Raw genomic sequence first — 52,361 nt, 5'->3', positions numbered from 1 at the left:
CCCTACGTTCGGGCCTTCGGCCCTCTCTCCAGGGCGAGCAAAGCGCATGACTATGACTTGGGGGTGTATCAGTTTTAAATCGGCAATATGGGCAAAAGCGTGTCAGTTTTAGATCGGCATTGACAACTTGCTGTGCAGCTGATCGCTGAGCTCAAGGGTTCGAAGGCCGATCTGAGTGCTCAGGTGAACGCTACCCTCGCCTCGTTGTCGGGCGATGAGCAACGCGACTTTTTTGAACGCATCGTGATTGCTGACAGCTCTTTGCGCATCAAGGAGTTGGATTCAGCTTTCGAGCCTCTCATGAGGCCCGTTGTCCAAAAGTTCCGCGTGGACGTCCGGGAGCGCATGGAGGGCTGGTGGCTGGGCCAGGCCATCGAAGTCATTCAGGGCGACCGGGAGCCCATCACAGGTGCAGAGGTGTGGGCGAAGTTCGCCAGTATCAACAGCGAGTACTACGACGAACGCTTGCCCATTACCTTCGAGGATGAGTACCCGCCCGAGGGCATCGACCCGTTGGAGGACCCTCGCCAGTTCGTCCAGCAGCTGCGTGCCATCGGCATGCCGACGGACAGTCTCGAGTTGGCCATTCTCGATTTCTACCGGGCGTTCTCCCAGCGCGCGCACTGGGCTAGGGTGAACGTGCTGGTCGGAGGAGAGATGAAGAAGTTTGAACGCCGCCTCGTTGAGGAGTGGAAGCGCGCCAAGGCCTGGATCAAGGTGAGCGAGCCGGGCAACGAAGAACAACTTCAGGAGGCCGGCAGGCGGCTGTATGACTGGGCAGAGAACCAGTCGAGGGGACTTCAGATTCGGAAGCAGGTCACCGAGGACTTCATCCGCCGTGGGAGCTTGCACATCCTGGCGGATGAGAAGCCTGAGCCGCGTGTTCACTGGCATCCAAAGTTCATCGAGAACCTGAAGGCTACCTTGAAGGTGACAGCGTGATTGATTGGTCCGCACGCCCATTTGAAGAGCGAAACCTCTTCAATCCGGCCTTCTGCGCGCTGATTCTTGCCGCCGCAATACGCGAGTACGAGAGGGTCGCCGGAAAGCCGATGCCTTACTCGCTGACGCTCCTCGTACTGCCGCTGTGCCTGCATCAAGCAGCCCGCGACCAGATTCTGGGCAGCAAGAAGCTCTCGGTATTGCGGATCGTTGCGCTCCAGCCCGAGCTGCTGGTCGACTTTGCTGAGCGGGCTAGGTCGCTCGTCCAGTACGCCACTGAAGCCTTCGCCTTACTCGCCAGCAAGGGCTGCATAGAGGTTAACGACGACGGGGACATCCACCTCATCCCAAGAAGAGTTCCCCCTCAGGCGCTGAGCACCGACGACGCTGAGATGTGCCGCAACGCAGCGACGGTTCTGGGGCGTGACTTCGCCCAGATCAATGACCGCGTGACGATCTACACAAGCCTGTCCATCCGACCATGAAGATTGCATCGATCCACATCTACAGCCACGACGGCCGTAGGCGCGACCTTCCCCTGAACCCCGATGGGCTGAACATCATCACGGGCCTGGCTTCGACGGGCAAATCGTCGCTATCGGACATCGTCGAATACTGCATGGGCGAGGCCGACTGCAAGATCGCGGAGGGATTCATCCGCGAGAAGGTGTCCTGGTTCGCGGTAACTTTCCAGTTTCCGCACGAACAGGTGTTCGTCGCCAAGCCCAACCCCAGACCGGGTCAGGTCCAGTGCTCGCTGGCAATGGTCATGCGCGGCAGAGAGATTCGAACACCCGACTTCAAGGCGCTGAAGCACAACGGTGGTGACGACCTCGTCCACGAGGTTCTGTCGTCCCTTTTGGGCATCCCGGAGGCCAAGACACCGGTGCCAGAGCGGAGTAGCCGCACGGGCTACTCGGTCAACGTCAAACACACGACCTTCTACTTGTTCCAAAAGCAGGGACTGGTCGCCAGCAAGGAGCTGCTGTTCTACCGGCAGGCAGAAGAGCATCTTCCCCAGGCCATTCGCGACACTTTCGCGGTGCTGTTTCGCATCTCCAATGTGGGCGACATGGAGACGCAGGCCAACCGGCGCGCAACGCAACGCGAGCTGAAGATTGCGCAGAGGGAGCTGCGCGTGGCTCAGGAGACGGAAGACGCTCTGGACACCCGAGGCCTCGGGCTACTGGCTGAAGCACGGGCAGTCGGCATCCCATTCAGTAACGGCAACAATGCGCCGAGCGAAAACGGCGCCGAGAGCGATCTGGTGGCCTCGCTGCGGGAGGTGTTGACCTGGCGACCTGGCCAGATTCCCCTTCTGGCCGACAGCGAGATGGCCAAGTTGCAGACTCGTCGTTCGAGCCTACGCACGGAACGTCGGCAGGTTCAGGACAAAATCGCTTCCGTGCAGCGGTACGTCAAGGGGGCGTCAGATTTTCAGACTGAGGTGCAGGAGCAACGGTCGCGCCTGAAATCCATCAACGCCCTGCCGCGCTCCCCCAGCGGCGCTTGGCAGTGGCCCTTCCTCAGCGAAGCCGACGCGCGCATGGACGGAATTGCCCAAGCCTTGCTGGCGGAACTGTCCAGCTTGGACAAAGATCTCGAGAACGTCGGTGGGGCGCGCCCTCGGCTGGACGAGCACCTGGCCGAACTCACCGACAAGGCTAGTCGTCTGAGGGAAGAGATTCGCGAGATCGAGGTCGACATCAACGCTGCCGTGCTGGCCGAAGAGAAGGCTGCCGCACAGGAGGACGCTAACACCCAGGCTGTCAAGGTCCAAGGACGCGTCAGCTTCTATCTGGACAGTCTCACGCCCGGCAACACGATCAGCACTCTCAAGCTCAAGGTTGAACGGCTGCAGGCGAAGTTGGATCAACTCACTAAACAGGCCGGCTCCGACGACGACGCGGACGCGCGGATGGAGTCAGTCATCACTCACATCTCGGCGACGATGACCGCGCTTGTACGCGAGTTCAAAGCCTACTTCTCAGAGTTCCCGTTCAGGCTGGATATGCGCAATCTCACCGTGGTGGTTCAACGGCCCGGCAACCCCGTTCCGATGATTCGCACCGGTGGCGGCGCTAACTGGCTGGCGTATCACATCTCCGCTTTGCTTGCGCTGCACCACTATGCCTGGGAGAACAACGTCCCGATCCCTCGATTCCTCATGCTGGACCAGCCGACGCAGGTGTACTTTCCCTCGCAGACTGCCTATGAGTCGGTCGCGGGCGATGCCAAGCGAGTGCGAACCGTTGACGTTGACCTGGCTGCAGCCAAGCGGCTCTTCGAGACCCTGTTGAACTACACCCAGGTACTCGTACCCGGCTTCCAGCTCATCGTGACGGAGCACGCCAACTTCGCTGACGACTGGTTCCAAGAGGCGCTAGTCGAAGACCCGTGGATGGATCCGCCGGCGTTAGTGCCAACGGATTGGCCGAACTGGGGGGGGTAGTAACGCCTCGGTGTTGGCCCTCTCGGGAAAAGGCAGGAGGCTCCCTCCTGACAAGCTGGCCACACTTACTGGCGTTGGTTGGACATTCATTGAGAGCAGCGCAGCAAATTTCTGCCGTACTGAGCTGTCGAACACTCGAGGCGTGGCCGGTCGAGTGGGTGTTCTTGGCAGATTGAAGTCGTTCGCGCGCGACTTGGGAATGTCTCAATCAAGCCTGAACCGGTCAGCCAAAATGCAGCCCTGACGGACGGCACATGGCCGAAGTCTGCCTTCACCTTGCTCGGGGGGCCGCGCTCCAGTGAGTTGGAGCGAGGGCATTGCTGGCCGACGCCCGCCTCAGAGTATCCCGGAAGCAAGCAGGCAAACAAGGGCGTCCTACAAAGCGGTTTTTCGCTACGGCCCATTGATCACCTGAAGCAATCTGCCCCCATGTCCGTCGGCGTTGCCGACAACATGCCCAGGTAGCCCAGGCCTTCAAGGCTCCGGTGCGTTGCGACGCACAGGTCGTTCTCTTCGCCAAGCCGCTCGCGGCGTTTTCTTCCACCCCTTGGGGCAGTGACTGCCCCGGCGGGCCGTGCTGCCTCCGATTTCTTTGAGGACAATACCATGCCTGTCACCCATCCTTCCAAGACGCTGTATCGCATCGACGAATGCCCGGACCTCATGGCCGATGGCTGTATCGGTGACGAGAACGGCAACCTGATCTTTCTCTCGATCTGGGCGCGCGACACCGCCGTTCAGGAGTTCCTCGCCCGTCTGACCCTCGGTCGGGATGAACAGGGGCTGGATCAGTTTCACGTCATCGCCGAGCAGGGCCAATCCATCCCGGTTTTCGTCGGCAACGTCGAGAACCTGGAGAAGCGCATCACCCGCGCCTACCGCCGCACGCTGTTCGGGTCGCTGACCAACGTGTGGCTGCTCGACCGCCGCGCCGTGAAACCCGACAAGGCCAACGCCAGCGCACTGGCGCTGCTGCCGCTCGAGTCCGCACACCGGCTTGACCGGCTGTGGTCGCTGGTCCGGGACGCCTGCCCGCTGCCGCTGCTCGACCACTGGCGCGACATCGTGCTGGAGCTGTTGCAGGCGCGGTCGATGCTGACCCGCCTGCCGTTCGCCCTCGGGCCACTGGAAGGCCATCGGCTCGCCATCGACGTGCCGGCGCTGACCCAGGCGCTGGGCGGCCTGATCCGCAGCAACGTGCTCACCACGGACGCCTCCGGGTACCCGATCACCTCCGACCTGCCGCTCGAAGCGGTGGCCTGAGGGCTCCGCACCGGACATGCCCACACGCATGTCCGCCTTCCTCCATCGACATGCCCAGGAGACTTCCATGGCACTCATGTTCCCGCGGCTCGCCCGCAATTTCGTGAAGAACGGGTACTTCCCCACCGATGAACCCACGCTCGAAAGAGCGCTCGCCGCACTGGCGCCCGCCGACGGCCCGATGTGCATCCTCGATCCCTGCGCCGGCGAAGGCGTGGCGATCGCCGAAGCCGCGCACGCCCTCGGGCGTGAGCAGGTGCAGGTGTTCGCCGTCGAGTACGACGCCGAGCGCGCGGCCCACGCACGCAGACTCGTCGATCGCTGCATCCACGGCGACCTGATGGACACGCTGATCTCGCGCCAGACCTTTGGCCTGCTGTGGCTCAACCCGCCGTATGGCGACCTATCGAAGGACGCCAATGGCAACATCGGCTACCAGGGCCAGGGCCGCGCCAGGCTGGAGAAGCTGTTCTACCAGCGTGCGCTGCCGCTGCTGCAGTACGGCGGCGTGCTGCTCTTCATCGTGCCGTCCTACATCCTCGATGCCGAGCTGGTCGGATGGCTGACGCGCCACTTCGCCGACCTGCGCATCTACCGCGCGGTGGAGACGCAGTTCAAGCAGGTGGTGGTCTTCGGTCGTCGGGTTCGCCAGCGCGACCAGGCATCGGATTCAGTGAAGGCCGTGCGCGGCGTGCTGCTGCAGATCGGGCAAGGCGACGTCGAAGCCGAGGAACTGCCGCTGGAATGGCCGTTCCTGCCGTACTCGGTCCCCACGAGCCCCACAGAGCCGGAGCACTTCTATCGCGTGACGATGGAACCCGAGCAGTTCGCCGATGAGGTCGGCCGGCTGCAAGGGCTCTGGCCGTCGCTCGAGGCGCACCTGGGCGCCGCGCAGCAGTCCCTGCGGCCACCGGCGCGGGCCTTGTCGCACTGGCATCTCGCCCTGGCCCTGGCCGCGGGCGCGATCTCCGGCGTGGTGAGGTCCAGAACCGGGCGGGTGCTCGTCGTCAAAGGTGATACCCACAAGGAGAAAACTCTCCAGACGGAATACACCGAACGCGACGACGGTTCCGTGGCCGAGACGCGCATCCTCACCGACAAGTTCGTGCCGGTCATTCGTGCATGGGACTTGACGCTGGGCTCGCCCACGTGGGGCGAAGTGCTGACCATCCGCTGATCGCTGTTCCCTGACGGTTCGCCGTCGCTTTCATCCACCCACCGGGGTCACGTTGCCCCCGATGGGGTGCCGTGGCCCCTTCTTCCAGAAGGAGAAACCACCATGGCACTCGCAATCCTCAACCTCGCATCACAAGCACGCTTTTCGCCCGGGCAAGTGGTCATGACCGCCGGCGTCGACGAGCTGGTCCGACAGGGCCGGCTCAATCCCAGCGCGTACCTGCGCCGCCATCTTCATGGCGACTGGGGCGACCTGGACGACAGCGATCGACGGCAGAACGATGCCGCGCTGAAGTCCGGCGAGGATCGTCTGTTCTCGTCCTACCAGGTCACGCGCGACCTGAAGCTCTGGATCATCACCGAATGGGATCGCAGCGTCACCACGCTGCTGTTGCCCAGCGAATACTGATCCACATCCAGCGGCACCTACACGTTTCTATGCCGCATCTTTCTTCCCACCCAGGGGCATGTCACCGCCCCGTGGGGGAGGTGCATGCCCCATTGCTCTGGAGCATCACCATGTCCCTCGATCTCGAAACCGTTCCCGAAACCGCTGTGCAGGGCGATCTGCTCGAAGCGGCCACTTCACCCCTCACGCTCAGCCTGCAGGACTTCGTATCGGAGTTCGGCGACGAGCTGCTAGATTCGCTCAACCGCACCAATCCTCCGGTCTACACCGGCCAGGTGCGGGTGCATCGGCAACTGATCCTCGCCGCGCTCAAGCGCAAGCTGTTCCCGGCGCAAGCCGATGTGGTCCACGCCGTCACCGAGCTGTTGGTCGATCGCGGCGAACGCGCCGCGATCGTCAATGGCGAGATGGGCTGCGGCAAGACGACCGTCGGCATCGCTACGGCCGCCGTGCTCAACGCCGAAGGCTACCGCCGTACCCTGGTGCTCTCGCCACCCCACCTGGTCTACAAGTGGCGGCGCGAAATCCGGGAGACGGTGGCCGGCGCCAAAGTCTGGGTGCTCAACGGCCCGGACACCTTGCTCAAGCTCATCAAGCTGCGCGAGCAGTTGGGCGTGCCGGCGAGCGGTCAGGAGTTTTTCGTCCTGGGCCGCGTGCGGATGCGGATGGGGTTTCACTGGAAGCCCGCCTTCACCCGGCATCGCACACGCCACGGCAAGGTAGCGGCATGCCCGGACTGCGGCCATGTCATCACCGACCTCGACGGCGAGCCGGTCAACCCGGTCGAGCTCGAAGCCGAGGAGTTCCGCCGCAAGTGCAGCCAGTGCACCGCGCCACTGTGGACGCTGATCCGCCCGAGGAGCCTGTCCGCCAGCGATCAGTCCTCTTCCGTGCTCAAGGCCCTGAAGCGCATCCCAACCATCGGGGAAGTCACCGCGCAGAAGCTGATGCAGAAGTTCGGTGACGCGTTCCTCGCGTCAATGCTCGGCGACAACATCCACGAGTTCATCAACCTGATGGACGACCGGGGTGAGCTGGTCTTCTCGGACCGCCAGGCGCACCGCATGGAGCGCGCGATGGCGAACATGGAGTTCGGCTTCGGCGAGGGCGGCTACCAGCCGTCCGAGTACATCAAGCGCTACCTGCCGCAAGGCACGTTCGACCTGCTCATCGCCGACGAGGCGCACGAGTACAAGAACGGCGGCTCCGCTCAGGGCCAGGCCATGGCGGTGTTGGCGGCCAAGGCGCGCAAGACGCTGCTGCTCACTGGCACACTGATGGGCGGCTACGGCGACGACCTGTTCCACCTGCTGTTCCGAGCCCTGCCGGGGCGGATGATCGAAGACGGCTACCGGCCGACGAAGAGCGGCAGCATGACGTCGGCCGCGATGGCGTTCATGCGCGATCATGGCGTGCTCAAGGACATCTATTCCGAGAGCACCGGCACGGCGCACAAGACGGCCAAGGGCACCAAGGTATCGGTGCGCACGGTCAAGGCGCCGGGTTTCGGTCCCAAGGGCGTACTGCGTTGCGTCCTGCCGTTCACGGTCTTCCTCAAGTTGAAGGACATCGGCGGCGATGTGCTGCCGCCCTACGACGAGGACTTCCGCGAAGTCGCGATGGACACGGCGCAGGCTGCGGCCTACCGCGACTTGGCGGGGCGCCTGACCCAGGCGCTGAAGCAGGCACTGACGAGGCGCGACACCACGCTGCTCGGTGTGGTCCTCAACGTGCTGCTGGCCTGGCCGGACTGCTGCTTCCGGTCGGAGACGGTGGTGCATCCGCGCACGCGCAACACCTTGGCGTTCGTTCCGGCTCAGTTCAACGAGCTGGAGGTGATGCCCAAGGAACGCGAGCTGATCGAGATCTGCAGGCAAGAGAAGGCGGAAGGTCGCAAGACCCTGGTCTATTCGGTCTACACCGGCACGCGCGACACCACGTCGCGTTTGAAGGTGCTGCTGGAGCAGGAAGGCTTCAAGGTGGCGGTGCTGCGCGCCAGCGTGGATGCCTCCCGCCGCGAGGACTGGATCGCCGAGCAGTTGGACCGCGGCATCGACGTGCTCATCACCAATCCCGAACTGGTGAAAACCGGCCTGGACTTGCTGGAGTTTCCGACCATCGTGTTCCTCCAGTCCGGCTACAACGTGTATTCGTTGCAGCAGGCCGCCCGGCGCTCCTGGCGCATCGGCCAGAAGCAGCCGGTGCGCGTGATCTACCTGGGCTACGCCAACTCCTCGCAGATGACCTGCCTGGGGCTGATGGCCAGGAAGATCATGGTCTCGCAAAGCACCTCGGGCGACGTGCCCGAGTCGGGCTTGGATGTCCTCAACCAGGACGGTGACTCCGTCGAAGTCGCGCTCGCCAGGCAACTGGTTGCGGCTTGATTCTTTGACACATGCCGGCGGCCCAGTGGGTCGCCGTATTTTTCTCCCGTACCAATTAAGACACGCCCCATCGTAAAGATAAAGCCATGACCAATCGCCCCCATGTGTTCCGGGGTCGGCACCAAGCACAGGATGTTGGTCGAGCGTGAAGTTGCTGTTTCGATTGATATAATCGCCAGATGACGAAATCAGAACTCATCGACCGTCTCGCACAGCGCTTCCCCCAGCTTGTCGCACGGGATGCGGAAGAGGCGGTGAAGGTGATCTTCGGCGCCCTGACCGATGCGCTCACCCATGGCGGCCGAATCGAGATTCGCGGCTTCGGCAGCTTTTCGCTGAACTACCGGCCGCCACGTCTGGGCCGCAACCCGAAGTCCGGCGAGACGGTGCATGTCCCCGGGAAATACGTGCCGCATTTCAAGTCGGGCAAGGAGTTGCGGGACCGAGTGGGTGTTGCCCCCGTGCCGGCAGCCGTCCGCAAGAAAGCCGCCTGAACGGGACTGCCGGTATCGGTAGCGCAACAGGCCGACGAGGCGGCACATTGCAACTGCCAGAGTGTGCGGAGCAAGAAAGCTCAGGTATCCCCAAAACGCACCGGGCGCCCGCGTACCCGAACGTGGCCCTTCGTTTCTCCACAGATTCTGTGGATAACCCTCTCGATAACTCGGTCACCACCCGGCGTTCAGGCATCTGGACGCTGTGACGCTTTTTTGACCAGCGGGCCGCCCGTTCCTCCAGGAATCGGCAAGGCGGCGATTCCCTTTGTTTGCTGATGCGTCATCCCAGGATGGCAATGGTATCGGCTTCACATCACAGAGAGCCGATCCATGCCAGCAGCCCGCCCGTATTGCCGGACAGCCTTCGGTTGCCTGGCGCTGACCGCCTCCCTGGTGGCCGGCTGCGCGACGACCGCGCCGTCCTCCCCGCCAGTCGCTTCATCCCGGGCGGTCGAACCTGCAATCTCACCGCCGCAATACATCCCAGTGGTCCGCTACGGTCGCTACACCCTGGTCGAACTCAAGCCGACCGAGGCCCAGCGGGATTTGCTGCTGCAGGTGATCGACGTGACTCTGCCCGTCACCCTGCACGCGACGGTGGGCGACGCGCTGCGCCATGTGCTGCGGCGCTCCGGTTACCGGCTCTGCAGCGGCCCCGGAACCGATGCACTGGATGCCCTCCCGCTGCCGGCGGCGCACTACCGGCTCGGGCCGATGGTGTTGCGCGATGCCCTGCTGACCCTCACCGGTCCGGCCTGGAACCTGCACGCCGACGAGGGTGCGCGCGTGGTGTGTTTCACGCCGGCCGCAATGCCTGCCGAGCCGGTCATGCCACTGCCTTCTCCCGTAGGAGATGCCGATACCCCGGCCGAGACATTCCCGCTTGCTGAGGAGGTGCAGCCATGACGACGCCGTACACTGAACGGTCGCGTCGCGCCACCCTGCTGCACGTGGCCGCGGCCACCTGGCTGCTGCTCATCAGCACCGCAGTCGTGATCGACCACGTCGTCCTGTCGACACTGGCCGAAGAGGCGGAAGACCGCGTGCCTGGCATGCAGGTCGCCGTATTGGAAGCGCAACTGGCCGAACTCGCCCGGGAGCTCGAGCAGCACCGGCAAGGGCCGGCTGCACTGCCCTTGGTACGCTACGAATCCGAGCGCCTGGCGCTGGATCAACGGCTAGCAGCGCTCGAACAGGCACTCGGCGATCGGCCAACCACCGATCTGCAGTCCTTGCAGACCCGCATCGAACGGCTGGAAGTACGCCTTGCCACCGTCCGCTCGGCGCCGATGGCCGCTTCCCGTCCCCCCGTACTCGCGCCGGCAAAGCCCCAGCCCGTTGAGCCCGCGTTCCGGGTGATCGGCGTCGAGTTGCGTGCCGGCGAACGCTTCCTGTCGATCCTGCCTGCTGATGCGGCTGCGCTGGCCCAGACCCGTCTGCTGCGAGCTGGTGAAACCGAGGCCGGCTGGCGACTCGAAGTGATCGAGGACGGCGTCGCCGTCTTCCGACTCGGCGACGAGGCCCGCCGCCTGACAGTACCCGAGCGATAGGAGGGGCAAGTGAAGCAGTACAGGACCGTCACCCTCTTGACCGTCGCGCTTCTTACCGGCTCGACCCCGGTCGCGGTTGCCCAGCACACCGCCACGTCGGCCACCGTCCCCGGTCGCGAGCGGCCGGTGGCGACCGTCCGTAGTGACGAGCTGTTGGCCCGCGACTGGGGGCTGAGTGCCGAAGACTGGGCGCGCTACCGGGAGCTGATGCAGGGACCGCTCGGCGTCTATTCCGCCAACCTCGACCCGCTCACGGCCCTGGGCATCGAGGCACGCAGCGAGGAGGAACGCAGGCGTTACGCGGAGCTGCAGGTACAGGCCGAGGCCCGGCGCGTCGGCAAGACGCTGGCCTACCAGCGGGCCTACGACGAGGCATGGCAGCGCCTGTTTCCCGGGCAGCGGCGCGTTAGCCTGCCCGGCGCAAAAGTGCAGGGGGCCGGCAACACCGGCTCCGGGCGCCTGGCGGTGTTCGTCAAGGACGACTGCACACCGTGTGCGCAGCGCGTGCAGCAATTGCAGGCGGCCGGTACCGCCTTCGACCTCTACATGGTCGGCACCCGCCAGGACGATGCGCGCATCCGGCAGTGGGCCATCGAGGTGGGCATCGACCCGGCCAGGGTGCGTGCCCGCACGATCACGCTCAACCATGACGCGGGGCGCTGGCTGTCGCTCGGCCTGCCGGGCGATCTGCCGGCCGTGGTGCGTGAGGCGAACGGCGAATGGCTGCGGCAATAGGGACCTTCGGCCGGGAGCTTCGGCTATCCGCCGTCGCCCTCCACTTCGTCAGCGCCGCGCTGCTGCTAGCGACCGGGGGCTGGTCGTTGGCTGCCCATGCGCGTGAGGTGCCACCGCCGGCCTATCAACTGGCGGCACGCCGCGCCGACGTGCCGGCCACGGTGCTGTATGCAGTGGCCTTGCAGGAGAGCGGCACCAAGCTGCGCGGGCGCCTGATCCCCTGGCCGTGGACGCTCAACGTCGCCGGCGCGCCACAGCGCTATGCCACCCGCACCGACGCCTGCGCCGGGCTGCACCGGGCGCTCGCCCACACGCCGGCCAAGCGCATCGACGCCGGCCTGGGCCAGGTCAACCTCGGCTACCACACGCATCGCTACACCCAGCCCTGCGAGCTGCTGGACCCGTACCGCAACCTCGCAATCGCTGCGGAAATACTGCGCGAACAGCACACGCCGGGCGAGGACTGGTTGCTTGCCATCGGCCGCTACCACCGGCCCGCCGGTGGGGCGCCCGCGGCGCGCTACCGGCGCAGTGTGCATCGGCACCTGACCCGCGTGCTCGACCCCGACGTTCCCGTTCCAACCCTCCAGGCCACCACGCCATGAACCACATCGTCCTCATCGCCGCCATCGGGCTGCTGCCCACGACCACCGTCTTCGCCCAGACCGCCTCCACGCCCCTGATCGTCGTCGAAGACCGCGGCGGCGCCTCCGCGCTGCCGTACTACCAATCGCTGAATCCTCAGCCGGATCAGGCCACACCGCCAGCCCCGATGCCAGCCCCTCGCGCGGGCAACGCGGCCGACGCCGAAGCCGCCATGCTGCCGGTGCGCTCGACGCAACTGTCGCCGGGCGAGGTGCAGACCCGCGTCATCCGGGCACCGGGCCTGACCGCGCTGTTCCTGATCGGCGACGACGAGCGTTCGCGCGCCTGGCTGCGGCAGCGGCAGACGGCGCTGCGAGAGCTGCAGGCCGTGGGCCTAGTGGTCAACGTGGAGTCGATGGCCGCGCTGACGGCGCTGCGCAGGCTGGCTCCCGGCCTGCCCCTCTCGCCGGCCTCCGGCGACGACCTGGCCCAGCGCCTGGGCCTGCGCCACTACCCGGTGCTCATCACCTCCACCGGCGTCGAGCAGTAGGTGCGCAAATGGCCCAACCGCATGCGGTCGAGGTTCTGCTGCGGCCAGCGGTGGAGCTTTACACCGTGGCGGTCTGCACCGGCGCCGCGATTCTGTGCCTGGTGGCACCGTGGTCGCTCGCGCTGAACCCGCTGCTCGGCCTGGGCTCGGCGCTGGCTTTCCTGACCTTCGGCGCGATTCGCCTGCGCGATGCCTGGGCGATCCTGCGCTATCGCCGCAACATCCGCCGCCTGCCGCGCTACGTGATGACCAGCCGCGACGTGCCGGTGAGTCAGCAACGGCTGTTCGTCGGCCGGGGCTTTCGCTGGGAGCAGCGGCACACGCACCGGCTGATGCAGACCTACCGGCCGGAGTTCCGCCGCTATGTCGAGCCGACGGCGATCTACCGGGCCGCCCGGCGGCTGGAGGAGCGGCTTGAGTTCGCGCCGTTTCCCGTCTCGACGCTGGCGCGCGCGCTGGCCTGGGACAGCCCGCTCAACCCGGCGCGGCCGCTGCCGCCGGTCGGCGGACTGCCGCGCCTGCACGGCATCGAGCCGCACGAGGTCGACGTCACCCTGCCGTTGGGCGAGCGCGTCGGCCACACCCTGGTGCTGGGCACCACGCGCGTGGGCAAGACGCGGCTGGCCGAGCTGTTCATCACCCAAGACATCCGCCGCAAGGTCCGCGGCGAGCACGAGGTGGTGATCGTCTTCGACCCCAAGGGCGATGCCGACCTGTTGAAGCGCATGTACGTCGAGGCCAAGCGCGCCGGGCGCGAAGGCGAGTTCTACGTGTTCCATCTGGGCTGGCCGGACATCTCGGCGCGCTACAACGCCGTGGGCCGGTTCGGGCGGATCTCCGAGGTGGCCACGCGCATCGCCGGACAGCTCTCGGGCGAAGGCAACAGCGCCGCGTTCCGCGAATTCGCCTGGCGCTTCGTCAACATCATCGCGCGCGCCCTGGTCGAGCTGGGGCAGCGGCCGGACTACCTGCTGATCCAGCGCCACGTCATCAACATTGACGCGCTGTTCATCGAGTACGCCCAGCACTACTTCGCCAGGAACGAGCCGAAGGCCTGGGAGGTCATCGTCCAGCTCGAAGCCAAGCTGAACGACAAGAACATCCCGCGCAACATGATCGGGCGCGAGAAGCGCGTGGTGGCCCTCGAACAGTACCTGTCCCAGGTGCGCGTCTATGACCCGGTGCTCGACGGCCTGCGCAGCGCCGTGCGCTACGACCGGACGTACTTCGACAAGATCGTCGCTTCGCTGCTACCGCTGCTGGAGAAGCTCACCACCGGCAAGATCGCGCAACTGCTCGCACCGAACTATTCCGACCTGTCCGACCCGCGGCCGATCTTCGACCGGATGCAGGTCATCCGCAAACGCGCGGTGGTCTACGTGGGGCTGGATGCACTGTCCGACGCTGAAGTCGCGGCGGCGGTGGGCAACTCGATGTTCAGCGATCTGGTCTCGGTCGCCGGCCACATCTACAAGTTCGGCATCGACGACGGGCTGCCCGGCGCCGCGGTGGGCGCCAAGATTCCGATCAACGTCCACGCCGACGAATTCAATGAGCTCATGGGCGACGAGTTCATCCCGATGGTCAACAAGGGCGGCGGTGCCGGCGTGCAGGTGACGGCCTACACGCAGACCTTGAGCGACATCGAGGCGCGCATCGGCAACCGTGCCAAGGCCGGCCAGGTGGTCGGCAACTTCAACAACCTGTTCATGCTGCGCGTGCGCGAGACCGCCACCGCCGAACTGCTGACGCGACAACTGCCCAAAGTCGAGGTGTACGCCACGGCACTGATGAGCGGCGCCACCGACAGCTCCGACCCGACCGGCAATACCGCCTTCACGTCCAACACCCAGGACCGCATCAGCAGCAACAGCGTACCGCTGATCGAGCCGGCGCATGTGGTGGCGCTGCCCAAGGGACAGTGCTTCGCGCTGATCGAGGGCGGCAACCTCTGGAAAGTCCGCATGCCGCTGCCGGCACCCGACCCCGACGAAGCCATGCCGAGGGATCTTCAGGAGCTGGCAGGCTACATGCGGCAGCACTACGTCGAGGCAGGAGACTGGTGGGAGAACCAGGGGCTCCCCGGCCTGCAGGACAAGGCGCTGCCCGACGACCTGCTGGACGACTTCAAGCAGATGGCCGCCGCTGAAGAGGCCGAAGCATGAGCGATCCGGCCGTCGCGGCCCAGCGCCAGCAGCAACGACAGCAAGGCCTGATCGCCGGCCTGGTCACGCTGCCGTTCCGCCTCTTCGGCGTGCTGTGCGGCGCGCAGCTGCTGTGCATCCTGATCGAATGCGTCGGCATGCACTTCTTCTGGCCCGAGCAGGGCTGGCGCCACGCGCAGGGCATGCTGCACTACGAGCTGGATCAGCTCTCCACGCATTTCACGCGCAGCGCGCTGGTGCAGGAGCCGGGGCGCACCGCGCACCGGCTGGTGGAACAGGGCTACGACGGGCTGTTCGTGAAAAGCGGCCTGCTGGACTGGATACGCGACGCCTCGGCGCAGGCCAGCGCCGGCAGCCATCGTCCGACCAAGGATTTCCGCTACTACATCGGCTTGGTCTATGTGAACGTGGAGAGCTACCTGATCGCGGCGGCCTATACGACGCTGGTCTTCCTCGTGCGGCTGCTGGTGCTGTGCCTGACCCTGCCGCTGTTCCTGATGGCCGCCTTCGTCGGGCTGGTGGACGGCCTGGTGCGCCGGGACATCCGCCGCTTCGGCGCGGGACGCGAGTCGGGGTTCATCTATCACCGCGCCAGGGCCAGCCTGATCCCGCTGGCCGTGCTGCCGTGGGTGACTTACCTGGCATTGCCGGTCAGCGTGAACCCGCTGCTGATCCTGTTGCCCAGTGCCGCATTGCTCGGCGTGGCGGTGTGCATTGCGGCGGCGACGTTCAAGAAGTACCTATGACGACGCAGCCTGCTTCCCATCAATCCGGTCATGCCCCGATTCCCATTCCCCACCGCGCAAAGCGGGCCTGCACGACAACATCTGCCCATCCGCTTCAGTGGGGAAGGGCACGATGGGACAGACCAATCGCAGCAAATTCGCACGGGCTGCGTTTGCCGTGGTGTTGGCCGTGTCGTTCTCGGCGCTGCAGCCTGCCGTCGCCGCCGAGGGTCTCGCCTCGGAGCGCGAGCAACTCGCCGCGCTTGCCCGCCAGCTCAACCTGATCGACCGCCTCGCCGAGCACGCCGCCAATACCGCTCCGCAGGAACGCGCCCGCTACTACTTCGACTACGTCCGACTGCGCATAGACCTGCAGCGCGTTCGCGCCGGCCTGCAGGACTACCTCGTGCCCCAGCGCGCCCAGCCGCGTGATCCCTTCCCGCTGGCCGGCGATTACGTCCACAGAGACCGCGCCAACGACGAGGAACCATCGCCGTGACCCCCTCTGCCGATCAAGTCGCCGCCTTCCAGGCCACCGGCGGCTTTGCGCCTTCGGCCGTCTCTGCCGTGGTGCTCGCTTTCGTGTTCGCCGTGTTGCTGCTGTGGGGCGTGTGGGCGATGCGTACCGCCTACGTCGGCTGGGCTGAACACCGCCTGACTGAACGCCAGTTCCTCGGCGTCATCGTGCGTTTCGTCGCGATGTACCTGGTGCTGAGCTACTTCCTCCTGTCCTGACCACCATGAAAGGGTGTATCGCCATGAACGCTTCGACTACCCATCGCGCTGATGTTTGCACCACGGCGCCCACGTCCGCGCGGATCGCCGCTGTGCTCGTCCCACTGGGCATCGCGGCCACGCCGGCGGCCTCCTGGGCGGCCCTGCCCACCATGGAGGACCCTTCGCGCGGGGCCGGCACCGGCATCATGCAGACGATCCAGAACTACGGCTACGACATCGTGCTGCTGGTCGCGCTGCTCGTGGTCGCCTCGATGTTCGTCGGTGTCTCCTATCACGCCTACACACGCTACTCGGAGATCCACACCGGGCGCGCCACCTGGGGCCAGTTTGGCCTGTCGATCGCCGTGGGCGCGCTCTTGCTGGTGGTCGGAATCTGGCTGCTCACCAAGGCCACCGGCGTGCTGTGAGGGCGCTAAGCGATGGCCCTCCCTTCGGAGACTCCGCGCGACACGCTGGTGACCTTCCTGCCGCACCGGCTGAATCGCCAGCCGGCGGTCGTGCGCGGGCTGACCGCCGACGAGTTGTGGATCTGCGCCGGCCTGTCAGGTGCAGCCGGGTTTGTGCTTGGCCTGCCGCTGGCCTGGCTCACGCACAGCATCGCCATGGTGCCCACGCTGATCGTGGCCGTGATTGCGCTGGGCGTCTTGGTTGGCGGCGGCTTCCTGCGCACGCAGAAGCGCGGCCGGCCCGACACTTGGCTGTACCGGCAACTCGAGTGGCGGCTGGCCCTGCGGTACCCGGCGCTGGCGGCGCTCGCGGGCGGGCAGGGTCTCATCACCCGTTCGGGCTATTGGACGATCCGGCGCAGTGCCGATCGAGGGGCACCATGAGCCGGTTCAGGAACGAGGTCGCGCACCTGCAGGCCCACGTGAAGACGCTGCGCCTTGGGGCCGGCGCGCTTTTCGTGGTGGCGCTGCTGCTCGGCTTCGGTTGGTGGAGTGCGCCGAGGGATCTCACCATCCATGTGCCGCCGGATCTGCGCTCGGGCAGCACGCGCAAGTGGTGGGACGTGCCGCCCGAGAGTGTGTATGCCTTCACGTTCTACATCTGGCAGCAGGTGCAGCGCTGGCCCACGAACGGCGAGGAGGACTATGCACGCAACCTGCGCGCGCTGTCATCCTACCTGACGCCGGGCTGCCGCACCTTTCTGCAACAGGACTACGAGTACCGGCGCACCAGCGGTGAGCTGCGTCAGCGCGTGCGCGGCATCTACGAGATTCCCGGGCGCGGCTATGGCGAAGATCCGGCCACGCGCGTCAAGGTGGTTTCCTCTCGGGACTGGATTGTCACGCTCGACGTGAGTGCAGACGAATACTACGGACCCGAGCAGATCAAGCGCGCTCTGGTGCGCTACCCCATCAAGGTCGTCCGGCTGGACATCGACCCCGAGCACAACCCTTTCGGCCTTGCGCTGGACTGCTACGCCAGCGCACCCCAGCGCATCGAAGCGCCGCCGACGCCGACCCAGGCGGGTGCACCCGCCAACGCTTCCGGCCGCCCGCAGGGAGACGCCCCATGAAGTCGGTTACCTTGTCGGCCCTGGCCGGCGTCCTGCTGATCCTCGGGTTCGTGCCGGCCAGCCATGCCCTGGAAATCCTGCGCTGGGAGCGTCTGCCGCTGCCGGTGCCGCTGGTGGTTGGTGAGGAGCGCGTGGTCTTCATCGACCGCAATGTGCGGGTCGGCGTGCCGGCCAGCGTCGGTGCCCACCTGCGCGTGCAGAGTGCGGGGGGCGCGATCTACCTGCGGGCGAGCGAGCCCATTCCGCCGACGCGGCTGCAACTGCAGGACGTGGAATCCGGCGCGATGATCCTGATCGACATCGCCGCCGAGCCGGCGAAGGACGGCCAGGCGCCGCTCGAGCCGGTGCGCATCGTGGAAGCGGAGGCCCCCGCAAAGCGCTATGGCGGCGGTGCAACACGCGGCGCAGACGAGCCGACCGATGAGTCCGCAGACAAGACCGCTCCCTTGCGCGAAACGCCGGTCCCGGTCGTGCTGACACGCCATGCCGCGCAGAACCTGTATGCGCCGCTGCGCACGGTCGAGCCGGTTGCCGGCATCGGACGCGTGAATCTGCGCCGCGAGCTCAAGCTGGACTCCTTGCTGCCGGCCCTGCCGGTGCAAGCGCGGGCGCTGGCCGGATGGCGCCTGGACGACCAGTGGGTGACGGCGATCCGCCTCACCAATACCTCGGCGCGCTGGCTCGACCTCGACCCGCGTGCCCTGCAGGGGAACTTCGTGGCCGCGACCTTCCAGCATCCGAATCTGGGGCCAGCCGGTACTCCGTCGGACACCACGGTGCTCTACCTTGTCACGCGCGGCCACGGGCTGGCCGAGTCGCTGCTGCCGGCGCTGAGCCCGATCGACACCGCCGCGAACCTGCCGCCGGCCGCTGCGGCCGGCTCAGTCGGAGGCGCGCGCGATGACGAGTAATCCGCTGCTCAAGTGGCTGCTGATCCCGATAGCGCTGTTGCTGATGTTCGTCGGTATCAGGCTGTTCTCCGGCACCCCCGGCGGCCAGCCGGCCCCCATGGGTGCGGCCAGTACGCTCACGCCCGAGGAGATGAAAGCCTTGGGCATCGCAGGGGACACCCCGCGCGATACTGTCGCCACGCTGGTGGCCCAGGTGAAGCAGTTGCGCACCGAGCTGCAGAGCGCGCTTGGCGACAACAAGCAGCACAGGGCCGAGAACGAGCGCCTGCGCGCGCGGGAAAGCGCGATCGACCAGCGCATTCAGAACGCGCTGGAAGGCGAGCGCAACCGCTTGGCGCAGGAGCGCGCCCAGGTGGCCAGCGACAGGCAGCAGACTCAGGGGCTGATGCAGGATCTGCAGCGGCAACTGGACGGCCTTGCGGGCAAGGGCGGCCCGTCCGATCTGCCAGTCGGACTGGGGCTGGAGGAGGGTGACGGCCAACGCTTCGACCGCGGCACCAGTAACACACAGTGGGTCGAGCCCGACGATGCCAAGGTCGATGCCAGGAGCGGGAGCAAGGCGCCGCGCTTTCCATCGAGCTTCGGGCCGGCCCAGAAAAGCCTGTCGGCCACGGTGGAATCCGTCGCCGACGTTGGCAGCCGCGCGGTGGGCGCATCCACGAAGGCCGTGTACACCGTGCCGTCGAACTCGACCCTCATGGGATCGATTGCCATGACGGCGCTGATCGGGCGCGTGCCGATCGATGGAACCGTGAACGACCCGTACCCGTTCAAGGTGCTGATCGGCCCGGACAACCTCACGGCCAACGGCATCGACATCCCCGACGTGGCCGGCGCCGTGGTCAGCGGCACGGCCTCGGGCGACTGGACCCTCTCGTGCGTGCGCGGGCAGATTCGCTCGGTCACGTTCGTGTTCCAGGACGGCACCATCCGCACGCTGCCGCAGGACAGCAGCGAGGGCGGCAACAGCGGCGGCCAGGGCCAGAACGGGGCCAGCACCCAGGGCGGCCTGGGCTGGATCAGCGACCCCTACGGCATCCCCTGCGTCAGCGGCCAGCGACGCAGCAACGCCCAGCAGTACCTGGGCAGCCAGGCGCTCATCACCGCGGCCGGCGCCGGTGCGGCCTCGCTCATCGACTCCGACAGCGGCAGCGTGGCCGTGGTCGCCAACAGCAACGGCTCGCTGGGCACCGTCGGCATCAGCGGCAATGAAGCGATGGGTCGCATCCTCGCGGGTGGCGTGCGCGACATGGCCGATTGGGTCAACAAGCTTTACGGCCAGACCTTCGCGGCGGTCTATGTGCAGCCCGGCGCCAAGGTGGCCGTACATCTGGAACATCCGCTCGACATCGACTACGACGCCAGGGGGCGTCGGGTCCACCACCGCACCGGAGGAGCTCATGCATCGGATCTGGATTGACGCGGCCGCCGTGTTGCTTTCGGCCACCCTGCTTGGCGGCTGCGCCACCAGCAAGGAGAAGTTGTTGCCGCACGGCGACAGCACCATGCTCGACATCTGGCATCAGGAGACCGGCGGCAGCGCGGGCGGCGGCCAGGCCGCGCGGCAGCTGCTCGATGCGCGCCAGGGCCTGCGCCGGCCGCTGACTGAGGCCGATGTGCAGGCAGCGCCCGGCATGCAGGCGCGCTACACGCGTACCGCACAGAACGAGATTTACCGCCAGTTCCAGCGCCTGCCGAACCCCGACCTGGTGATGTACGTGTTCCCGCACCTGGCGGGCACCGACCCGGTGCCGGTGCCCGGCTACAGCACAGTGTTTCCGCTCTACCAGCGCGTGCAGTACGCGATGCCGGGCGAGCGCGTGGAGGACTACTGATGGGCTGGTCGCTGCCGTGGTCACGCAAGCCCGACGTATCGCCTGCTGACGCCGTGGATGCGGCCGATGTTGCCTGGGCGCGGCACGTAAGGGCGCTGGCGGCAGTTGGTGTCGCCGAGCCGGGCAGTGCGCTCGGCCAAGGCCGGCGCGGGCCGGCCACCCAGACCGACCACGATGCGCTCTATGGCGTGGCGCCGTCGTTTGCGGATTTGCTGCCCTGGGTCGAGTACCTTACCGACACCAAGTGCATGTTGCTGGAAGATGGCCAGTCGGTCGCGGCCTTCTTCGAGCTGGTGCCGGTCGGTACCGAGGGCCGCGAGATGGCCTGGCTATGGCAGGCGCGCGATGCGCTGGAGAACGCCCTGCAGGACGCCTTCGACGAGTTGGACGACAACCCCTGGGTGGTGCAGCTCTATGCCCAGGACGAGGCCAACTGGGACGACTATCTGTGCTCGCTGGCGAACTATCTGCAGCCGCGTGCGCAAGGCAGCGCATTCAGTGACTTCTACCTGCGCTTCTTCGCCCATCACCTGCGGGCCATCGCCAAGCCGGGTGGCCTTTTCGAGGACACTGCCGTGACGCGCCTGCCCTGGCGCGGCCAGGTCCGGCGCGTGCGCATGGTCGTCTACCGCCGCACCTCCGCGGCCCCGACCCCGCGGCGCGGCCAGTCGCCCGAGCAGGCGCTGACCACGATCTGCGACCGCCTCGCCGGCGGGCTGGCGAATGCCGGTGTGAAAGCGCGACGTCTCGCCGCGGCGGACATCCACGCCTGGCTGCTGCGCTGGTTCAACCCGAACCCCAGCGTGCTCGGCGCCACTGCCGAGGACCGCGAACGCTTCTACGCACTGACCCGCTATCCGGACGAGCGGGAGGAAGGCGAGATCGAACTCGCCAGCGGCACCGACTTCGCGCAGCGGCTGTTCTTCGGTCAGCCGCGCTCGGCCGTGTCCAATGGCCTGTGGTTCTTCGACGACATGCCGCATCGGGTGATCGTGATGGATCGCCTGCGCACGCCGCCGGCGACCGGCCATCTGACGGGTGAAACGCGCAAGGGCGGCGATGCCATGAACGCGCTCTTCGACCAGATGCCCGAGGACACGGTGATGTGCCTGACGCTGGTGGCCACCCCCCAGGACGTGCTCGAGGCGCACCTCAACCACCTCGCCCGGAAGGCCGTCGGCGAGACCCTGGCCTCGGAGCAGGCCCGGCAGGACGTGCAGCAGGCGCGCGGCCTGATCGGCAGCGCGCACAAGCTCTACCGTGGCGCGCTGGCGTTCTACCTGCGCGGCTGCGACCTGGAACAGCTTGATGCGCGTGGCCTGCAGCTCGTCAACGTGATGCTCAACGCCGGCCTGCAACCGGTGCGCGAAGAGGATGAGGTGGCGCCGCTGAACAGCTATCTGCGCTGGCTACCGTGCGTGTTCGATCCGGCTGCCGACAAGCGCCAGTGGTACACCCAGCTCATGTTCGCGCAACACGCGGCGAACCTGGCCCCGGTCTGGGGTCGCAGCCAGGGCACAGGGCATCCCGGCATCACGTTCTTCAACCGCGGCGGCGGTCCGATCACCTTCGATCCCTTGAACCGGCTCGATCGGCAGATGAACGCGCATCTGTTCCTGTTCGGCCCAACGGGTTCGGGCAAGAGCGCGACGCTCAACAACATCCTGAATCAGGTGACGGCGATCTATCGGCCGCGCCTGTTCATCGTTGAGGCGGGCAACAGCTTCGGCCTGTTCGGCGACTTCGCGGCACGGCTGGGCCTCACCGTGCATCGGGTGAAGCTCGCGCCCGGCGCGGGTGTCAGTCTGGCGCCGTTTGCCGACGCCTGGCGCCTGGTCGATACGCCGAGCGAGGTACAGACATTGGACGCCGATGCGCTCGACGAGGACCAGACCGATGCCGGCAGGGCAGTGGAGGGCGATGAGCAGCGCGACGTGCTCGGCGAGTTGGAGATCACAGCACGACTGATGATCACCGGCGGCGAGGACAAGGAAGAAGCGCGCATGACCCGCGCCGACCGCAGCCTGATCCGCCAGTGCATTCTTGATGCGGCCCAGTTCTGCGCAGCGGAGAAGCGCACGGTGCTGACCCGCGATGTGCGCGACGCACTGCGCGAGCGTGCCCGGGATGCCACGCTGCCGGAGATGCGGCGCGCACGGCTGCTGGAGATGGCCGACGCCATGGAGATGTTCTGTCAGGGCGTGGACGGCGAGATGTTCGACCGCGCCGGCACGCCGTGGCCCGAGGCGGACATCACCATCGTCGACCTGGCCACCTTCGCGCGCGAGGGCTACAACGCGCAACTCTCGATTGCCTATATCTCGCTCATCAACACGGTCAACAACATCGCCGAGCGCGACCAGTTCCTGGGCCGGCCGATCATCAACGTGACGGACGAAGGCCACATCATCACGAAGAACCCGCTGCTCGCGCCCTACGTGGTCAAGATCACCAAGATGTGGCGGAAACTCGGCGCCTGGTTCTGGCTCGCCACGCAGAACCTGGACGACTTGCCGAAGGCAGCCGAACCCATGCTCAACATGATCGAGTGGTGGATCTGCCTGTCGATGCCGCCCGATGAAGTCGAGAAGATCGCGCGCTTTCGCGAACTCAATGCGTCGCAGAAGGCGCTGATGCTCTCGGCACGCAAGGAGGCCGGCAAGTTCAGCGAGGGCGTGATTCTGTCGAAGTCGATGGAGGCGCTGTTCCGCGCCGTGCCGCCGAGCCTCTACCTGGCGATGGCGATGACCGAACCCGAAGAGAAGGCCGAACGCTTCCAGTTGATGCAGCAGCACGGCATCTGCGAGTTGGATGCCGCCTTCCGCGTGGCCGAGAAGATCGACCGTGCGAGGGGCATCGAACCGCTGGTGCTGGATTCGCTGGCCTGACGGGAGCGACACGATGCGCATGCCTTCCTTCGCCCTCCGTCATCCATGGATCGGTCTGCTGATCGTGGCGACGATTGCGGTGGCCTCGTGGATGCTGTTGCGCGCGCCGCATCCGGCAACCGAGTCCATGCCCCTGGCCGCCGCCGGGTCCGAAGCGCCGCAACCGGCCGGCCCGCCCTGGCTGTATGGCCGTGCCGACGCGCGCTTCACGTTGATCGGGTACGCCGACCTGGAGTGTCCGCACTGCCGGGCCTACTTCCCCGCGCTCAAGCGCTGGATCGACGCCCATCCCGAGGTGAACTGGCAGTGGCATCACCTGCCGCTTTCCATGCACGAGCCGGCCGCGAGGGCCGGGGCACGTCTGGCCGAGTGCGCGGGCGAGACTGGCGGACATGCCACGTTCTGGCAGGCCGTGGCGTGGCTCTACTCGAACACCCGTGGCGACGGGCAGGGTGTGCCGGCGAGCCTGCACTATCCCGAGCTCACGCCAGCCATGCAGGGCTGTCTCGAGAGCGATCGCCCCGATGCCGTCATCCGTGCCCAGACGGTGGAAGCCGCAGAGCAGGGCATCGCGACCACGCCGGCCTTGCAACTGCGCGACCGCGAGACCGGCAAGACCCTCCTGCTGCATGGTCCTGTCGAAGGCGATGCCCTGCTGTCGGCCATCGACCTGCTCGCCGCCGGCGGCACGACCGTCGCCGAACCTGCCCATTCCGCAGACATGCCCACCGGCGTTGCCGGTGACATGCCCAGGTAGCCATCGATCTTCAAGGCTACGGCGCGGCGGGTCCGCGTTGATCGAAACCCGTTCGCATCGCATCCCTTGACGCGAACACCCACTGCATTTGCGGTGGTGGATGCCGGCTCGTCACCTGTTTCAATCCTATCGTCCCAGGAGGGTTTGCCCTCCAGGGGCAGGCGCCCTCCGATCTCATCCATTGGAGGTTCGCCATGTCTCTTGTCATCGCCGACTCCGGCCCGGAGTCGCTCACCCTGATTGCCGCCCAGCACGAAGACTGGATCATCCAGCAGGCGATCATGCTGCTGGAGAACCGCGTTTTCAGGGGCGGTCCAGTATTGGAGAGTCCCGCCGCCGTGCGCGACTACCTGCGCCTGAAACTGGTCGCGGAGCCGAACGAAATCTTGGCCGTGGTGTTTCTCAACAGCCAGCACCAGGTGCTCGCTTTTGAGCCGCTCTTCAAGGGCACGGTCGACCAGACGCCGGTGTATCCGCGGGTGTTGGTTCAGCGGGCACTGGCGCTCAACGCTGCGGCCCTGATCCTGGCGCATCAGCACCCGTCGGGGAAAACCGAGCCTTCAGCCGCCGATCGTGCGATCACCGAGCGGCTGACGAGCGCGCTGGCCACGATCGACGTCCGGGTGCTGGATCACTTCATCGTTGGCAAGGGCAGCCCGTTCTCATTCGCCGAAGCCGGCTTGTTGTAGCAGCATCCCAGACGCATTTGTTTCATCACCACGGGAGCCATTGGCTCCCGCTTCCTTTTGGTTCTTCCGCAGGAAATCGGGGCTGAGCGGTTTCGGTTTCCTTGTCGTTCCCTGATGGGCATTGCGTTCGACTACGATTCTGTATCGACTCCGCGGAGGCGCGCCGTGCCGGTTCATTCCCCCAACCTTCCTGCTGCCTCGCGGCGTCCCCTGGCGGCCAGACTGACCACCGGACTGTGCGCCGCGCTGCTCGGCTCCATCGCAACCGCCGCCGATGTGCTCGTCGTCACCGACAGCCATCATCCGGTGCAGGCTCCGGCCGGGATGCGGGTCATCGAGCTGGATCAGGCCGCGCGAATCGAGTTCGAACTCGCGGCGCACCTGCCGGCCGACCCGCAACAGGCCGCGGCCCTGGTGCGGCAGCGGTTGCATGACGGCGGCGAGGCCCTGCAGCGCCGCATCGGCCATGCCTACCAAGGCGTCGCGGATGCCTGGGGGCTGGGCATCGCCAAGATTCCCGCCGTGGTGGTCGATCGACGCTACGTGGTCTACGGCGAGCCCGACGTGTCCCGCGCCGTCGCGCGCATCAACGCCTACCGGAGCACGCAGCCATGAGCCTCCTGCTGGCACGCCGGCGCCTGCGCGCCACCGCCGCCTCGCTGCTGCTGGGCGCGGCCACGTCGACGTTCGCCCTGGACACCGCCACCATCGTCTCGTCGGCGTTGTCCCCCGACTGCCTCGAATACCGCGTGGTCGGAATCTGCTACTGGCTGTACTGCACGCCCTTCGGCTGCTCGGTTCGCACCTCCGTCAAGGTGCGCCACTACGTCCCCGATGCGGTGGTGTCGAGCTACTCGAACACCGGCGAAAACCCGTGGCTGGAAGTCAGGGCGATGAGCATGCCCAACCCGAGCGCCAAGGCTGGCGGTGACGGCACCACCAATCACGACAACGAGAACAACCTGGCCAAGTTCAAGAACGCCGATGTCATCGGCCATCCGGCCGGGATGGTGTTCAGCCAGTTCGTCAGCGCCTCCGGCTACACCTGCGAAGGCGCTGGCACAGCCTTCATGCCGTATCTGCTGAGCACGCTCGACACGATCGCCTGGCGCTACAACATCCCGGAAGCGTTCTACCCCGAAGCGCTCATCCCCGGCCGGCGCGAAATCGGTATGCGCACCGGCCTGAACCTCTGGGGCAGCGTGTATCCCCGCGGTGGCTTCCTGCACCAGACCGACGACCACAAGAGCGGCGCCGTGGTCGCGCAACGCGCGGGCGACATCGTGACGCGCCGCAACCAGATTCACGTGTACCAGCCTCTGTTGGCCAACGCCCGCGACGGCTACTGGCCGGCCGGCGCGCTGATGGAGACCGACGCCTCGACGGGCAAATGGCAGGAGCTGACGCCCACGCTCTCGAACAGTTGCGTGGTCTTCCCGCACAGCCGCACCCGCGTGCAGGCCCAGCAAGGCGACTACGCCTGGGCCTTGTGGCGGCCGTACTCCTGCTGCCGGCGCCGTGGCCAGGTCTTCCTCGGCAGCGTCGATTTCATGTGAGGAACCCACGATGAACGCATCTCTCCCTGACTTCCTGCGCCGCGCGAAATCGCCCCTGCGGGCCATGCTGCTCGTGGCGGCCATCACGCTGGTCGTCGGCGTCGCCTGGGCGCAGACGCGCATCGACCCCAATGGCGTGAACGTCAGTGGCAGCGTGATCGGCGATGACGTCCTCTACAGCATCGGCGGTGGCCGTGCCGTGTCGATGGGTGGGGCCGGCAACATGCAGGGCATCGGTGTGGGGGTCGGCTGGAACAGCAACCTGATCTGCGGCGACATGAGCATCACCACGACGCTGCAGAACCAGCTCAACGGAATCACCAACGGCTTCCAGACGATCATGAGCAACGTGATCCAGAACGCCACCGCCGCCGTGGCTTCGCTCCCGGCCCTGATCATCCAGCGCGCCGACCCGGGGCTCTACAACCTGCTGACCAACGGCATCCTCCAGGCGCGGCTGGACTTCGACCGCTCGAAGATGACCTGCCGGGCCATCGCCAATCGGATGGCGGAAATGGCCGGTGGACAGGCCGGCTGGGACCAGCTCGCCGAGGGAATGGCGCTGCGGGACGCAGTCGGCAGTACCGATGCCGTGTCCGCCGTCGAGCAGGCCGAATCCAACAAGGGGAACAACGGCGTGCCCTGGGTCGGCGGCGGCAGCGCGGGCGGCGCCGGGCAGAGTTCGATCAAGGTGGTCGGCGACGTGACGCGTGCGGGCTACAACCTGCTCAACGGCCGCAGCGCCACCGATACGTCGTCGCTCGCGCGTGGCGCCTGCGGCAATCGCCTGACCTGCCAGACATGGTCTTCGCCTGGCGAGGCCGTGGCCTTTGCGAACCGCGTACTGGGCGAACGCGAGCAACGCACCTGCGAAAACTGCACGAAGACCCAGACCATGCCAGGCGTCGGCCTCACGCCGGTGATCCAGGAAGAGTACGAAACCAAGCTGCTGGTGTTGCATGAGCTGGTATCGGGCGCCCGACCGACGACGCCGACCAATCTCGACGCGGCCGGCAGCAGCTCGCTGCCGATCACCCGCGGCGTGATCGAGGCCCTGCGTGACGAACCCGACCAGGACGTGCTGGGCAAGCGCCTGGCGTCGGAGGCGGCGCTGTCGAGCGTGCTGGAGAAGGCCTTGCTGCTGCAACGCACCTTGCTGACCGGCAAGAAGGAGCCGAACGTCGCTGCCAACGAACTGGCCGTGCAGGCAGTCGACCAGGAGAGCAGGGCGCTGGAGCAGGAGATCGACAACCTCAAAACTGAGTTGGAGCTGCGCCGTACGCTGGCCGGCAACGCGGCGATGGCAATCGTCCAGCGCCACAGCACCCGCGCTGCCGGCTCGCGCGGCGTCTTCGAGGGCGACACCCTGCGCGACCGGCTGCGGGAAGTCCAGAAGCCGCGGAGCGTTGCCCCATGAGTCGGATGACCTGGCGGCGGTTGCCTTGGCTGTCCAACCGCCGCGTCGGTGTGGGGCTGCTGTTCACCCTGTTGGTGGTGGCTGTCGCGACAGTGGTGAACATCGCCGGCATCCACGTGGTCGGCGGCCTCGACGACTGGCAGCATTGGATGCAGGCGCACGCTGGCCACTTCTTCGTGTGGCGGCTTTGCCTCTACTGGGCGACGGCTTACGGCTGGTGGTGGATGCGTCGGCGTCTGTTGCGGCGGGAGTCGTCCCGCGAGACGCATCAGCGCCTGCTGCGCACGGAGATCGCGGCCGTGATCGCCGTGGTCGCACTGGAGGCCGGTCAAGCGTTGCGGCACGGGTGAGACCAGGAGGCGGGAATGACGCTCTACACCACGGACTACCTGGAGTATTACCTGACCCTGCTGGCCTGGGTGGTCAGCAATGGCATCTGGAACATCCTCGTTGCCAGCGGGGTATTCGCGCTGCCCTTCGTGGCCATCGTGATCCAGGAATGGCTCAAGGCCCGCAGCGAAGGCGCGGATGAGGGGAACAAGGGCGTGCTGTCGTCGATGCGCATCGAGAACCGGGTGTGGGTGGCGATCATGGTCATCCTGTTCGCCGGCATCCCGTTCGTCCCGGTGGATCTCGTCACGATCAAATTCGACACGACCCGCTCCGCGCAATGCCAGGTCAGTGTCCCGCTGCCCGACGACACGGGCTGGGCAAATGTCTACACCACGCTCGACAACCAGAGTGCGCTGGTGCCGGTGTGGTGGTTCTTCATGCATTCCATCTCGAAGGCGGTCACGGGCGCCGCGGTGGCAGCGATTCCCTGCGGCAACGACCTGCGTCAGATTCGCATGGATGTCGATGCCACGCGGATCGATGATCCGGTGCTGGCACAGGAGGTCGCCGATTTCACGCATGACTGCTACGGGCCGTCGCGCGCCAAGCTGTTCATGAGCCGGCCGACGCTCTCCGACGAGCAGATGAACGACGTCACCTGGATCGGGTCGAGTTACTTCCTCGACACGCCCGGCTTCTATGACACCTATCGCTCCAAGACCCCGCGCACGGCCTGGCCCTACGACGCGACCCGCGATGCGGGCCTGGCACAGGTGGACAGCGGCGGCGGCTATCCGTCCTGCCGGCAGTGGTGGGCTGATGGCGACCAGGGACTGCGCAGCCGGCTGCTGGCACAGGTCGCCCCGGACCTGCTGACCCGCATCGGGCGCTGGGTGGGCTTTCTGTCGCAAGGCGAGGTCAATGACGCGGTGATTCGCGCCGTCGTCTCACCCCGGCAGCAGAAAATGAATCAGGGCGCCATCTACACCGACTACGGCGGCCAGATCGACAAGACGCTGCCGAACGTCGTCACGCGCGGCGCGAGCGAGCTGGGGATGACCGTCGGCGCGCTGGGCTTCTTTCCCGCGATGGACGTGGTGCGCCAGGCGCTGCCGATGGTGCTGACGATGCTCAAGATGGCGCTCGTCATCTGCATCCCGCTGGTGCTGCTGATCGGCACCTACGACCTGAAGACTGTGGTGACGGTGAGCTGCGTCCAGTTCGCACTGTTCTTCGTGGACTTCTGGTTCCAGCTAGCACGCTGGATCGACAGCACGATCCTGGATGCGCTCTACGGCTGGGGGTTTGGTGCGGACAGGCCGCACACGAACTTCGATCCGCTGATCGGCTTGAACAACGCTTTTGGCGACATGTTGCTCAACTTCGTCATGGCGATGATGTTCATCGTGTTGCCGACGTTCTGGGTGATGGCACTCGGATGGGCAGGGGTTCGCGCCGGAAATTTCCTGGGTGGCCTCATCACCGGAACGTCCGATGCTAAATCGGCAGGGGGTAGTGGCTCTCGCCTTGCGATGACGGCAGCGAAAGGCGCTGCCAAGTAAAGGCATTCACTCGCGCCGCTACAACGGCTACGGCTCGTCGGGATCGCCCATATCGATCCGCCAGTCATCTTTGTCGTACAGGCCGACGCCCGAGTGCCCGTCCCTAAGTTCCGGCTGCTTCTCGTCGTCCTCGTCGGCATTCCGCGCGAGCCATGCGGCGACCACCGCAAAGGTCAGGAGCAGGGCGAGCCAGGATGCTGCGGAGAGGAGCATGCCAAGCACGGCCAGCTTGACGATCCAGAGCACCATCGTCGCCACGCCTGTAGGCACCCCATGCGTCATCAGCCAGCCGGCGGCACGCTGCTCGCAGCGCAGGTATCCACGCCAAGCACGGCCCGCCCCCCGGCCTAGCCGGTGGTTCCAGCGCCCGTTGTACGTGTTGGTGGTCATGCTCACATGCCTCGGCTTCAGTGCGACCTTACCTCATGGAGCGGTCGGTTGGGGCTTGCCCTCCAGGATGGATAGCAATCATGAGGCCGAATTGCGGCTGGCGGAGCCGGATCGGCTCGCTGGAAGATTAGACTCCGCATTGAAAATAAAGCCCAGTGCTACTTTCTCTGCGAATTCCTGTGATGGCTTTAGAGAGGGATTGGATTTCGTGCTAATTTTATAGCATGGATGGAAATTCAAGACATCAGATAATCAAGCGGCTGCAGGCGGAGCTTCCTCGCGGAGCGCCCTTTGACCTTGCCACCCTGAGCCAGTTCGGGGTGTCGCCCCAGCTCGCCGCCCACTATGCCGACGGCGGGTGGCTCGTGCGCCTGGCCCATGGCGTCTATGCCTTCCCGAACGATGAGTTCGGGGTCTACGGTGCGCTGAAGTTCCTGCAACAGCGCGTGCCCGGCCTGCACGTCGGCGGGAGGAGCGCCCTGGCCCTGCAGGGCGTGCGGCACAACCTGGGTAGCCGGGAGACGCTGGTGCTGTGGGGCGACGGTCGTTTCGCGTTGCCGGCCTGGTTCACCTCGCGCTTTCCGGCACGCTACGTCCACGCCCGCCTGTTCGACTGGCCGGACACGACGCTGGCCAGCAAGACCATGACCACGCCGCCTGGCCTGCCCGAGGATCTGCGGGTGGCTGTCTCCGAGCGTGCCGTTCTGGAGCTGCTGTACGAAGCCGGCGTCAAGCAGAGCCTCGAAGAGGCCCGCAACCTCTTTGATGGACTGCGTTCCCCCCGCAAGGACTTGCTCGGACAACTGCTGTCCTGCTGCACCAGCGTGAAGGCCGTGCGCCTGTTCCTCACCTGGGCGCGCGAGACCAGCCTCGTGGATGTCGATGCCCTGCTGGAGCAGTACCCGGTTCGCACCGGCAGCAACACGCGCTGGATGAGCCGGCTGGATGACGGCACCTTGCTGAGCCTGAGACCTCATGGATAAGACCTACGCGGACACCGTTCGCCTGCTGCTGGCCGTCGCGCCCGACGTGTTCGCCAACGACATCTTCGCCATGAAGGGCGGCACGGCCATCAACCTCTTCGTGCGGGACATGCCGCGCCTGTCGGTGGACATCGACGTGGTGTACCTCCCGTGGCAGACGCCGCGCGACGAAGCGCTGCAAGCCATCAACCAGGAGCTGGCCGCCATCGCCACGCGCGTTGCGCCACTGGGCGTGCAGACACGCCTGGTTCGCGCCAAGGACCTGGGGAACACCAAGCTGATCGTCGAGAACGATGCCAGCCAGGTGAAGATCGAGGTCAACGTCGTGTTCCGAGGCAGCGTGCTGCCCGTCGAGCGGCGGCCGCTGAGCGCCAAGACCAGCGATCTGTTCGGCGTCGAGTTCGAGCTGCCAGTTCTGGCACCGGATGAGCTGTACGCCAGCAAGCTGGTGGCCGCGCTGGATCGGCAGCACCCCCGCGACCTGTTCGACGTGTGGCAGCTCTTTGAGTCGGGCGACATCAGCGACGGCATGGTCGAGTGCTTCGTGATCTATCTGGCGGGCCACAACCGGCCGCCCCACGAAGTGCTGTTCGGCAACGACAAGAACATCGCCGGCGAGTACGAGCGGGCCTTTGTCGGCATGACCGAAGTGGGTTGCTCCCTTGAGACACTGCTCGAGGCTCGCGCCAGGCTGCGGCGCGAGCTGCCACAGCGACTGAGCACCGCGCACAAGCAGTTTCTGAGCGGGCTGGCGCGCGCAGAACCGGACTGGTCGCTGGTGCAATGCCAGCACGCCGCGCAACTGCCGGCACTGCGCTGGAAGCTCGCCAATCTCGAAACCTTCCGCAAGCGCCGTCCCGACGACTTCGCAGCGCAATCCGCCGCCCTCGAGACCGGCTTGGGCCAGAGCTGACGAACATCCCGCAGATTCCGGCTTGCCGGGATTGCCCCATGCCGCATTCATCGTGGCACCCGCGCAGCAGCGGCCCTATACCCAAAAGCTTCCGACAAAGGCCAAAGGGCTGGGAAGGGGCAAAGGAAGGGCGCCAAGGGGAAAGGCCCTATCCTGAAAAGGCCAAAAGGCGCCCCCGAGCAGCCCGTCATCCGGGGTTCGCCATGCTCTCGCTGTTCCAGCGCAAAAGGGTGCCACCCACCGCCGGCACACCGCCCACATCCGCAATCGAAGCTCCGAAAGGGTTGATGTGGCCGGAGTCGGCCACATCACTGCTGGCCACGCCGCGTCGGCAGAAACTGCTGGAACACATCTGGCAGCGTACATCGCTCTCGCGCCGACAATTCGCCACGCTCTACCTCGCCCCACTTGAGCGCTACGCTGATCTCGTCCAGCAGTTCCCTGCCTCCGAAAACCACCACCATGCCTATCCAGGCGGCATGCTGGACCACGGCCTGGAGATCGTCGCCTATGCAGTGAAATTGCGGCAGTCGTACCTGCTGCCTGCCGGCGTCACACCCGAGGCACAGGCGGCCCAGGCCGAAGCCTGGACCGCAGGCACGGCCTACGCGGCCCTGCTGCACGACATCGGCAAGATTGCGGTCGATCTGTACGTCGAGCACGCTGACGGCAGCATCTGGCATCCCTGGCACGGCCCGTTGCGAAAGCCGTACCGCTTCCGTTACCGAAGGGAGCGCGAGTACCGCCTGCACAGCGCCGCCACAGGGCTGCTCTACGCACACCTCCTCGATCGGGACATCTTCGACTGGCTCAGCGGCTATCCTGACCTCTGGGCCGCGCTGCTGTACGTGCTGGCCGGTCAGTACGAGCACGCCGGCACGCTCGGCGAACTGGTCGTGCAGGCCGACCAGGCATCCGTCGCCCAGGAACTCGGCGGCGATCCCAGCAAGGCGCTGGCGGCGCCCCGGCATGCGCTGCAACGCAAACTGCTCGACGGCTTGCGCTACCTGCTCAAGGAAGAGCTCAAGTTGAACCATGGGGGGCCGGCGGACGGCTGGCTGACCCAGGACGCGCTGTGGCTGGTGAGCAAGACCGTCTCCGACAAGCTGCGCGCGCATCTGCTGTCGCAGGGCGTCGACGGTATCCCGGCGAACAATACGGCGGTCTTCAATGTGCTGCAGGATCATGGCATCGTGCAGCCGACCCCGGATGGCAAGGCGATCTGGAAGGCTGTTGTCACGAGCGACGCCGGCTGGTCGCACACGTTCACCTTCCTGAAGGTATCGCCGGCGGTAATCTGGGATGCCGCCGACCGGCCGGCGCCGTTCGCAGGCCGCGTGCTGGTCGAAGAGGAGCAGGTGGGACCGACGACGCGATCGCCGGCGGTGGGTGATGGGCTGTGCGTGGAAGGAATCGCAGTTGTACCGTCGGCCACGGCGCCGATCGCATCCGCAGACACCGGCGTGGCCGCGCTGCTCGATCTGCTGGGCGACAGCGCTACATCCACAGCACCGGAGATCAAGGCTTGTCCCGTCTCCGAGACTGAGCCGACGCCTTCGACCGGACTCCCGCAGGAGATGAGTCTCGGGCCTTCCGAGGATCGCACGGAGCCTTCCGGGGCACACCTCATGTCCTGGCTGCGTCAGAGCATCCAGACCCGCAAGCTCATCATCAACGACGCCAAGGCCCTGGTACACACCGTCGCCGGCACGGCTTACCTCGTCAGTCCCGGTGTGTTCCAGCGCTACGCTCAGGAGTTCCTTCAAGTCGCTGTGATGGCCAAGCAGGAGAAGCTGGAGGGGTGGCAGTGGGTACAGAAGCGCTTCGAAAAGTTGGGACAGCACCGCAAGCAGCCCAGCGGGCTGAACATCTGGACCTGTGAGGTCATGGGGCCGCGCAAGTCGCGCCGCCTGCACGGCTACCTGCTCAACAGCGCGGATGCGTTGTTCTGCGAAGTGCCGCCGGATAATCCCTACCTGCGGCTCATCGACGAGGCTGCAAAGCGTGACAATGCAGTCCTTGGCGGCAAGGGTAATGACGATCAGGGATAGGCCGCGGTAGCCGCACGGGCGGCCTTCAGTCCACGGATGGGGCCGACTCCGCCAGCTTGGCTTCGGTCAGCGTCATCAAGTGGGCGGAACTGCACTGGAGCGCACGGGCGATCTTGAGGATGAGCGGGAGCGTGGGGACATGCTCGCCGCGCTCGATCTTGCCCATGTGGGACCGTTCGATGCCGGCCATGTGGGCCAGCGCTTCCTGAGCGATTCCCTGGTTGGTTCTTTCCTCCCGCACGGCAGCCCCAAACGCGATGGCTGGTTTCGCTTCGTAGGTAGTGGTGCCGGTGGGGCGACCTCTTTGGATCGAACGCTTTTGCATCGCCAAAAGCGTCGGTCGCGGCCACGATCTAAACCACGTTAAACTTAACGCATAGGGCGGCCGCGACGTCAGGGGTCACAATTTTTGCCGCTTGGGGGGGCTTGACTTGGTGTCGAGTGACGTCACCGCCGAGATACGCATGGCCGTGCTCGGCGAATGGGTGCCGCCCCAACTTGTCAGCGTGCTCGCCTTGCAGCGTGCCGAAGAGCCGGAGACGCGTGTCGTCCTCGCCGGATGGACAGATACCGTGCGAGGCGCGGAGCTGCCGGGGGATACCTTCGATTTCGCCCTGTCTGCGGCTGACTGGCAGTGGGCTGGCTGGATATGCGAGCCGCTGTGGCATGACACGCTGGCGGTCGCCATGACCAAGCGCTCCCACCTGTTGGCCTATCGTGAAGTGCCGTGCCAGGAAGTGCTCAAGCAGTCCGTGATCTGCTCGCAGTCGACGGCCCATGAACCATGGCGCATGACCGCGCAGCGCGTGTTCGATGGCATGCTGCAAGAACGAGAGCAAACGGTGGCGACATTCGATGTGGCGATGACCCTGGTTGGCGCAGGGTACGGGATCGCCATTGCGCCAGCCGCGCGACTGACGGGCTACCTGCACCGCGGTGTAGCTGTGCGGCCCCTGGCCGGCGCACCGAGGATCGTGATGGCTTACCTGCTCCGCCGCAACACGCCCTTGTCGGACACCCAGGCAAGATTCGCCCGCCGCGCGCGCTTGGTGTCCTGACAGGTGCGCGGGGATCGCGGTTTCGCCACACGATCCCGCTTCTGCCGCTAGGCCACCCGAACGCGCGGCGGGGTCCAGTCGGTTTCCTTCACCGCTGTGCTCACGGTCATGACGAGCTTGTCGAGATTGCCGGCAGTCACGCCCTCCAGTGCCGAACGCCCCCGCAGCATCGAGCGCGGTTGCAGCAGTGCATGGTAGATCTGCCAAGGGTCCGCGCCCCGGCTCAGCTTCAGGATGGACTGGATCAACTCGTGCTTGAGTGGGTCGAGGTGCCAATCCGGTACGCGCTGGCCGCGGTTGCCCACGTTCAACGCCAGCAGGTTGCCTGCCTTGATCTCGTAGCTGATCCACCGGCGGGACTTGCCTGCCATCTTGGCGAACGCGGCGACGGGAAGGTTGTGCGGCGCTTCGAATACATCGAAGAGCTCCATCCTCTCGCGCTGAATGTTCGAGGGCACCAGCGGCGCAGCCGATCTCGGGGGCGGAACTGCTGGCAGCCGCTGTGCGGCGGCAGAAACCATCGGCATGGCGTCGCCCGGCTTCGAGACGAGCAGGATTGGCGATGCGGGAACCGGTGTCGAGTGAGCGCTTGCGGGTTGCTCGCCCGGGAATGCGGGCACGCCTTCCAGATGCACGGTGAGTGGCATGCTGGCCGCCTCGACCTGATTCTGCTCGAAGAGGTCCAGGCGATCGGCCCAGTCCTGCATCATCCGGCGACGCTGCTCCACGTACTCGGCATGGTTGTAGGTCGCGCTGACCTTGTTGGGATCGACATGCGAGAGCTGCGAATCCACCCAGACCTTCGGGTAGCCGATCTCGTTGAGCGCAGTGGACATCGTGCCGCGGATACCGTGTCCGGTCAGACGTTCCTGATAGCCCATGCGTTTGAGAGCACCATTGAGCGTGTTCTCGCTGATGCGCTTCTTCAGGTCGCTGTCGTGCCGGAAAAGGTAGCGCTGGGCCGGCTTGAACTCATCCAGCAGGTGCCGGACGATCTCCATGGCTTGAATCGACAACGGCACGATGTATGGTGGGATGTCCGCCGGCTGCCGCCGCTTCTTGCGCATATCCAACTGGAGTTGCTTCACGACCTCGGGCGGGATGATCCACCGCCCGCGAGCCAGATCGAATTGATCTGGCGTCGCCTGCCGCAGCTCACCGGTTCGCACGCCGGTCAGCAGCAATAGCCGCAACCCGAGCTGGGTCTGCCGCCTGCCGCGATAGCTGCGCAGCCTCTGTAACAACTTGGGCAGTTCGGCCATCCGCAGAAACGGGTTGTGCCTGACGGGTGGCAGTGGCAGCGCCACGACGTCGAGATCGGAGGCAGGGTTCTGCTCCAGGCCCGGCACGATCACCAGCGCGTAGCGGAACAGTTGGTTGAACCACGTCCTGACCTTCTCGGCGATGGAGAGCGCGCTGCGCTTCTCGATCTTGGCAATCACCTCCAGGAGATCAGGGCGCTTGATCTCATAGATCGACCGCTTCCCCAAGGTCGGGAGTACGTCCCTGTCGAAGATGCGCGGAAGCATCGCGAGGGTCGTCTGCCGGCCTTCCTTGAGGCTCAGCCCGCGATGCTCGAGCCACCCGCGGTACACCACCTCGAAGTTGTTTTCGTCGGCGAGCCGCACAGCGGTCCGCTTCTGCTTGCGGTGATCACGTGGATTGATGCCCTTGGCGATCAGGGCGCGCGCTTCGTCGCGCAGGCTGCGCGCCTCGCGAAGCGTCACCTCCGGGTAGGTACCGAGCGACATCCGCTTCTGCTTGCCCGCCCAGTAGTAGCGGAAGTGCCAAGTCCTACCCCCCGCAGCCGTCACGGCTAGTGAGAGGCCATCCAAGTCAGGGAGGGTGTAGGCCTTGCCGGTTGCCTTGGCCTGTCGAACGACCAGGTCTGAGAGTGCCATGCTCTTGCTCCTGAACATGAGTCAGGAACCAGATGCTGGTCACATCGACCTCGCCCCTCGATCAACAATCCGGAAACCGCCGTGCCCTCAAAAATGGACTTGTTTGTGGACTTAAAAGTCCCAGCTGTCGGAGGATCGCGGTGGAACACAGCAGAACGTCAAGGAGAGAAAAGTCGTTGTGCGCCAACGACTTGCAGATTCTCCTGGACGTCTGCGGAACTCCGCAGATTGATGCGGTGGAGCGGGTGAAGGGAATCGAACCCTCGTATGCAGCTTGGGAAGCTGCCGTTCTGCCATTGAACTACACCCGCTTGCGGCACGTTTCCGACTTGCCGCCGGAGAGTGTCCGGCATTCTAGCGGGCCGATCGCCGCGGCGCAAACCGCTGCGCGTGCGCTGTCGCGAGGCGCGAGTGCGCGATGGGCCCCGTGCTAGAATCCGCAAACGTTTTTTCAGCGAACGAGACGTTTCCGCCGATGATCCAGATCACCCTCAACGGGCAAACCGAGAGCCTGCCCGCCACGACTTCCGTACTTGGCCTGCTCGAAAACCGCGCGCTGGCGGGCAAGCGGGTGGCCGTCGAGCGCAACGGCGAGATCGTGCCCAAGGGTCGGCATGCCGATACCGTGCTCGCCGATGGTGACCGTCTCGAGATCGTCGTGGCGGTGGGTGGCGGTTGATTCCCGCTGCCGTCCCCGTTTCCCGCTCCCCATTCGTAACAGGTTCAAAGATGAACGATTCCCTGGTCATTGCCGGCAAGGCCTATTCTTCCCGTCTGCTGGTCGGTACCGGCAAGTACAAGGATTTCGACGAAACCAGCCGCGCCATCGCGGCCAGTGGTGCCGAGATCATCACCGTGGCGATCCGCCGCAGCAACATCGGCCAGAACCCGGGCGAACCCAACCTGCTCGACATCCTGCCGCCCGAGCGCTACACCATCCTGCCCAACACCGCCGGCTGCTACAGTGCCGACGAGGCGGTGCGCACACTGCGCCTCGCGCGCGAGCTGCTCGACGGTCACGACCTGGTCAAGCTTGAGGTGCTGGGCGATGCCGAGACGCTGTTTCCCAACATGCCGGAAACCCTCAAGGCCGCCGAGACGCTGGTCAAGGACGGGTTCAAGGTGATGGCGTACTGCGCCGATGACCCCATCCAGGCAAAGATGCTCGAAGAGATCGGCTGTTGCGCGATCATGCCGCTGGCGAGCCTGATCGGCTCGGGCATGGGCATCCTCAACCCGTGGAACCTGCGGTTGATCATCGACCAGGCACAGGTGCCGGTGCTGGTCGATGCCGGAGTCGGCACTGCCTCTGATGCGGCCATTGCCATGGAGCTGGGCTGCGACGGCGTGCTCATGAACACCGCCATCGCCAAGGCGCAGGACCCGGTGCTGATGGCCAGCGCGATGAAGAAGGGCGTCGAGGCCGGCCGCGAGGCCTTCCTTGCCGGGCGCATGCCGCGCAAGACCTACGCGGCAAGCCCCAGCTCGCCCACCGGCGGCATGATCGGTCGCTGAGCCAACAGGAAGCGTCAATTGCAGCAACCCACTGAAGACGGCATCGACGAGCTGCCGCCGGCGGATTTTTCCACCGACAGCGGCCAGCAGCCGCGTTTTTCGCAGCGTACGATCCGCAGCTTCGTGCTGCGCCAGGGCCGGCTCTCGGATGCCCAGGCGCGCTGCTACGAAGAGATGATGCCGACGGTCGGGATTCCGTACCGGCCGGCCGTGCTCGATCTGGATCAGGCGTTCGGCCGCGCGGCGCCGCGTATCCTCGAGATCGGCTTCGGCATGGGCGAGACCACCGCCCGCATTGCGCTCGCCCACCCGCAGCAGGACTATCTCGCGATCGAGGTCCATACCCCGGGGGTCGGCAGCCTGTGCAAGCAGATCGCGGACCAGCAGATCGGCAATCTGCGGATCATGCAGCACGACGCGGTCGAGGTGATGCGCGACATGATCCCCGAGGACACCCTCGCCGGGGTGCACATCTTCTTTCCCGATCCATGGCCCAAGAAACGCCACCACAAGCGCCGCCTGGTGCAGCCCGACTTCGTCGCGCTGATTGCATCGCGGCTCGCCCCGGGCGGCTATCTGCACTGCGCCACCGATTGGGAGGACTACGCCGCGCAGATGCTCGAAGTCCTCGGTGGCGAACCCCTGCTGCAGAATACCGCCGCCGATTACGCACCGCGCCCGGCCTATCGCCCGCTGACCAAGTTCGAGCAGCGCGGCCTGCGTCTCGGGCACGGTGTCTGGGACCTGGTTTTCCGTCGTCGCTGAGTGGCTGCGGGTGAAGCGTCGCCTGCTTGCGGTGATTCTCGTGGTACTCGCGGTGGCCGGGATCGCCGCGGCAGTGAGCCTGCTGCCCCGCTATCAGATCACCGCCTTCGGATGGCGAGCCGGCGGCGGCTGGACGGATGCGTGGCGGCTGGCGAGTGCGCATTTCGTCCATATCGATGCACGCCACCTGGCGATCAATCTGGCCGCTGCTGTCCTGCTGCTTGGCATGGGTGTCTGGCTGCAGGGGGCACGTGCCACGCTGAGCGCCGGTGCCGCGGCGATGCTGGCGGTCGATCTCGGTCTGCTTTTCGGCCCCTGGCAAATCGACTGGTACGTGGGCATGTCGGGCCTCTTGCACGGTCTCTTCGCGTGGCTGGCCGCTTCGCTGCTGCTACAGCCCGGTGAGCGTGGTGGACGCCTGATTGCCGCGCTGCTGCTTGTCGGCGGCTCGTTCAAGGTATGGCTCGATCTCGCCCATCCGCTCGGCGAGACCGGCTGGCTGGGGGTGCCGCTGGCCACCCCCGCACACCTTTACGGCTGGTCCGGCGGCATTGCCTGGGCGCTCGTCGTGTGGTGGCTGCGGCGGCGATAGGCCGCCGCGCCGAGCAGTCCGACGCCGAGCATGAAGAGCCAGTCGGCACTGCCGCCCCCGCCGCCACCAGACGGTTTGCTGACCGTCAGTGTGGTCTCGGATGTGTCGCTGGCGCCCAGATTGTCGGTGACCGTCAGGCGCAATCGGTAGCTGCCGGCTCCGGGCGCCTGCAGCGTGTTGGTGGCGCCGGTCAGGCTGCCGAGACTGGCCCCGGTGGGCGCCGAAACGAGTGCCCACTGCCATCCCGTGATCACGCGTCCGGCAGTGGCCGCGCTGCTGCCGTCGAGCCGGATCGTGCCGGTCTTGAGCGGATCGAGCACCTCGATCCCGGCTACCGGGCCGCTGGCCGCGGCGAGCGCCGCGGCAGCGTCGAGCATGCCCGCTCCGCAGGTGGAGGTGGTGCAGTTGCATTGGCCGCTGGACGCAGTTGCCGGGCAGGTGGGCAAGCTGCCATCGACGGGAAATGATCGGGCGCCCGACTGCATGCGCGCGATGATCTTGTCCGGCGTCAGCGCGGGGTTGAGGGCGAGCATCAGCGCCGCGCTACCGGCGGCCAGCGGGGCACTGAAGCTGGTGCCGACGTTGTAGTCGAAACCGTCGGTATAGGTGTTGACCGTCGGGCTGGTGGTGCCGCTGTTGGTCAGCGTGGTGATCGGGAACTGGCAGGGCAGGGTGTCGCTCACGCAGTTGCCCGCGGGTGCGGCAATCGCCACTTCGGCCCCCATGCTGCTGTAGCCGACCTTGGTGCCGATGTGGCGCAGGCCCGCAACGGCGAGTACGCCGGGGCAGTTCGCCGGGGTTTCCACCGGTCCGGTTTCATTGCCTGCGGCGGCGACCACCAGCACGCCGATCGAGGCGAGCTCGGCAATGGTGTCGCGATAGGCTGCACTGCAGGTGCCGCTGCCGCCGAGGCTGAGATTGATGATGCGCGCAGGATTGGCATTTGACAGCACGCCCGGAACCGCGAGGCCGGCCGCCCAGCGCATCGCCGCAATGATGTCGGAATCGAAGCCGCCGCATTTGCCCAGTGCCCGCACCGGCAGCAGTCCGCCGCGCCAGGTGGTGCCGGCGACACCGAGCGAGTTGTTGGTGGCCGCCGCCAGCACGCCGGCGACCCGGGTGCCGTGCCAGGAGCTCTCCTGCCTCACGAGCGCAGCGGCCGGACAGACCGCCTGCAAGGCCGGATCGGCGATGTCCGCGTTGCTGATGAAGTCGCCCGGGTCGGCGGGGTTCGAGTCCCGGCCGTTGCCGTCACCGGCGAGAGCCGCATCGGAGATGAAGTCATAGCCGGGAAGCAGTCGCCCGGCAAGATCCGGGTGTGTGCTGAGGATGCCGGTGTCGATCACCGCGGTGACGATGGCGTTCGAGCCGGTGGTGACATCCCATGCCGTGGTCGCGCGGATGGCGGCGGGCTGGGCATCCTGCAGGTGCCACTGGTCGGCAAAAAGGCCGTCGTTGGGCAGGGCTCGCGCGTGACGCAGGCCGTCGGGCACCGCGTACTCGATGTCGGCCTGTCGCGCCAGCCGACGGGCCAGCACCTCTGCGCTGAGGCCGCGAGCGCGCATCACCTGCATGCCCGGGCCGGGTTCGCTGCTGCCTTCGAGCGTTACGCCGATGCGTTCGCCCAGCTGGCGGGTGCGGTCGGCGGCACGCGCCTGCTTGAGCCCGGAGGCGGTGTCGCGGAACTTCACGATCACGCGATCGCCGTCGGGGGCCGCGACGGCGTTGAGGCTGGCGCCGCAGAGGCCCAGTACGCAAAGAAGCTTGAGGATTCTCATCGATTGTCCTGGCTGGGATGGGAGAGCCGGTCGGCCGAAATGCTGCGGATCCGGGGGTCGGCGGACAGGCTGGCGATCGCCTGGCGACAGTCGGGGTCGGTCGCGGCGCAGTCGAGCCGGTAGGCATGGCGATTGGGCGACACCGCGGCACGGTAGACCAGCGTCGCACCGGCGCGATGCGAAAGTGATGCGAGCAGTGCCGGCGAGGCGCCATCGGTCGGCGCCGCGAAGTCGATCATCACCGCCTTGCCGTGAGCTTCAGCCGAGGGGGGCGAGGCGCAGGCCTGCGACAGCGCGATGCATGCCGGGAGTACTGCCGCGCCTGCGAGTCGCCGCAGCGCATAAGTTCCTGTCATCAACGATTCCGGAGGAGTTATCGTGTCCGCGAGGGTAGCGCAGGGACATGTCATCTCCAAGCGCTGCCGGGGCGGATACAATCGACACTTGACTTGCGGATTGAACTGAAACGAATGAACGATCGTAAACCCGGAATCATCAGACGCCTGTTCGGCGGTCTCTGGCGACTGGTGGACGGCCTGCGAAGGCTGGTGCTGAACCTGATCTTCCTGGCCATCATCGCCGTCGTGGTGATCAGCTTCCTGGTCGCACGGGAGCCGTCGATACCCGACGGTTCGGCACTGGTGCTGCGTCCCGCCGGGCAGGTGGTCGAGCAGGTGGCGATCACCAATCCGCTGCGCATGCTGCAGGGCGGCGGGGGCGACCCCGAACAGACTCCGCTGCGCGACCTGCTCGAGGCGATTTCCGATGCCAAGGACGACACGCGGATCAAGGCGATGGTCATCGAAACCGACGCGATGGCGGGTATCGGGCTGTCCAAGCTGCAGGAGCTGCGCCTCGCACTGGCCGATTTTCGCGCGTCGGGCAAGCCGATCTACGCCTGGGGCAGCCGTTTCACGCAGAACCAGTACTACCTCGCCAGCCTCGCCGACGAGGTCTACATGGCACCGGACGGCTTCGTGCTGCTGCAGGGCTACGCAAACTACCCGACCTATTTCAAGGGGGCGCTCGACAAGCTCGGTGTGAAGATGCAGGTATTCCGGGTCGGCACCTACAAGTCCGCGGTCGAGCCCTATACCCGCAGCGACATGTCGCCCGAGGATCGCGAGTCGACCACGGTGATGCTGCAGAGCGTGTGGCGGGCCTGGCAGACCGACGTGACCGCAAACCGCAAACTCGCTGTCGGCGCGATCGACGAACTGCTTGCCAACTACACCGAGCGCCTCGCCGCGGTTGGCGGAGACACCGCGCGGCTCGCGGCCGAAAGCAAGCTGGTGGATGGCCTGATGAGTCCGGACCAATGGGAAGACTTTCTCATGGAGAAGGTCGGCACCAGCGACGACGGCAAGGAGGCGCGGCGCGCCAGCCTCGGCGCCTACCTGATATCCGAGCAACCGGCGCTCGAGGTGCCGCGCGACGCCGTGGGCGTGGTGGTGGTGCAGGGGGCGATCGTCGATGGTGACCAGCCACCGGGCATCGCCGGTGGCGAAACGATTGCCCGGCTGCTCAAGCAGGCGCGCGAGGAGGATTCGATCAAGGCGCTGGTCTTGCGGGTGGACAGTCCGGGTGGAAGCGTTTATGCCTCCGAGCGGATTCGTCGCGAGCTCGAGCTCGTGCGCGAGGCCGGCAAGCCGGTGGTGGTGTCGATGAGCTCGGTGGCCGCGTCGGGCGGCTACTGGGTGTCGATGGCGGCCGATGAAGTGCTGGCCAGCGCGACCACGATCACCGGCTCGATCGGTATCTTCGGCATGTTCCCGGACCTTTCGGAACCTTTCGGCAAACTCGGCCTGTCGGTCGATGGTGTGGCCACCTCGCCGCTGGCCGGAGCCTTCGATCCGCGGCGGCCAATGGCGCCGGAGGTCGCGCAGGCGGTGCAGCTCAGCGTGGACAACGGCTACCAGCGCTTCCTCGAAGTGGTCGGCAAGGCCCGCAGGATGAAGCCCGAAGCGGTCAACGAAGTGGCCCAGGGGCGGGTATGGATCGGTCAGGACGCGCTCGAGAAGGGGCTCATCGACCGCATCGGCGGCTTGCAGCAGGCAGTGGCCTCGGCGGCGCGGCGCGCCGGTATCGAGAACTACGATACGACCTGGCTGGAGCCGAGCCTGAGCCCGCAGGAGCAATTGCTCGAACGCCTGTTGCATGCCGCGGATGTGTCGATAGCGCGCCCCGTTGCCAATTCGCCGATCGAGCTCGCCTTCGATCGTCTGCAGGAAGAGGCGGCCCGCCTGAAAGCCTGGAACGATCCGCGCCAGACCTACGCGCACTGCCTCTGCGAGGCGCCGTGAAGGGCCGCGCCCGCTAGGCTTTCGACAGCGCCTTGAGCGCGGCGCGGATCCCGTCGGATACGCCCGCGTCCTCGGCCAGGCCCTTCATCGCGCCGAGCGCTTCGCGCTCGTTGTAGCCCAGCGCCAGCAGCGCGTTGAGGATGTCGCTGCGGTTGTCCGGGGCGGTCCCGGCACCTCCCTGCGGGATGTGGGCAATGCTGCCGGGCAGGGTCTTGCCGAGTTTGTCCCTGAGCTCCAGCAGCAGGCGCTCGGCCGTCTTCTTGCCGATCCCGGGAATCTTGATGAGCCGGCCCGACTCCTGCAGGCTTACCGCCTGGGCGAGGTCGCTCACCGACAGTCCCGAGAGCACCGCCAGCGCGGTCCGTGCGCCGATGCCGGACACCTTGAGCAGCTGGCGGAATGCGGCTCGCTCGTCCTCCGAGGCGAAGCCGTACAGGAAATGGCCGTCTTCGCGCACCGCGAAGTGGGTATGCAGACTGACTTTCTGGCCGCTTGCGGGCAGGTTGTAGAAGGTGCTCATCGGTACGTCGATCTCATAGCCGACACCACCCACGTCGACAACGATCTGTGGCGGGTTTTTCTCGAGCACCAGCCCGGTAATGCGTCCGATCATCTTGGTCCTTTCACTATTTTCACGGCCGGTCCGGCAGCGCCCGCAGGCTTACTTGAAATCGGCCGCACGGAACGCCGGCAGTGCCTCTGCGCGGGCCGAAAGGTCAGCCAGCCGGGGATACTGTTCGGGATCGAGGATGTGCGGCAGCACGAACTGGCTGAATCGCCAGGCAACTGCCACGGTGACGTCCGCCTGGCCGATCTCGCGGCCACACAGCCATTCCGAGCCGTCCGAGGCAATCTCGGATTCGATCAGTGCCGCGCCGTCGCGCAGCTGACCGGTCTGGCGGGTGATCCATTCGTCCCAGCGCAGGTTCTGCGGCCGCAGTCCGATCTCATAGTAGAGCTGGACCGACTTCTCGGCCAGCGCGAGGCCGAAGCTGGTGAGGCGTCGACAGCGGCGGCGCAGCGCCGGCTGGGCGGGCATGAGGGTGCGGGTGCGCGCGGATTCCTCGAAGTATTCGATGATCAGCGTGCTGTCGACCATGATCTCGCCGTCGGCGAGCACCAGGGTCGGCACCTTGACCAGCGGGTTGATCGCGTGCACTTCGGCGAAATTGCGGAAGATCGACAGCGGACGGTGCTCGAACGGTATGTCGAGCAGCTTGGCAGTGATGAAGGTACGGCGAACAAAGGGTGAGTCGAGCATGCCGATCAACTGCATCGCGGGCTCCAATTGGATCGAATCGAGGGCTTCAGTTTAGCTGCGCCGATGGTTCATGGCGCGCTTTCGTCACCACGGAAGAAGCGTCCGGCGAGTTCCTCCAGACCAAGCGTATGGAGCAGTTCGGCGAGTCGCTCGCCCGGCCGGCGTCGCGGCAGATCCTTGTAGCTGGCGATGATGAGTTCGTTCTTCATGGAGTGTTCCCAGCCCACCAGTTCGGTGACATTGACCTGGTAGCCGTGGCTTTCGAGCTGCAGGCAGCGCAGCACGTTGGTAACGTGACTGCCGAACTCGCGGGTGTGGATCGGATGCCGCCACAGTTCGGTGATGCTGTCTGCGAGCCGTTCCTGCTTGTTCCGCCGCAATACCGCGGCCACTTCGGCCTGGCAGCAGGGCACCAGCACGATGTGGCGCGCCTGCTTCCTGAGGGCAAAACGGATCGCATCGTCGGTCGCGGTGTTGCAGGCGTGCAGTGCGGTGACCATGTCGACGCGTGCCGGCAGACGCTCGGATTCGATGGAGTCGGCCACGCTGAGGTTGTAGAAGCGCATGCCGGTGCTGAATCCGAGCTTGTCGGCCAGCCGTCGCGAACTCGCAACCAGCTCGTCACGCGTCTCGATGCCGTAGATCCGGCCACCGGGGGCGAGGTCCTTGAAGAACAGGTCGTAGAGAATGAAGCCGAGGTAGGATTTGCCGGCACCGTGATCGACCAGCTGCACGTCCGGGTGCTCGCCGAGGGTCTCGCTGAGCAGCGGCTCGAGGAACTGGAAGAGGTGGTAGACCTGCTTGAGCTTGCGTCGACTGTCCTGGTTCATCCGGCCGTCGCGGGTCAGGATATGGAGTTGCTTGAGCAGCTCGACCGACTGGCCGGGACGTATTTCGGGTTGCGCTGACATGCGGGGCGGCGATTGCGGAAAGAGGATCGGATTGTAACCCCGGCGCTCCGCGCCGCCGGCCGCAACCGTGGAGGATTGATGTCAATCAAGACGGAAGAGAAATATCAGCGAATAATGAAATCATGATGGATCCGGGGTTGTTCCCGGGGAGGTGCGTCGCATGAGCAGCGAGATTATCGACCGGCCGGCGCCGGGACGGGCCTTGGCCCTCGCCGCTGCGGCGCTGGCGGCGTGGTTTGCCGTCTATCTGAACCTCATCCCGCTCGCGGACGCGGCATTCGCGCTGCTGCCGCTCGGTCGCGAGAGCGCGGCCGGCGAGGCGGTCTGGTTCTTCATCTACGAAGTGCCCAAGGTGTTGCTCCTGCTCGCCCTGGTGGTCTTCGTCATGGGCATCGTACGCAGCTTCTTTTCCGCCGAGCGCACGCGCGCCATTCTTGCGCGCCACGGTGGCGCCTACAACAACGTCCTCGCCGCGGGGCTGGGGATCGTCACACCCTTCTGCTCCTGCTCCGCAGTGCCGCTGTTCATCGGTTTCCTCACCGCCGGCGTGCCCCTGGGCGTGACCTTTTCATTCCTGATTTCCGCACCGATGGTCAACGAGATCGCGCTGGCGCTTCTGTTCGGACTGTTCGGCTGGCAGATCGCGGGGCTGTACCTGCTGCTCGGGCTGGCCGTGGCGGTGGTGTCGGGGCTGGTCATCGGCAGGCTCGGGCTCGAAGCATGGGTGGAGGACTGGGTGCTCGCGATGCCGGCCAGCGGTGCGGACTACGAGGCCGACCGGGTGGACTGGGCGTCGCGCCTCGGGGCCGGTCGCGAGGCGGTGCGGGAAATTGTCGGCAAGGTGTGGCCCTATGTGATGGCGGGTATCGCGGTGGGCGCCTGGATCCATGGCTATGTGCCCGAGAACTTCATGGCGCAGCTGATGGGGCGTGACGCATGGTGGTCCGTACCGGTCGCGGTACTGATCGGCATTCCGATGTATTCCAACGCGGCCGGCATCATCCCGGTCGTCGAAGCCCTGCTGGGCAAGGGGGCGGCCCTCGGTACGGTGCTGGCCTTCATGATGTCGGTGATCGCGCTGTCTCTGCCCGAGATGGTGATCCTGCGCAAGGTGCTCAAACCGCGCCTGATCGCCACCTTCATCGGCGTGGTCGGGGCTGGCATCCTGCTGGTGGGGTATGTGTTCAACGCAGTGCTATAGCGCGACCATGATCGGGTCGCCGGGAGCGAGGCAGGCATCATGAAAGTACAGGTACTGGGAAAGGGCTGCAGCAAGTGTGAACTGACCGAGAAGCTGGTTCGCGAAACCGCCGAGCGCCTTGGTGTCGAAGTCGAGGTCGAGAAGGTCACCGACATGCAGGCGATCGCCGCAATGGGCGTGATGAGCACGCCGGCGGTGGCGGTGGGCGGCAAGCTGGTGCATTCCGGCCGTGTGCCGCTGCCGGAGCAGATCGAAGGCTGGCTCAAGCCGGCCGGTTGAGCGGTTCAGGCCGGTTCGAGACCGGCGTGATCGAGGATCGCAGCAAAGTCGCTGCCAGCCGGGAGGGTGCCGAAGGCGCGACCGGATGAGGAGCCCGAGCGGCTCGTGGTGAAGGTGTCGGCAAGCGGGCCGGCGCCGGCGCGCAGCAGCAGCGAGGCCTCCATGACGAGGGCGAGGCGTTCGGCGAAGTGCCGCGCCTCGCATTCGACGGGGCCTGCGGCAAGCATGTTCTTGATGTGTGTGACATCGCGATCGTGGGTGCGATTGTGGCCACAAGCGCGTTCGAGCTCCGCCACCAGCGCCTCGGTCACCCGCGGTGCGCGCGCCAGCGCCCGCAGGACGTCGAGACACATGACGTTGCCCGAACCCTCCCAGATCGAATTGAGCGGCGACTGGCGGAACGGTCGCGCCATGCGGCCTTCCTCGACATAGCCGTTGCCGCCCAGCACCTCCATCGCTTCGGCGACCAGCGCCGGGGTGCGCTTGCACACCCAGTATTTCACCAGCGGGGTCAGCAGCCGCCCGAGCGCTGCCTCGCCCTCGTCGGCGCGACGGTCCACCGTGGCTGCCACGCGCAGGCACAGTGCGACATGGCCGGCCACCTCGAGCGCCATGTCGGCCAGCACATTGGCCATCAGCGGCTGGTCGACGAGCGCCTTGCCGAAGGCGCGGCGGTGACGGGCGTGATGCAGCGCTTCGGCGAACGCGCCGCGCATGATGCCGGCAGACCCGTTGGCGCAGTCCAGGCGGGTATGGTTGGCCATCTCCAGCACGGTGGCCAGCCCGCGGCCTTCCTCGCCCACCAGCAGTGCCAGCGCGGCATCGAACTGCACCTCCGCGCTTGCGTTGGCGTGGTCGCCGAGCTTGTCCTTGGCGCGGATGATGCGAATGCCGTTGCGCCTGCCATCCGGCCCGAAACGCGGCATGAAGAAGCACGACAGCCCCCCCGGCGCCTGCGCGGTGACCAGATGGGCGTCGCTCATCGGCACCGAGAAGAACCACTTGTGGCCCTCGAGCCGGTACCAGCCGCCACCCGCCGCTTCCGCGCGGGTGGTGTTGCTGCGCACATCGGAGCCGCCCTGGCGTTCCGTCATGCCCATGCCGACCAGCAGCCCGCTCTTGTCGCCTGCCGGCAAGTCGCGAGGATCGTATTCGGCCGCCATCAGCAGTCGGCGCCATGGCTCGGCCAGGGCAGGTGTGCGCGCGAGCACCGGCGCCGCGCTGTGGCTCATGGTGGTGGGGCACAGGCTGCCGCACTCGATTTCGGCGAACAGCTGGAACAGGGCCGCACGCCGCACCTGCGCACCGGCGCGTTCGTCGCACCATGCGGCGCCGGCCAGTCCGTGCTGCTTGAGCCAGTGCAGGCACGCGTGCCACGCTGGATGGAACTCGAAGCTGTCGCTGCGTTCGCCGAAGCGGTCCAGCATGTGCAGGCTCGGCGGGTAGCGGTTGGCGGCATCGCCCTGGGCGATCCAGTGGCTGCTGCCGAGCGCCTGTCCGCAAGCGGCGAGTTCTTCATCGGCCCAGGCTGCGCCTTCGCGCGCGACGGCTTCGCGCAGCACCCGATGACCGCGGTAGCGATTGTGGTTCTCGAGCGGGGGCGCCTGGTTGGTACTGTCGATCGTTGCGGTCACGGCGATCTCTCCGGTGGCGCGAGCCTTCGGCTCGCCTGTCGATCGGGACTGCATGGCGGTGCCCGCGTTGCAGGCCCTGATGCAGCTTGCCCCGCTGCGTTTGATTTCCCCGCCCCGCCACTGCCGCTTCCGGCGGTTCTTCATCGGTGGGTCGTCTCACAGGCGGCGCACCGCGGCGGCGCCGGCATGGCCGCGCGGGCGGCTGCATCGTCAGTATAGGACTGTCGAAATCGGTGCCGAGTGCCGCAGGGCGTTGCCGGGCCGCCACGAACATGATGCGTGCGGGATAATGAGCGCCGATCTGGTTCGAACGAGCATGTCACCTTGAGCATCCTCCACTCCGGCGAAGCCGCCACACAAGATCATCGCGAAGCGGTGGTGCTGGTCCACGGTCTGTGGATGCACGGGCTGGTATTCGGCCTGCAGCGCCGCCGTCTCGCTCGTCTCGGTTACCGGGCCCTGAGCTTCTCCTACCCGTCGGTGCGCGCTGGCCTGGCCGGCAATGCCCGCGCCCTGTCCGGTTTCGTTGCGGCCATCGATGCGCCGGTCGTCCATCTCGTCGGCCATAGTCTCGGCGGGCTGGTGATCCTGCGCATGCTTGCCGACCGGCCGGACAAGCGCATCGGCCGCGTCGTGCTGCTCGGGTCCCCGTGTGGCGGCTCGCACTGCGCCCGGGTGTTGCAAGGTATTCCGCTGCTGCGTGCGCTCGTCGGGCGGTCGCTGGGTGACTGGCTGGCGCAGCCCTGCCTGCCGGCGCCCGCCGGGCTCGAGATCGGCGTGCTGGCGGGCGACTCGGGCGTTGGCGTGGGGCGGTTGATCCCGGGTCTGGCGCGCCCCAACGACGGTGTCGTGAGTCTCGCCGAGAGCCGGCTCGACACCGCTTCAGATTCGATCGTGCTGCCGGTCGGACATTCGCAGATGCTGGTGTCGGCAGCCTGCCTCGAGCAGGTTGCCGCCTTTCTGCGTACCGGACGCTTTGAGCGGTGACGAACGCCGGAAAGTGCGGATAGCGGTGGACTTCGCGTCCGGCTTGCGCAATTGTGTCGGTGAGTCGGGAATTATGCACCTGCAACATCCGGAGGACCTGATCATGAGTGAATCGAAACCGGTTGCCGTATCCGAGAAGGATCTGATCGTGCGCATCAACCATCGCCTCGCCGCCAAGGGAAAGGTCGTGGTGAAGAACCATTCGGACGACGATCCGGGTGACTGCCACATCATCGACATCAGCACCAACTTCATCCTCGAGAAGGGGCTTGACCTCGAGGCGCTGGGGCTCGAGAGCGGTGCGCTCGGGGACGGCGAATATCTTGACAGGCAGTCCTGATCGGCCTTTGCGGCAGATCCCGAGGGTTTGGGGCGGGGTGCCGGGCGATTCCCCCGGCGGATTCCGAGCAGCCCCAAATCAGTGAGGCGATGTCCGGCGGAATGCCGACGATGCCCGACCCCGTGAAAAGGAGCGTGCCTTGAATCCAGATCCCGCCCCAGTCGAACCGGTCTGTTTCGATGACCCGGCCGCGGCCCTCGAACAGGTCGGTGCGATCTACGATGCCAGCATCGCGACGCTGCGTGATGCACTGCGGCGATTCGTCGCCGGTGAGGACTTCGGCGAACGATGCCGGGCCTTCTATCCGATGGTGCGCATCCGCACCACGACCGTCGCGCGGGCCGACTCGCGGCTGAGCTACGGCTTTGTCCCGGGCCCGGGTACCTACGAAACCACGCTGACGCGCCCCGACCTTTTTGCCGACTACTATCTCGAACAGTTCCGCCTGCTCATCAAGAATCACCAGGTCGCGCTCGAGGTCGGTGTCGGCAGCCAGCCCCTGCCGCTGCATTTCTCGGTTGCCGAGAATGAACACATCGAAGGCCACCTGAGCCCGGAGCGACGGCGCCTGATGCGCGACCTGTTCGACTTCCCTGACCTCGGTGCGATGGACGACGGCATCGCCAACGGCACCTGCGACCCGCGCCCGGATGCCGGGGGCGTGATCCGTTACCCGCTGTCGCTGTTCACCGCACCGCGGGTCGACTACTCGCTGCACCGCCTGCGCCACTACACCGGCACTGCGGCCGAGCATTTCCAGAACTTCGTGCTGTTCACCAACTACCAGTTCTACATCGACGAGTTCATCAAGCTCGGCCGCGCGCTGATGGCCGAAGCGCCCGGTGCGCATGACTACGAGGCCTTCGTCGAGCCGGGCAACGTCATTACCCGTCGGAGCGGTCATCCCGCCCAGCCCGGCGACGGCAACGGCGCGCCCCCGCCGCGGCTGCCGCAGATGCCTGCCTACCATCTGGTGCGCGGCGATCGTGCCGGCATCACCATGGTCAATATCGGTGTCGGCCCGGCCAACGCCAAGACCATCACCGACCACATCGCGGTACTGAGGCCTTATGCATGGATCATGCTCGGTCACTGTGCGGGCCTGCGCAACACGCAGCAGCTGGGTGACTATGTGCTGGCCCACGGCTATGTGCGCGAAGACCATGTGCTCGATGAAGAGCTGCCGCTTTGGGTGCCGATCCCGCCGCTGGCCGAGGTGCAGGTGGCGCTCGAGGCCGCGGTGGCCGACGTCACCCAGTTGAAGGGCTACGAGCTCAAGCGCCTGATGCGCACCGGCACCGTGGCGAGCACCGACAACCGCAACTGGGAGCTGCTGCCCTCGCACGATGCGCCCAGCTCGCCCGAGCGGCGCTTCAGCCAGAGCCGCGCGATCGCGCTGGACATGGAATCGGCCACCATTGCCGCCAACGGCTTCCGTTTCCGGGTGCCCTACGGGACCTTGCTGTGCGTCAGCGACAAGCCGCTGCATGGCGAAATCAAGCTGCCTGGCATGGCCAACCACTTCTATCGCGAACGGGTCGACCAACACCTGCGCATCGGCCTGCGCGCCATCGAACTGCTGCGTGAGCAGGGTGTGGATCGCCTGCACAGTCGCAAGCTGCGCAGCTTCGACGAGGTCGCCTTCCAGTAGTCGGTCGGGCCGCAACCGGTCGGGCTCTCGGCCCGTCGCCGGTCGGCCCGCGCCCTTGCCGTGCGCATGACGGCCCCCCCGAGCAGGGCTCCCGCAGCTACGCGAACGTCATCAATCGTCATCCTCGTCTTCCGGCTCGAATCCGAGCAACTCGGCGCGGTACTCATCGGATGTTGCCGCCAACAATCGCTTGGTCTTGATACTGGCCTT

The 52,361-nt window shown here is 66.2% G+C and carries 54 protein-coding genes and 1 tRNA gene; 45 read left to right on the top strand and 10 right to left on the bottom strand.

All coding sequences use genetic code 11. The features are described 5' to 3' along the window. Positions 1-132: 132 nt before the first annotated feature. From GQB03_RS21100 to GQB03_RS20950, 31 genes are all read left to right on the top strand, one after another. Entirely contained in the window at positions 133-942 is an 810-nt protein-coding gene (locus GQB03_RS21100; RefSeq protein ID WP_159693507.1) for an ABC-three component system protein, read from the top strand. Continuing rightward, positions 939-1,427: a three component ABC system middle component gene (locus GQB03_RS21095; RefSeq protein WP_159693505.1), complete on the top strand. Its 489-nt coding sequence runs from the start codon at positions 939-941 to the stop codon at positions 1,425-1,427. Before GQB03_RS21100 ends, GQB03_RS21095 begins: the two co-directional genes overlap by 4 nt. Next, a complete protein-coding gene (locus tag GQB03_RS21090) occupies positions 1,424-3,394 on the top strand; it encodes a DUF3732 domain-containing protein (protein ID WP_159693503.1) in 1,971 nt (656 codons plus the stop codon). The genes GQB03_RS21095 and GQB03_RS21090 overlap by 4 nt, the downstream gene beginning before the upstream one ends. Positions 3,395-4,000: 606 nt before the next feature. Then, the gene (locus GQB03_RS21085) at positions 4,001-4,657 is read left to right on the top strand and encodes a hypothetical protein (protein ID WP_159693501.1); all 657 of its coding nucleotides are present in this window, start codon (positions 4,001-4,003) and stop codon (positions 4,655-4,657) included. Between the two features lie 28 nt (positions 4,658-4,685). Further along, entirely contained in the window at positions 4,686-5,834 is a 1,149-nt protein-coding gene (locus tag GQB03_RS21080; RefSeq protein WP_407644554.1) for a DUF6094 domain-containing protein, read from the top strand. A 102-nt stretch (positions 5,835-5,936) separates the two neighbouring features. Beyond that, positions 5,937-6,242 carry a hypothetical protein gene (locus tag GQB03_RS21075; protein WP_021205476.1) on the top strand — a complete coding sequence of 102 codons (306 nt, stop codon included), beginning with the start codon at positions 5,937-5,939 and terminating at the stop codon, positions 6,240-6,242. Positions 6,243-6,352: 110 nt separating this feature from the next. Next, positions 6,353-8,626 (top strand): helicase-related protein, encoded by a 2,274-nt coding sequence (locus tag GQB03_RS21070; RefSeq protein WP_200832354.1) that lies wholly within the window; start codon positions 6,353-6,355, stop codon positions 8,624-8,626. A 179-nt stretch (positions 8,627-8,805) separates the two neighbouring features. After that, a complete protein-coding gene (locus GQB03_RS21065; RefSeq protein WP_159693497.1) occupies positions 8,806-9,120 on the top strand; it encodes an integration host factor subunit beta in 315 nt (104 codons plus the stop codon). Between the two features lie 333 nt (positions 9,121-9,453). Next, positions 9,454-10,029, top strand: coding sequence for a PFGI-1 class ICE element type IV pilus protein PilL2 (pilL2, locus tag GQB03_RS21060; RefSeq protein ID WP_159693495.1), 576 nt, complete (start codon positions 9,454-9,456; stop codon positions 10,027-10,029). Continuing rightward, a complete protein-coding gene (locus GQB03_RS21055; RefSeq protein WP_159693493.1) occupies positions 10,026-10,673 on the top strand; it encodes a hypothetical protein in 648 nt (215 codons plus the stop codon). The genes pilL2 and GQB03_RS21055 overlap by 4 nt, the downstream gene beginning before the upstream one ends. Before the next feature lie 9 nt (positions 10,674-10,682). Beyond that, the gene (locus GQB03_RS21050; protein WP_159693491.1) at positions 10,683-11,408 is read left to right on the top strand and encodes a TIGR03759 family integrating conjugative element protein; all 726 of its coding nucleotides are present in this window, start codon (positions 10,683-10,685) and stop codon (positions 11,406-11,408) included. Then, positions 11,393-12,013: a transglycosylase SLT domain-containing protein gene (locus GQB03_RS21045; protein ID WP_159693489.1), complete on the top strand. Its 621-nt coding sequence runs from the start codon at positions 11,393-11,395 to the stop codon at positions 12,011-12,013. Before GQB03_RS21050 ends, GQB03_RS21045 begins: the two co-directional genes overlap by 16 nt. After that, complete coding sequence (locus tag GQB03_RS21040) at positions 12,010-12,543, top strand: integrating conjugative element protein (RefSeq protein ID WP_159693487.1); 534 nt, start codon at positions 12,010-12,012, stop codon at positions 12,541-12,543. Before GQB03_RS21045 ends, GQB03_RS21040 begins: the two co-directional genes overlap by 4 nt. A gap of 8 nt (positions 12,544-12,551) precedes the next feature. Further along, positions 12,552-14,708, top strand: a complete 2,157-nt coding sequence (gene traD, locus GQB03_RS21035; protein WP_159693485.1) for a type IV conjugative transfer system coupling protein TraD — start codon at positions 12,552-12,554, stop codon at positions 14,706-14,708. Continuing rightward, positions 14,705-15,454, top strand: coding sequence for a TIGR03747 family integrating conjugative element membrane protein (locus GQB03_RS21030; protein ID WP_159693483.1), 750 nt, complete (start codon positions 14,705-14,707; stop codon positions 15,452-15,454). The genes traD and GQB03_RS21030 overlap by 4 nt, the downstream gene beginning before the upstream one ends. Positions 15,455-15,566: 112 nt before the next feature. Beyond that, on the top strand, positions 15,567-15,932 hold the full coding sequence (locus GQB03_RS21025) for an integrative conjugative element protein, RAQPRD family (protein ID WP_159693481.1): 366 nt from the start codon (positions 15,567-15,569) through the stop codon (positions 15,930-15,932). Continuing rightward, positions 15,929-16,168: a TIGR03758 family integrating conjugative element protein gene (locus GQB03_RS21020; protein ID WP_159693479.1), complete on the top strand. Its 240-nt coding sequence runs from the start codon at positions 15,929-15,931 to the stop codon at positions 16,166-16,168. Before GQB03_RS21025 ends, GQB03_RS21020 begins: the two co-directional genes overlap by 4 nt. A gap of 92 nt (positions 16,169-16,260) precedes the next feature. Then, on the top strand, positions 16,261-16,578 hold the full coding sequence (locus GQB03_RS21015) for a TIGR03745 family integrating conjugative element membrane protein (protein ID WP_456064412.1): 318 nt from the start codon (positions 16,261-16,263) through the stop codon (positions 16,576-16,578). 12 nt (positions 16,579-16,590) lie between these two features. Next, positions 16,591-17,001 (top strand): TIGR03750 family conjugal transfer protein, encoded by a 411-nt coding sequence (locus GQB03_RS21010; protein ID WP_159693475.1) that lies wholly within the window; start codon positions 16,591-16,593, stop codon positions 16,999-17,001. Beyond that, complete coding sequence (locus GQB03_RS21005) at positions 16,998-17,690, top strand: PFL_4703 family integrating conjugative element protein (protein ID WP_159693473.1); 693 nt, start codon at positions 16,998-17,000, stop codon at positions 17,688-17,690. The genes GQB03_RS21010 and GQB03_RS21005 overlap by 4 nt, the downstream gene beginning before the upstream one ends. Next, a complete protein-coding gene (locus tag GQB03_RS21000) occupies positions 17,687-18,601 on the top strand; it encodes a TIGR03749 family integrating conjugative element protein (RefSeq protein ID WP_159693471.1) in 915 nt (304 codons plus the stop codon). Before GQB03_RS21005 ends, GQB03_RS21000 begins: the two co-directional genes overlap by 4 nt. Further along, positions 18,591-20,021, top strand: a complete 1,431-nt coding sequence (locus GQB03_RS20995; protein WP_159693469.1) for a TIGR03752 family integrating conjugative element protein — start codon at positions 18,591-18,593, stop codon at positions 20,019-20,021. Before GQB03_RS21000 ends, GQB03_RS20995 begins: the two co-directional genes overlap by 11 nt. Continuing rightward, positions 20,002-20,436 (top strand): TIGR03751 family conjugal transfer lipoprotein, encoded by a 435-nt coding sequence (locus GQB03_RS20990; RefSeq protein WP_159693467.1) that lies wholly within the window; start codon positions 20,002-20,004, stop codon positions 20,434-20,436. Before GQB03_RS20995 ends, GQB03_RS20990 begins: the two co-directional genes overlap by 20 nt. Further along, entirely contained in the window at positions 20,436-23,324 is a 2,889-nt protein-coding gene (locus GQB03_RS20985) for a conjugative transfer ATPase (protein WP_159693465.1), read from the top strand. Before GQB03_RS20990 ends, GQB03_RS20985 begins: the two co-directional genes overlap by 1 nt. A 13-nt stretch (positions 23,325-23,337) precedes the next feature. Continuing rightward, on the top strand, positions 23,338-24,081 hold the full coding sequence (locus GQB03_RS20980) for a DsbA family protein (RefSeq protein WP_159693463.1): 744 nt from the start codon (positions 23,338-23,340) through the stop codon (positions 24,079-24,081). 194 nt (positions 24,082-24,275) lie between these two features. Next, complete coding sequence (radC, locus tag GQB03_RS20975) at positions 24,276-24,770, top strand: RadC family protein (protein ID WP_159693461.1); 495 nt, start codon at positions 24,276-24,278, stop codon at positions 24,768-24,770. 165 nt (positions 24,771-24,935) lie between these two features. Then, complete coding sequence (locus GQB03_RS20970; protein ID WP_159693459.1) at positions 24,936-25,385, top strand: TIGR03757 family integrating conjugative element protein; 450 nt, start codon at positions 24,936-24,938, stop codon at positions 25,383-25,385. Then, positions 25,382-26,326 (top strand): TIGR03756 family integrating conjugative element protein, encoded by a 945-nt coding sequence (locus GQB03_RS20965; protein ID WP_159693457.1) that lies wholly within the window; start codon positions 25,382-25,384, stop codon positions 26,324-26,326. The genes GQB03_RS20970 and GQB03_RS20965 overlap by 4 nt, the downstream gene beginning before the upstream one ends. A 10-nt stretch (positions 26,327-26,336) precedes the next feature. Next, a complete protein-coding gene (locus tag GQB03_RS20960) occupies positions 26,337-27,743 on the top strand; it encodes an integrating conjugative element protein (RefSeq protein WP_159693455.1) in 1,407 nt (468 codons plus the stop codon). Continuing rightward, on the top strand, positions 27,740-28,093 hold the full coding sequence (locus GQB03_RS20955) for a hypothetical protein (RefSeq protein WP_159693453.1): 354 nt from the start codon (positions 27,740-27,742) through the stop codon (positions 28,091-28,093). Before GQB03_RS20960 ends, GQB03_RS20955 begins: the two co-directional genes overlap by 4 nt. Positions 28,094-28,108: 15 nt before the next feature. Next, positions 28,109-29,638: a conjugal transfer protein TraG N-terminal domain-containing protein gene (locus tag GQB03_RS20950; protein ID WP_159693451.1), complete on the top strand. Its 1,530-nt coding sequence runs from the start codon at positions 28,109-28,111 to the stop codon at positions 29,636-29,638. A gap of 27 nt (positions 29,639-29,665) precedes the next feature. Here the strand turns inward: GQB03_RS20950 and GQB03_RS20945 are convergent, their stop codons facing one another. Beyond that, positions 29,666-30,028 (bottom strand): DUF3742 family protein, encoded by a 363-nt coding sequence (locus tag GQB03_RS20945; RefSeq protein ID WP_456064411.1) that lies wholly within the window; start codon positions 30,026-30,028, stop codon positions 29,666-29,668. Positions 30,029-30,252: 224 nt separating this feature from the next. Between GQB03_RS20945 and GQB03_RS20940 the strand changes: the two genes are divergently transcribed. From GQB03_RS20940 to mobH, 3 genes are all read left to right on the top strand, one after another. After that, positions 30,253-31,011 (top strand): type IV toxin-antitoxin system AbiEi family antitoxin domain-containing protein, encoded by a 759-nt coding sequence (locus GQB03_RS20940; RefSeq protein ID WP_159693447.1) that lies wholly within the window; start codon positions 30,253-30,255, stop codon positions 31,009-31,011. Next, complete coding sequence (locus tag GQB03_RS20935; protein WP_159693445.1) at positions 31,004-31,924, top strand: nucleotidyl transferase AbiEii/AbiGii toxin family protein; 921 nt, start codon at positions 31,004-31,006, stop codon at positions 31,922-31,924. The genes GQB03_RS20940 and GQB03_RS20935 overlap by 8 nt, the downstream gene beginning before the upstream one ends. Positions 31,925-32,127: 203 nt before the next feature. Next, positions 32,128-33,975, top strand: coding sequence for a MobH family relaxase (gene mobH, locus GQB03_RS20930; protein ID WP_159693443.1), 1,848 nt, complete (start codon positions 32,128-32,130; stop codon positions 33,973-33,975). Between the two features lie 25 nt (positions 33,976-34,000). On the opposite strand, the gene GQB03_RS20925 is transcribed toward mobH, so the two are convergent. After that, positions 34,001-34,300 (bottom strand): helix-turn-helix domain-containing protein, encoded by a 300-nt coding sequence (locus tag GQB03_RS20925; RefSeq protein ID WP_159693441.1) that lies wholly within the window; start codon positions 34,298-34,300, stop codon positions 34,001-34,003. A 109-nt stretch (positions 34,301-34,409) separates the two neighbouring features. On the opposite strand from GQB03_RS20925, the gene GQB03_RS20920 reads away from it, so the two are divergent. Then, complete coding sequence (locus tag GQB03_RS20920; protein WP_456064410.1) at positions 34,410-35,033, top strand: substrate-binding domain-containing protein; 624 nt, start codon at positions 34,410-34,412, stop codon at positions 35,031-35,033. Positions 35,034-35,080: 47 nt separating this feature from the next. Here GQB03_RS20920 and GQB03_RS20915 read toward each other — a convergent pair whose 3' ends face one another. Together GQB03_RS20915 and GQB03_RS20910 are read right to left on the bottom strand one after the other, a co-directional pair. After that, positions 35,081-36,934 (bottom strand): tyrosine-type recombinase/integrase, encoded by a 1,854-nt coding sequence (locus tag GQB03_RS20915; protein ID WP_159693437.1) that lies wholly within the window; start codon positions 36,932-36,934, stop codon positions 35,081-35,083. Between the two features lie 237 nt (positions 36,935-37,171). Then, positions 37,172-37,245: transfer RNA gene (locus GQB03_RS20910), tRNA-Gly, on the bottom strand. Positions 37,246-37,409: 164 nt separating this feature from the next. Between GQB03_RS20910 and thiS the strand changes: the two genes are divergently transcribed. From thiS to GQB03_RS20890, 4 genes are read left to right on the top strand one after another with little or no spacing between them, the layout of a single operon-like run. Beyond that, a complete protein-coding gene (thiS, locus tag GQB03_RS20905; protein WP_159693435.1) occupies positions 37,410-37,613 on the top strand; it encodes a sulfur carrier protein ThiS in 204 nt (67 codons plus the stop codon). 50 nt (positions 37,614-37,663) lie between these two features. Beyond that, a complete protein-coding gene (locus GQB03_RS20900) occupies positions 37,664-38,449 on the top strand; it encodes a thiazole synthase (RefSeq protein WP_159693433.1) in 786 nt (261 codons plus the stop codon). Positions 38,450-38,491: 42 nt separating this feature from the next. Further along, positions 38,492-39,214, top strand: a complete 723-nt coding sequence (gene trmB, locus GQB03_RS20895; protein WP_159693515.1) for a tRNA (guanosine(46)-N7)-methyltransferase TrmB — start codon at positions 38,492-38,494, stop codon at positions 39,212-39,214. Positions 39,215-39,224: 10 nt separating this feature from the next. Then, positions 39,225-39,806, top strand: coding sequence for a rhomboid family protein (locus GQB03_RS20890; protein WP_159693431.1), 582 nt, complete (start codon positions 39,225-39,227; stop codon positions 39,804-39,806). On the opposite strand, the gene GQB03_RS20885 is transcribed toward GQB03_RS20890, so the two are convergent. Both GQB03_RS20885 and GQB03_RS20880 read right to left on the bottom strand, forming a co-directional pair. Beyond that, positions 39,746-41,584: a S8 family peptidase gene (locus GQB03_RS20885; RefSeq protein WP_159693429.1), complete on the bottom strand. Its 1,839-nt coding sequence runs from the start codon at positions 41,582-41,584 to the stop codon at positions 39,746-39,748. The two genes, GQB03_RS20890 and GQB03_RS20885, sit on opposite strands and share 61 nt — an antisense overlap. Further along, on the bottom strand, positions 41,581-41,940 hold the full coding sequence (locus tag GQB03_RS20880) for a hypothetical protein (protein ID WP_159693427.1): 360 nt from the start codon (positions 41,938-41,940) through the stop codon (positions 41,581-41,583). Before GQB03_RS20880 ends, GQB03_RS20885 begins: the two co-directional genes overlap by 4 nt. A gap of 114 nt (positions 41,941-42,054) precedes the next feature. On the opposite strand from GQB03_RS20880, the gene sppA reads away from it, so the two are divergent. Further along, entirely contained in the window at positions 42,055-43,887 is a 1,833-nt protein-coding gene (gene sppA / locus GQB03_RS20875; RefSeq protein WP_200832352.1) for a signal peptide peptidase SppA, read from the top strand. Between the two features lie 13 nt (positions 43,888-43,900). On the opposite strand, the gene ruvA is transcribed toward sppA, so the two are convergent. Genes ruvA through GQB03_RS20860 form a run of 3 tightly spaced genes read right to left on the bottom strand, consistent with a single transcriptional unit; the run spans position 43,901 to position 46,059 of the window. After that, entirely contained in the window at positions 43,901-44,500 is a 600-nt protein-coding gene (ruvA, locus tag GQB03_RS20870) for a Holliday junction branch migration protein RuvA (protein WP_159693425.1), read from the bottom strand. A 48-nt stretch (positions 44,501-44,548) separates the two neighbouring features. Next, positions 44,549-45,163 (bottom strand): glutathione S-transferase family protein, encoded by a 615-nt coding sequence (locus GQB03_RS20865; protein ID WP_159693423.1) that lies wholly within the window; start codon positions 45,161-45,163, stop codon positions 44,549-44,551. Positions 45,164-45,216: 53 nt separating this feature from the next. Beyond that, positions 45,217-46,059, bottom strand: a complete 843-nt coding sequence (locus tag GQB03_RS20860) for a class I SAM-dependent methyltransferase (protein ID WP_159693421.1) — start codon at positions 46,057-46,059, stop codon at positions 45,217-45,219. Between the two features lie 160 nt (positions 46,060-46,219). Here GQB03_RS20860 and GQB03_RS20855 point away from each other — a divergent pair, with 160 nt between their 5' ends. Then, a complete protein-coding gene (locus tag GQB03_RS20855; protein WP_159693419.1) occupies positions 46,220-47,260 on the top strand; it encodes a permease in 1,041 nt (346 codons plus the stop codon). Positions 47,261-47,299: 39 nt separating this feature from the next. After that, a complete protein-coding gene (locus GQB03_RS20850; RefSeq protein WP_200832350.1) occupies positions 47,300-47,539 on the top strand; it encodes a thioredoxin family protein in 240 nt (79 codons plus the stop codon). A gap of 5 nt (positions 47,540-47,544) precedes the next feature. Here the strand turns inward: GQB03_RS20850 and GQB03_RS20845 are convergent, their stop codons facing one another. Beyond that, a complete protein-coding gene (locus tag GQB03_RS20845; RefSeq protein WP_200832348.1) occupies positions 47,545-49,173 on the bottom strand; it encodes an isovaleryl-CoA dehydrogenase in 1,629 nt (542 codons plus the stop codon). Between the two features lie 324 nt (positions 49,174-49,497). Between GQB03_RS20845 and GQB03_RS20840 the strand changes: the two genes are divergently transcribed. From GQB03_RS20840 to GQB03_RS20830, 3 genes are all read left to right on the top strand, one after another. Then, complete coding sequence (locus tag GQB03_RS20840; protein ID WP_235027168.1) at positions 49,498-50,160, top strand: esterase/lipase family protein; 663 nt, start codon at positions 49,498-49,500, stop codon at positions 50,158-50,160. 103 nt (positions 50,161-50,263) lie between these two features. Further along, positions 50,264-50,500 (top strand): hypothetical protein, encoded by a 237-nt coding sequence (locus GQB03_RS20835; RefSeq protein WP_159693415.1) that lies wholly within the window; start codon positions 50,264-50,266, stop codon positions 50,498-50,500. Positions 50,501-50,639: 139 nt separating this feature from the next. Next, positions 50,640-52,151: an AMP nucleosidase gene (locus GQB03_RS20830; RefSeq protein WP_159693413.1), complete on the top strand. Its 1,512-nt coding sequence runs from the start codon at positions 50,640-50,642 to the stop codon at positions 52,149-52,151. The last annotated feature ends 210 nt before the right edge of the window (positions 52,152-52,361 follow it).

The organism is Cognatazoarcus halotolerans, from assembly GCF_009800965.1.
GTDB classification, from domain to species: domain Bacteria; phylum Pseudomonadota; class Gammaproteobacteria; order Burkholderiales; family Rhodocyclaceae; genus Cognatazoarcus; species Cognatazoarcus halotolerans.
The sequence above is the reverse complement of the archived record's forward strand: the minus strand, read 5'-3'. Positions and strand labels throughout refer to the sequence as shown.

Excerpts from the sequence above, each read along its gene's own strand:
- GQB03_RS21075 (WP_021205476.1), top strand. The coding sequence starts at position 5,937 with ATGGCACTCGCAATCCTCAACCTCGCATCACAAGCACGCTTTTCGCCC.
- GQB03_RS21030 (WP_159693483.1), top strand. The coding sequence starts at position 14,705 with ATGAGCGATCCGGCCGTCGCGGCCCAGCGCCAGCAGCAACGACAGCAA.
- mobH (WP_159693443.1), top strand. The coding sequence starts at position 32,128 with ATGCTCTCGCTGTTCCAGCGCAAAAGGGTGCCACCCACCGCCGGCACA.
- sppA (WP_200832352.1), top strand. The coding sequence starts at position 42,055 with ATGAACGATCGTAAACCCGGAATCATCAGACGCCTGTTCGGCGGTCTC.
- GQB03_RS20980 (WP_159693463.1), top strand. The coding sequence starts at position 23,338 with ATGCGCATGCCTTCCTTCGCCCTCCGTCATCCATGGATCGGTCTGCTG.
- GQB03_RS21000 (WP_159693471.1), top strand. The coding sequence starts at position 17,687 with ATGAAGTCGGTTACCTTGTCGGCCCTGGCCGGCGTCCTGCTGATCCTC.
- GQB03_RS20955 (WP_159693453.1), top strand. The coding sequence starts at position 27,740 with ATGAGTCGGATGACCTGGCGGCGGTTGCCTTGGCTGTCCAACCGCCGC.
- GQB03_RS21005 (WP_159693473.1), top strand. The coding sequence starts at position 16,998 with ATGAGCCGGTTCAGGAACGAGGTCGCGCACCTGCAGGCCCACGTGAAG.
- GQB03_RS21085 (WP_159693501.1), top strand. The coding sequence starts at position 4,001 with ATGCCTGTCACCCATCCTTCCAAGACGCTGTATCGCATCGACGAATGC.
- GQB03_RS20985 (WP_159693465.1), top strand. The coding sequence starts at position 20,436 with ATGGGCTGGTCGCTGCCGTGGTCACGCAAGCCCGACGTATCGCCTGCT.
- GQB03_RS20995 (WP_159693469.1), top strand. The coding sequence starts at position 18,591 with ATGACGAGTAATCCGCTGCTCAAGTGGCTGCTGATCCCGATAGCGCTG.
- GQB03_RS21025 (WP_159693481.1), top strand. The coding sequence starts at position 15,567 with ATGGGACAGACCAATCGCAGCAAATTCGCACGGGCTGCGTTTGCCGTG.
- GQB03_RS21065 (WP_159693497.1), top strand. The coding sequence starts at position 8,806 with ATGACGAAATCAGAACTCATCGACCGTCTCGCACAGCGCTTCCCCCAG.
- GQB03_RS20990 (WP_159693467.1), top strand. The coding sequence starts at position 20,002 with ATGCATCGGATCTGGATTGACGCGGCCGCCGTGTTGCTTTCGGCCACC.
- GQB03_RS21080 (WP_407644554.1), top strand. The coding sequence starts at position 4,686 with ATGTCCGCCTTCCTCCATCGACATGCCCAGGAGACTTCCATGGCACTC.
- radC (WP_159693461.1), top strand. The coding sequence starts at position 24,276 with ATGTCTCTTGTCATCGCCGACTCCGGCCCGGAGTCGCTCACCCTGATT.
- GQB03_RS20855 (WP_159693419.1), top strand. The coding sequence starts at position 46,220 with ATGAGCAGCGAGATTATCGACCGGCCGGCGCCGGGACGGGCCTTGGCC.
- GQB03_RS20960 (WP_159693455.1), top strand. The coding sequence starts at position 26,337 with ATGAACGCATCTCTCCCTGACTTCCTGCGCCGCGCGAAATCGCCCCTG.
- GQB03_RS20965 (WP_159693457.1), top strand. The coding sequence starts at position 25,382 with ATGAGCCTCCTGCTGGCACGCCGGCGCCTGCGCGCCACCGCCGCCTCG.
- GQB03_RS20885 (WP_159693429.1), bottom strand. The coding sequence starts at position 41,584 with ATGAGAATCCTCAAGCTTCTTTGCGTACTGGGCCTCTGCGGCGCCAGC.
- GQB03_RS21090 (WP_159693503.1), top strand. The coding sequence starts at position 1,424 with ATGAAGATTGCATCGATCCACATCTACAGCCACGACGGCCGTAGGCGC.
- GQB03_RS20925 (WP_159693441.1), bottom strand. The coding sequence starts at position 34,300 with ATGCAAAAGCGTTCGATCCAAAGAGGTCGCCCCACCGGCACCACTACC.
- GQB03_RS21070 (WP_200832354.1), top strand. The coding sequence starts at position 6,353 with ATGTCCCTCGATCTCGAAACCGTTCCCGAAACCGCTGTGCAGGGCGAT.
- GQB03_RS20880 (WP_159693427.1), bottom strand. The coding sequence starts at position 41,940 with ATGACAGGAACTTATGCGCTGCGGCGACTCGCAGGCGCGGCAGTACTC.
- GQB03_RS20860 (WP_159693421.1), bottom strand. The coding sequence starts at position 46,059 with ATGTCAGCGCAACCCGAAATACGTCCCGGCCAGTCGGTCGAGCTGCTC.
- GQB03_RS21010 (WP_159693475.1), top strand. The coding sequence starts at position 16,591 with ATGGCCCTCCCTTCGGAGACTCCGCGCGACACGCTGGTGACCTTCCTG.
- GQB03_RS20835 (WP_159693415.1), top strand. The coding sequence starts at position 50,264 with ATGAGTGAATCGAAACCGGTTGCCGTATCCGAGAAGGATCTGATCGTG.
- GQB03_RS20865 (WP_159693423.1), bottom strand. The coding sequence starts at position 45,163 with ATGCAGTTGATCGGCATGCTCGACTCACCCTTTGTTCGCCGTACCTTC.
- GQB03_RS20900 (WP_159693433.1), top strand. The coding sequence starts at position 37,664 with ATGAACGATTCCCTGGTCATTGCCGGCAAGGCCTATTCTTCCCGTCTG.
- ruvA (WP_159693425.1), bottom strand. The coding sequence starts at position 44,500 with ATGATCGGACGCATTACCGGGCTGGTGCTCGAGAAAAACCCGCCACAG.
- traD (WP_159693485.1), top strand. The coding sequence starts at position 12,552 with ATGGCCCAACCGCATGCGGTCGAGGTTCTGCTGCGGCCAGCGGTGGAG.
- thiS (WP_159693435.1), top strand. The coding sequence starts at position 37,410 with ATGATCCAGATCACCCTCAACGGGCAAACCGAGAGCCTGCCCGCCACG.
- GQB03_RS20950 (WP_159693451.1), top strand. The coding sequence starts at position 28,109 with ATGACGCTCTACACCACGGACTACCTGGAGTATTACCTGACCCTGCTG.
- pilL2 (WP_159693495.1), top strand. The coding sequence starts at position 9,454 with ATGCCAGCAGCCCGCCCGTATTGCCGGACAGCCTTCGGTTGCCTGGCG.
- GQB03_RS20915 (WP_159693437.1), bottom strand. The coding sequence starts at position 36,934 with ATGGCACTCTCAGACCTGGTCGTTCGACAGGCCAAGGCAACCGGCAAG.
- GQB03_RS20940 (WP_159693447.1), top strand. The coding sequence starts at position 30,253 with ATGGATGGAAATTCAAGACATCAGATAATCAAGCGGCTGCAGGCGGAG.
- GQB03_RS20945 (WP_456064411.1), bottom strand. The coding sequence starts at position 30,028 with ATGACCACCAACACGTACAACGGGCGCTGGAACCACCGGCTAGGCCGG.
- GQB03_RS21055 (WP_159693493.1), top strand. The coding sequence starts at position 10,026 with ATGACGACGCCGTACACTGAACGGTCGCGTCGCGCCACCCTGCTGCAC.
- GQB03_RS21040 (WP_159693487.1), top strand. The coding sequence starts at position 12,010 with ATGAACCACATCGTCCTCATCGCCGCCATCGGGCTGCTGCCCACGACC.
- GQB03_RS20850 (WP_200832350.1), top strand. The coding sequence starts at position 47,300 with ATGAAAGTACAGGTACTGGGAAAGGGCTGCAGCAAGTGTGAACTGACC.
- GQB03_RS21045 (WP_159693489.1), top strand. The coding sequence starts at position 11,393 with ATGGCTGCGGCAATAGGGACCTTCGGCCGGGAGCTTCGGCTATCCGCC.
- GQB03_RS20935 (WP_159693445.1), top strand. The coding sequence starts at position 31,004 with ATGGATAAGACCTACGCGGACACCGTTCGCCTGCTGCTGGCCGTCGCG.